Origin of the sequence: Streptococcus sanguinis (genome assembly GCF_008329445.1) — a bacterium.
Classification (GTDB): Bacteria; Bacillota; Bacilli; order Lactobacillales; family Streptococcaceae; genus Streptococcus; species Streptococcus sanguinis_O.
In genome coordinates this window covers 1-57,671 of the sequence record NZ_VIBR01000007.1, presented here as the reverse complement: position 1 = coordinate 57,671, position 57,671 = coordinate 1, and the positions used below count along the sequence as shown (strand labels likewise).

At 44.3% G+C, this 57,671-nt stretch carries 56 protein-coding genes, 1 tRNA gene, 1 other RNA gene, 2 pseudogenes and 1 riboswitch (1 of these 61 running past the window's edge); of the genes and pseudogenes, 52 read left to right on the top strand and 8 right to left on the bottom strand.

Annotated elements, in window-relative coordinates:
* From glgB to FKX92_RS11750, 28 genes and pseudogenes are all read left to right on the top strand, one after another.
* Positions 1–318, top strand: partial view of a 1,4-alpha-glucan branching protein GlgB gene (gene glgB / locus FKX92_RS11890; RefSeq protein WP_002902694.1) — the final stretch only. Its footprint begins 1,593 nt before the window's first position; 318 of the gene's 1,911 nt are visible here — the last part of the coding sequence; its start codon lies beyond the left edge, outside the window; its stop codon occupies positions 316–318.
* Positions 319–324: 6 nt separating this feature from the next.
* Positions 325–1,467 carry a glucose-1-phosphate adenylyltransferase gene (locus FKX92_RS11885; protein WP_149566403.1) on the top strand — a complete coding sequence of 381 codons (1,143 nt, stop codon included), beginning with the start codon at positions 325–327 and terminating at the stop codon, positions 1,465–1,467.
* Positions 1,457–2,596 (top strand): glucose-1-phosphate adenylyltransferase subunit GlgD, encoded by a 1,140-nt coding sequence (gene glgD / locus FKX92_RS11880; protein WP_125401433.1) that lies wholly within the window; start codon positions 1,457–1,459, stop codon positions 2,594–2,596. Before FKX92_RS11885 ends, glgD begins: the two co-directional genes overlap by 11 nt.
* On the top strand, positions 2,593–4,023 hold the full coding sequence (gene glgA / locus FKX92_RS11875; RefSeq protein ID WP_125338212.1) for a glycogen synthase GlgA: 1,431 nt from the start codon (positions 2,593–2,595) through the stop codon (positions 4,021–4,023). Before glgD ends, glgA begins: the two co-directional genes overlap by 4 nt.
* 214 nt (positions 4,024–4,237) lie before the next feature.
* Positions 4,238–6,634: a glycogen/starch/alpha-glucan phosphorylase gene (locus tag FKX92_RS11870; RefSeq protein ID WP_149566402.1), complete on the top strand. Its 2,397-nt coding sequence runs from the start codon at positions 4,238–4,240 to the stop codon at positions 6,632–6,634.
* A 142-nt stretch (positions 6,635–6,776) separates the two neighbouring features.
* Positions 6,777–7,277, top strand: coding sequence for a phosphatase PAP2 family protein (locus tag FKX92_RS11865; protein WP_125340793.1), 501 nt, complete (start codon positions 6,777–6,779; stop codon positions 7,275–7,277).
* A 124-nt stretch (positions 7,278–7,401) separates the two neighbouring features.
* Entirely contained in the window at positions 7,402–8,343 is a 942-nt protein-coding gene (manA, locus tag FKX92_RS11860) for a mannose-6-phosphate isomerase, class I (RefSeq protein WP_149566401.1), read from the top strand.
* A 264-nt stretch (positions 8,344–8,607) separates the two neighbouring features.
* Positions 8,608–8,808 (top strand): F0F1 ATP synthase subunit C, encoded by a 201-nt coding sequence (locus FKX92_RS11855; RefSeq protein ID WP_002896005.1) that lies wholly within the window; start codon positions 8,608–8,610, stop codon positions 8,806–8,808.
* Positions 8,809–8,843: 35 nt separating this feature from the next.
* Positions 8,844–9,560 (top strand): F0F1 ATP synthase subunit A, encoded by a 717-nt coding sequence (gene atpB, locus FKX92_RS11850; protein ID WP_149566400.1) that lies wholly within the window; start codon positions 8,844–8,846, stop codon positions 9,558–9,560.
* 18 nt (positions 9,561–9,578) lie between these two features.
* Positions 9,579–10,073, top strand: coding sequence for a F0F1 ATP synthase subunit B (gene atpF / locus FKX92_RS11845; RefSeq protein ID WP_149566399.1), 495 nt, complete (start codon positions 9,579–9,581; stop codon positions 10,071–10,073).
* The gene (locus FKX92_RS11840; RefSeq protein WP_149566398.1) at positions 10,073–10,609 is read left to right on the top strand and encodes a F0F1 ATP synthase subunit delta; all 537 of its coding nucleotides are present in this window, start codon (positions 10,073–10,075) and stop codon (positions 10,607–10,609) included. The genes atpF and FKX92_RS11840 overlap by 1 nt, the downstream gene beginning before the upstream one ends.
* A 15-nt stretch (positions 10,610–10,624) precedes the next feature.
* Entirely contained in the window at positions 10,625–12,130 is a 1,506-nt protein-coding gene (gene atpA / locus FKX92_RS11835) for a F0F1 ATP synthase subunit alpha (RefSeq protein WP_125348472.1), read from the top strand.
* 15 nt (positions 12,131–12,145) lie between these two features.
* The gene (locus tag FKX92_RS11830; RefSeq protein ID WP_149566397.1) at positions 12,146–13,027 is read left to right on the top strand and encodes a F0F1 ATP synthase subunit gamma; all 882 of its coding nucleotides are present in this window, start codon (positions 12,146–12,148) and stop codon (positions 13,025–13,027) included.
* A 38-nt stretch (positions 13,028–13,065) separates the two neighbouring features.
* Complete coding sequence (atpD, locus tag FKX92_RS11825; RefSeq protein ID WP_002902710.1) at positions 13,066–14,472, top strand: F0F1 ATP synthase subunit beta; 1,407 nt, start codon at positions 13,066–13,068, stop codon at positions 14,470–14,472.
* A gap of 7 nt (positions 14,473–14,479) precedes the next feature.
* A complete protein-coding gene (locus tag FKX92_RS11820) occupies positions 14,480–14,902 on the top strand; it encodes a F0F1 ATP synthase subunit epsilon (RefSeq protein ID WP_002904155.1) in 423 nt (140 codons plus the stop codon).
* Positions 14,903–15,077: 175 nt separating this feature from the next.
* Complete coding sequence (locus FKX92_RS11815) at positions 15,078–15,308, top strand: DUF1146 family protein (protein WP_002895990.1); 231 nt, start codon at positions 15,078–15,080, stop codon at positions 15,306–15,308.
* Positions 15,309–15,375: 67 nt separating this feature from the next.
* Positions 15,376–16,656, top strand: a complete 1,281-nt coding sequence (gene murA / locus FKX92_RS11810; RefSeq protein WP_002897900.1) for a UDP-N-acetylglucosamine 1-carboxyvinyltransferase — start codon at positions 15,376–15,378, stop codon at positions 16,654–16,656.
* Positions 16,649–16,831, top strand: coding sequence for a DNA-directed RNA polymerase subunit beta (locus FKX92_RS11805; protein WP_002910183.1), 183 nt, complete (start codon positions 16,649–16,651; stop codon positions 16,829–16,831). Before murA ends, FKX92_RS11805 begins: the two co-directional genes overlap by 8 nt.
* A 58-nt stretch (positions 16,832–16,889) precedes the next feature.
* Positions 16,890–17,750, top strand: a complete 861-nt coding sequence (locus tag FKX92_RS11800; protein ID WP_149566396.1) for a DNA/RNA non-specific endonuclease — start codon at positions 16,890–16,892, stop codon at positions 17,748–17,750.
* Between the two features lie 176 nt (positions 17,751–17,926).
* The gene (locus tag FKX92_RS11795; RefSeq protein WP_048774432.1) at positions 17,927–18,646 is read left to right on the top strand and encodes a matrixin family metalloprotease; all 720 of its coding nucleotides are present in this window, start codon (positions 17,927–17,929) and stop codon (positions 18,644–18,646) included.
* Positions 18,647–18,650: 4 nt separating this feature from the next.
* A complete protein-coding gene (locus tag FKX92_RS11790) occupies positions 18,651–19,016 on the top strand; it encodes a hypothetical protein (protein WP_002910181.1) in 366 nt (121 codons plus the stop codon).
* Positions 19,017–19,268: 252 nt separating this feature from the next.
* Positions 19,269–21,164, top strand: coding sequence for an ABC-F family ATP-binding cassette domain-containing protein (locus FKX92_RS11780; RefSeq protein WP_125346912.1), 1,896 nt, complete (start codon positions 19,269–19,271; stop codon positions 21,162–21,164).
* Positions 21,165–21,337: 173 nt separating this feature from the next.
* Entirely contained in the window at positions 21,338–21,895 is a 558-nt protein-coding gene (locus FKX92_RS11775) for a hypothetical protein (protein WP_002919352.1), read from the top strand.
* An 88-nt stretch (positions 21,896–21,983) separates the two neighbouring features.
* Entirely contained in the window at positions 21,984–22,925 is a 942-nt protein-coding gene (locus FKX92_RS11770; protein WP_262405522.1) for a hypothetical protein, read from the top strand.
* Positions 22,918–23,817: a hypothetical protein gene (locus tag FKX92_RS11765; RefSeq protein WP_149566395.1), complete on the top strand. Its 900-nt coding sequence runs from the start codon at positions 22,918–22,920 to the stop codon at positions 23,815–23,817. Before FKX92_RS11770 ends, FKX92_RS11765 begins: the two co-directional genes overlap by 8 nt.
* On the top strand, positions 23,810–24,697 hold the full coding sequence (locus tag FKX92_RS11760) for a hypothetical protein (RefSeq protein WP_149566394.1): 888 nt from the start codon (positions 23,810–23,812) through the stop codon (positions 24,695–24,697). Before FKX92_RS11765 ends, FKX92_RS11760 begins: the two co-directional genes overlap by 8 nt.
* A 200-nt stretch (positions 24,698–24,897) precedes the next feature.
* Positions 24,898–25,763, top strand: a pseudogene (locus FKX92_RS11755) (Rgg family transcriptional regulator).
* Between the two features lie 78 nt (positions 25,764–25,841).
* A complete protein-coding gene (locus FKX92_RS11750; protein ID WP_149566393.1) occupies positions 25,842–27,023 on the top strand; it encodes an MFS transporter in 1,182 nt (393 codons plus the stop codon).
* Positions 27,024–27,041: 18 nt separating this feature from the next.
* Here FKX92_RS11750 and FKX92_RS11745 read toward each other — a convergent pair whose 3' ends face one another.
* The 3 genes from FKX92_RS11745 to murT are packed head-to-tail and all read right to left on the bottom strand — an operon-like array spanning position 27,042 to position 29,446.
* On the bottom strand, positions 27,042–27,299 hold the full coding sequence (locus tag FKX92_RS11745) for a LapA family protein (RefSeq protein ID WP_002895980.1): 258 nt from the start codon (positions 27,297–27,299) through the stop codon (positions 27,042–27,044).
* Between the two features lie 18 nt (positions 27,300–27,317).
* Positions 27,318–28,103: a lipid II isoglutaminyl synthase subunit GatD gene (gatD, locus tag FKX92_RS11740; RefSeq protein ID WP_125350881.1), complete on the bottom strand. Its 786-nt coding sequence runs from the start codon at positions 28,101–28,103 to the stop codon at positions 27,318–27,320.
* On the bottom strand, positions 28,103–29,446 hold the full coding sequence (gene murT, locus FKX92_RS11735) for a lipid II isoglutaminyl synthase subunit MurT (RefSeq protein WP_125350880.1): 1,344 nt from the start codon (positions 29,444–29,446) through the stop codon (positions 28,103–28,105). The genes gatD and murT overlap by 1 nt, the downstream gene beginning before the upstream one ends.
* 232 nt (positions 29,447–29,678) lie before the next feature.
* Between murT and cdaA the strand changes: the two genes are divergently transcribed.
* The 7 genes from cdaA to FKX92_RS11700 all read left to right on the top strand — a co-directional run bounded on the left by cdaA (position 29,679) and on the right by FKX92_RS11700 (position 36,324).
* Positions 29,679–30,527 (top strand): diadenylate cyclase CdaA, encoded by an 849-nt coding sequence (cdaA, locus tag FKX92_RS11730; protein WP_149566392.1) that lies wholly within the window; start codon positions 29,679–29,681, stop codon positions 30,525–30,527.
* Positions 30,515–31,279: a CdaR family protein gene (locus FKX92_RS11725; protein WP_187759444.1), complete on the top strand. Its 765-nt coding sequence runs from the start codon at positions 30,515–30,517 to the stop codon at positions 31,277–31,279. Before cdaA ends, FKX92_RS11725 begins: the two co-directional genes overlap by 13 nt.
* Positions 31,280–31,373: 94 nt before the next feature.
* A complete protein-coding gene (gene glmM / locus FKX92_RS11720; protein WP_002902729.1) occupies positions 31,374–32,726 on the top strand; it encodes a phosphoglucosamine mutase in 1,353 nt (450 codons plus the stop codon).
* Between the two features lie 128 nt (positions 32,727–32,854).
* Entirely contained in the window at positions 32,855–34,540 is a 1,686-nt protein-coding gene (locus FKX92_RS11715; protein ID WP_149566390.1) for an Ig-like domain-containing protein, read from the top strand.
* A gap of 121 nt (positions 34,541–34,661) precedes the next feature.
* Positions 34,662–34,790, top strand: a complete 129-nt coding sequence (locus tag FKX92_RS11710) for a DUF4044 domain-containing protein (RefSeq protein WP_002895969.1) — start codon at positions 34,662–34,664, stop codon at positions 34,788–34,790.
* Between the two features lie 50 nt (positions 34,791–34,840).
* Complete coding sequence (gene obgE, locus FKX92_RS11705) at positions 34,841–36,151, top strand: GTPase ObgE (RefSeq protein WP_002895968.1); 1,311 nt, start codon at positions 34,841–34,843, stop codon at positions 36,149–36,151.
* 11 nt (positions 36,152–36,162) lie between these two features.
* Positions 36,163–36,324: a hypothetical protein gene (locus FKX92_RS11700; RefSeq protein WP_002895966.1), complete on the top strand. Its 162-nt coding sequence runs from the start codon at positions 36,163–36,165 to the stop codon at positions 36,322–36,324.
* Between the two features lie 86 nt (positions 36,325–36,410).
* Here the strand turns inward: FKX92_RS11700 and FKX92_RS11695 are convergent, their stop codons facing one another.
* Both FKX92_RS11695 and FKX92_RS11690 read right to left on the bottom strand, forming a co-directional pair.
* Positions 36,411–36,962 (bottom strand): ECF transporter S component, encoded by a 552-nt coding sequence (locus FKX92_RS11695; protein WP_223105455.1) that lies wholly within the window; start codon positions 36,960–36,962, stop codon positions 36,411–36,413.
* A gap of 13 nt (positions 36,963–36,975) precedes the next feature.
* Positions 36,976–37,947 carry a nucleoside hydrolase gene (locus FKX92_RS11690; protein WP_149566388.1) on the bottom strand — a complete coding sequence of 324 codons (972 nt, stop codon included), beginning with the start codon at positions 37,945–37,947 and terminating at the stop codon, positions 36,976–36,978.
* Between the two features lie 120 nt (positions 37,948–38,067).
* Positions 38,068–38,112: riboswitch (PreQ1 riboswitch) on the bottom strand.
* A gap of 132 nt (positions 38,113–38,244) precedes the next feature.
* Between FKX92_RS11690 and FKX92_RS11685 the strand changes: the two genes are divergently transcribed.
* From FKX92_RS11685 to whiA, 4 genes are read left to right on the top strand one after another with little or no spacing between them, the layout of a single operon-like run.
* Positions 38,245–38,625, top strand: coding sequence for a RidA family protein (locus FKX92_RS11685; RefSeq protein ID WP_002895964.1), 381 nt, complete (start codon positions 38,245–38,247; stop codon positions 38,623–38,625).
* A gap of 55 nt (positions 38,626–38,680) precedes the next feature.
* Positions 38,681–39,571 (top strand): RNase adapter RapZ, encoded by an 891-nt coding sequence (gene rapZ, locus FKX92_RS11680; RefSeq protein WP_149566387.1) that lies wholly within the window; start codon positions 38,681–38,683, stop codon positions 39,569–39,571.
* Positions 39,568–40,545, top strand: a complete 978-nt coding sequence (locus FKX92_RS11675) for a YvcK family protein (RefSeq protein ID WP_060976260.1) — start codon at positions 39,568–39,570, stop codon at positions 40,543–40,545. The genes rapZ and FKX92_RS11675 overlap by 4 nt, the downstream gene beginning before the upstream one ends.
* Entirely contained in the window at positions 40,542–41,453 is a 912-nt protein-coding gene (gene whiA / locus FKX92_RS11670; RefSeq protein WP_002925343.1) for a DNA-binding protein WhiA, read from the top strand. Before FKX92_RS11675 ends, whiA begins: the two co-directional genes overlap by 4 nt.
* Before the next feature lie 33 nt (positions 41,454–41,486).
* On the opposite strand, the gene FKX92_RS11665 is transcribed toward whiA, so the two are convergent.
* Positions 41,487–42,455, bottom strand: a complete 969-nt coding sequence (locus tag FKX92_RS11665; RefSeq protein ID WP_149566386.1) for an NAD(P)/FAD-dependent oxidoreductase — start codon at positions 42,453–42,455, stop codon at positions 41,487–41,489.
* A 111-nt stretch (positions 42,456–42,566) separates the two neighbouring features.
* On the bottom strand, positions 42,567–43,883 hold the full coding sequence (locus FKX92_RS11660) for an FAD-containing oxidoreductase (RefSeq protein ID WP_149566385.1): 1,317 nt from the start codon (positions 43,881–43,883) through the stop codon (positions 42,567–42,569).
* 189 nt (positions 43,884–44,072) lie between these two features.
* Between FKX92_RS11660 and FKX92_RS11655 the strand changes: the two are divergent.
* The 6 genes and pseudogenes from FKX92_RS11655 (at position 44,073) to rpsU (ending at position 48,522) form a co-directional block, all read left to right on the top strand.
* Positions 44,073–44,429, top strand: a pseudogene (locus tag FKX92_RS11655) (DUF1304 domain-containing protein).
* Between the two features lie 114 nt (positions 44,430–44,543).
* On the top strand, positions 44,544–44,921 hold the full coding sequence (locus FKX92_RS11650) for a BlaI/MecI/CopY family transcriptional regulator (protein WP_002895954.1): 378 nt from the start codon (positions 44,544–44,546) through the stop codon (positions 44,919–44,921).
* Positions 44,922–44,936: 15 nt separating this feature from the next.
* Positions 44,937–46,394: a M56 family metallopeptidase gene (locus FKX92_RS11645; RefSeq protein WP_149566384.1), complete on the top strand. Its 1,458-nt coding sequence runs from the start codon at positions 44,937–44,939 to the stop codon at positions 46,392–46,394.
* A gap of 377 nt (positions 46,395–46,771) precedes the next feature.
* Positions 46,772–47,503 carry a polyphosphate polymerase domain-containing protein gene (locus FKX92_RS11640; RefSeq protein ID WP_149566383.1) on the top strand — a complete coding sequence of 244 codons (732 nt, stop codon included), beginning with the start codon at positions 46,772–46,774 and terminating at the stop codon, positions 47,501–47,503.
* Between the two features lie 11 nt (positions 47,504–47,514).
* Positions 47,515–48,198, top strand: a complete 684-nt coding sequence (locus FKX92_RS11635; RefSeq protein WP_002895949.1) for a DUF4956 domain-containing protein — start codon at positions 47,515–47,517, stop codon at positions 48,196–48,198.
* A gap of 147 nt (positions 48,199–48,345) precedes the next feature.
* The gene (gene rpsU, locus FKX92_RS11630) at positions 48,346–48,522 is read left to right on the top strand and encodes a 30S ribosomal protein S21 (RefSeq protein WP_000048054.1); all 177 of its coding nucleotides are present in this window, start codon (positions 48,346–48,348) and stop codon (positions 48,520–48,522) included.
* 113 nt (positions 48,523–48,635) lie between these two features.
* On the opposite strand, the gene mscL is transcribed toward rpsU, so the two are convergent.
* The gene (gene mscL / locus FKX92_RS11625; RefSeq protein WP_060976252.1) at positions 48,636–49,019 is read right to left on the bottom strand and encodes a large conductance mechanosensitive channel protein MscL; all 384 of its coding nucleotides are present in this window, start codon (positions 49,017–49,019) and stop codon (positions 48,636–48,638) included.
* Positions 49,020–49,173: 154 nt separating this feature from the next.
* On the opposite strand from mscL, the gene dnaG reads away from it, so the two are divergent.
* The 7 genes from dnaG to FKX92_RS11585 all read left to right on the top strand — a co-directional run.
* Positions 49,174–50,958 carry a DNA primase gene (dnaG, locus tag FKX92_RS11620; RefSeq protein ID WP_316250861.1) on the top strand — a complete coding sequence of 595 codons (1,785 nt, stop codon included), beginning with the start codon at positions 49,174–49,176 and terminating at the stop codon, positions 50,956–50,958.
* Positions 50,959–50,960: 2 nt separating this feature from the next.
* A complete protein-coding gene (rpoD, locus tag FKX92_RS11615) occupies positions 50,961–52,073 on the top strand; it encodes an RNA polymerase sigma factor RpoD (protein ID WP_149566381.1) in 1,113 nt (370 codons plus the stop codon).
* A gap of 119 nt (positions 52,074–52,192) precedes the next feature.
* The gene (locus FKX92_RS11610) at positions 52,193–52,531 is read left to right on the top strand and encodes a metal-sulfur cluster assembly factor (RefSeq protein ID WP_002904178.1); all 339 of its coding nucleotides are present in this window, start codon (positions 52,193–52,195) and stop codon (positions 52,529–52,531) included.
* 81 nt (positions 52,532–52,612) lie between these two features.
* Positions 52,613–52,961: a transfer-messenger RNA gene (gene ssrA / locus FKX92_RS11600) on the top strand.
* A gap of 166 nt (positions 52,962–53,127) precedes the next feature.
* Entirely contained in the window at positions 53,128–53,967 is an 840-nt protein-coding gene (locus tag FKX92_RS11595) for a DUF695 domain-containing protein (protein ID WP_149566380.1), read from the top strand.
* Between the two features lie 38 nt (positions 53,968–54,005).
* Positions 54,006–54,093: transfer RNA gene (locus FKX92_RS11590), tRNA-Ser, on the top strand.
* A gap of 209 nt (positions 54,094–54,302) precedes the next feature.
* The coding region (locus FKX92_RS11585) for an accessory Sec-dependent serine-rich glycoprotein adhesin (RefSeq protein ID WP_149566407.1) at positions 54,303–57,671 on the top strand (3,369 nt) is incomplete at its 3' end.

Below are 57,671 nucleotides of genomic sequence, written 5' to 3'. Positions count from 1 at the left end.
AGTGTCCTCTCCTTTATCCGTAAGACAGAAAAAGGAGACATGTTAGTTTGTGTATTCAATATGGCGCCGGTAGAGCGGAAGAACTTTACCATTGGTGTTCCAGTGGAAGCCATTTATGAAGAAGTATGGAACACTGAATTAGAAGAATGGGGAGGTGTTTGGAAGGAACATAACGAAACAGTTCAGTCTCAAGAAGGACTTTGGAAAGATTATCCACAGACCTTGACCTTTACGCTGCCAGCTCTTGGAGCCAGCATCTGGAAGATCAAGCGTCGGATTGCTCGAAAAAATGTTAAAAAAGATTCCACAAAGGAGTAATAGTCTATGAAGAATGAAATGCTAGCTTTGATTCTTGCCGGCGGGCAAGGAACTCGTCTTGGAAAGCTCACACAGAGTATCGCAAAACCTGCGGTACAGTTTGGCGGCCGCTATCGTATTATTGACTTCGCCTTGTCTAACTGTGCCAACTCCGGTATTCATAATGTCGGTGTCATTACTCAATACCAACCACTAGCTCTGAACAGTCATATCGGAAATGGTTCTAGCTGGGGGCTCGATGGTATTAACTCGGGCGTGTCCATTCTTCAGCCTTATTCTGCGAGCGAAGGAAATCGTTGGTTTGAAGGTACCAGCCATGCGATTTATCAAAATATCGACTATATTGACAGCATCAATCCTGAGTATGTCCTGATTTTGTCTGGGGACCATATCTACAAGATGGACTATGATGACATGCTTCAATCTCACAAGGACAACAATGCCAGCTTGACAGTTGCCGTTCTGGATGTGCCTCTCAAAGAAGCCAGCCGTTTCGGTATCATGAATACAGATGCTAATAATCGAATTGTTGAATTTGAAGAAAAACCAGAAAATCCTAAGTCAACCAAGGCTTCTATGGGGATTTACATCTTTGACTGGCAGCGTCTGCGCAATATGCTGGTAGCTGCTGAAAAGAGCAATGTGGATATGTCTGACTTTGGTAAGAATGTTATCCCTAACTACCTTGAATCTGGCGAAAGCGTTTATGCTTATGACTTTGCAGGCTATTGGAAAGACGTTGGTACAGTAGAGTCTCTCTGGGAAGCCAACATGGAATACATCAGCCCAGAAAATGCTCTGGATAGCCGCAATCGTCGCTGGAAAATTTATTCTCGCAACTTGATTTCTCCGCCAAACTTCATCAGTGAAAATTCCCATGTAGAAGATTCGCTGGTCGTTGATGGCTGTTTCGTTGACGGTACAGTAAAACACTCTATCCTTTCTACTGGTGCTCGGGTCAAGAAGGGCGCAGTCATTGAAGACTCTGTCATCATGAGTGGAGCTGTTATTGGCAAAGACGCTAAGATTAAGCGGGCCATTATCGGCGAAGGTGCGATCATCTCTGATGGTGTAGAGATTGATGGTACAGAGGAAGTATATGTTGTCGGATACAACGAGAAAGTGGGGGTACCAAAAGATGAAGATTGATAAATACTCAGCAATTTTAGGAAACACAGTCGGCTTCCATGATATGTCAACTCTGACAAATCATCGTCCAGTAGCCAGCTTGCCATTCGGTGGGAAATACCGCTTGATTGACTTCCCGCTTTCAAGTCTTGCCAATGCTGGTATCCGCAGTGTCTTTGGTATCTTCCAGCAGGACAATATCAGCTCTGTTTTTGACCATATTCGTTCTGGTCGTGAGTGGGGTCTGTCTACCTTGCTCAGCCACTATTACTTGGGAATCTACAATACCCGTGTTGAAAGCTCTACAGTCGGTGAGGAATACTATGATCAGCTTTTGACCTACCTCAAACGCTCTGGTTCCAACCAAACGGTCGCTCTTAACTGCGATATCCTGGTTAATATTGACCTCAATCAAGTTTTCCATTTGCACAATACAACAGAGCAGCCGATTACAGTTGTCTACAAGAAATTGCACAAGGAAAATATCTCAGATGTAAATGCTGTCCTAGATATTGATGAGACAGACCATGTCAGAGGGCATAAACTCTTTGATGGCCGAGAAGATGCTGAGCTCTTCAATATGTCTACAGACATCTTTGTAGTGGATACTCCATGGCTGATTGAAAAGCTGGAAGAAGAAGCTAAGAAAGAGCATCCCCAAAAACTGCGCTATGTCCTGCGTGATTTAGCAACTCAGGAAGGGGCATTTGCCTACGAATATACAGGCTATCTGGCGAATATCTATTCTGTAGAGACCTACTACAGATCTAATATCGATATGCTTGAAAGTAAGAAATTCTACTCTCTCTTCAGTCCGAACCAAAAGATTTACACCAAGGTTAAGAATGAAGAGCCAACTTACTATGCTGAGTCTTCAAAAGTATCTCGCTCTCAGTTTGCGTCAGGAAGCATTGTGGAAGGTGAGGTCATCAATTCTGTGATTTCACGGAATACCAAGATTAAGACTGGAAGCAGTGTTAAATCCAGTGTTCTCTTCCCTCGAGTGAAAGTTGGAGAAAATGCAACTGTCGAGTACGCGATTGTGGACAAGGGTGTTGAAATTGGCGAAGGAGTGGTGATTCGCGGAACTGCAGAAGACCCAATCGTAGTCAAGAAGAGCCAAAAAGTTACAGAGGACATAATTCGATGAAGATTTTATTTGCAGCAGCAGAAGGAGCCCCATTTTCTAAGACAGGTGGTTTGGGAGACGTTATCGGCGCTCTCCCCAAATCACTGGTCAAGGCTGGCCATGAAGTTGGTGTCATTCTGCCTTACTATGACATGACCCATGCCAAATTTGGCGACCAGGTGGAAGACCTTTTCTACTTTGAAGTCAGTGTTGGCTGGCGCCGCCAGTATGTTGGGGTCAAGCGACTGGTCTTGAACGGTGTGTCCTTCTATTTTATTGACAATCAGCATTATTTCTTCCGCGGTCATGTTTATGGAGACTTTGATGATGGTGAGCGCTTTGCTTACTTCCAGTTAGCAGCCGTAGAGTTGATGGAGCGGATTGATTTTATTCCGGATGTTCTGCATGTTCACGATTATCATACAGCTATGATTCCTTTCTTGGTTAAGGAAAAATACCATTGGATTCAAGCATATCAGAATATCAAAACTGTCTTGACCATCCATAATCTGGAGTTCCAAGGTCAATTTCCTGACAGTATGCTTTGGGAACTATTTGGAGTGGGCTATGAGCGCTATGCAGACGGTACCCTGCGTTGGAATGACTGTCTCAACTGGATGAAAGCTGGCATTCTCTATGCGGACCGAGTGACAACTGTATCACCAAGCTATGCAGGTGAAATCCGTACACCAGAATTTGGCTGTAATTTGGATCAAATCCTGCGGATGGAGTCTGGTAAGCTGGTCGGAATTGTCAACGGTATAGATACAGATATCTATAATCCAGAAACGGATCCGCTCTTAGCCCACCACTTTGACAAATCTGACTTATCTGGTAAATTAGAAAACAAGCGAGCTTTGCAAGAGCGAGTTGGTCTGCCTGTGCGTGATGATGTGCCGGTTGTTGGGATTGTTTCCCGCCTGACGCGTCAGAAAGGCTTTGACTTGGTAGTGGAAGAGCTGCACAATCTTCTGCAGGAAGATGTGCAGATTATCCTCTTGGGAACAGGCGATCCAGCTTTTGAGCAAGCTTTCGCTTGGTTTGGTCATGCCTATCCTGATAAGCTTTCAGCTAATATTCTCTTTGATGTAACCTTGGCTCAGGAAATCTACGCTGCCAGCGATATTTTCCTCATGCCAAGCCGTTTCGAGCCTTGTGGACTGTCACAAATGATGGCTATGCGCTACGGAACCTTGCCTTTGGTGCACGAAGTGGGCGGTCTGCGTGATACCGTGGAGCCTTACAATGTCTATACAGGACAGGGAACTGGCTTTAGCTTCAATAACTTTTCTGGCTACTGGCTGACTTGGACTTTCAAGGAAGCGCTCAAGCTCTATGCCGATGACAAGGAAGCTTGGAAATCTCTGCAAGAGCAGGCGATGGAGAGAGACTTCTCTTGGGATACAGCCAGCAAGGCATACAGTGATTTGTATCAATCACTCCTATAACATTTATTTTGGAATCAGTATAAGAAAATCCTCTCTTGCCCATGGGACAAGGGAGGATTTCCGTGAGAATTACATTTTTATATATTATCATACTGTATTGGAGCGCTGTTTTTAGCTTGTAGCTGAAGCGAATGCTTCCCATCTTGATTGAAAAAAGTATTCCTGCGTTTAAAAACTGTTTCCCACTATTAAGAAAGGGAGATAACCATCCACTATGGAACTAACAAAAGAACGTTTTATTCGAGATTTTAAGGATATTCTACATGAAAGACAGCTGATTAAGGTTGCTGATGCGACTTCAGTGGAGCTTTTTCAGGCTTTAGCCAGCACTGTCCGCAAGTATATAACGCCCCTGTGGCTAGAGCGCCGCAATCAGTTGATTGAGCAGCAGCAAAAGACAGCTTACTATTTTTCTATCGAGTTTCTTCCAGGGCGCATGCTGGAAACCAATCTGCTCAACTTAGGTATCCTTGATACGGTCAAGGAGGGCTTTGCCGAGTTGGGCGTTGACTTTGAAGATGTCAAGAATGCGGAGTATGACATGGCCTTGGGCAATGGCGGTCTGGGCCGCTTGGCGGCAGCCTTCATGGACTCGCTAGCAACCACTGGCTATCCAGGATTTGGAAATGGGATTCGCTATCGCTATGGACTCTTTAAGCAACGCATTGTAGATGGCTATCAGGTAGAAATTCCTGATGCTTGGTTTGGCAGTCTAGGCAATGTCTGGGAGACCCGTAAGGACCATGATATTGTTGATGTCAAAATCTTCGGAAATGTTTCCCTCCATGCCAATGAAAAGGGCCGGATTGTGCCACTTTATGAGAATTCCAAAACCTTGCGGGCCGTTCCTTACGACGTGCCGCAGATTGGCTTTGGCAATGACAATGTCAACAATCTCCGTCTTTGGGATGTTGAAATTCCAGAAGAGTATGAACTGGACTATCCGACTATTGAAGCTCGTCGCCGTGTGCAAGACATCACTGCCATTCTCTATCCAGACGATTCTAGCTACGAAGGAAAAGAGCTGCGCTTGATTCAGGAATACTTTATGACCAGTGCAGGTCTGCAGACCATTATCAAATCCTACCTCAAGCAAGGTCGCCCGCTCAAGGATATTCATGAGAAGGTCTCTGTCCATATCAACGATACCCACCCAGCTGTCGCACCGGCTGAGTTTATGCGTCTCTTGGTGGATGAGTACGACCTGGAATGGGCAGACGCTTGGAATGCCACGGTTAAAACCATGAGCTACACCAACCATACCATTTTGTCTGAAGCTTTGGAAAAATGGGATGCAGAGCTCTTTAAGAATGTCCTGCCGCGGGTTTATCAGATTATCCTAGAAATCGACAACCGCTATGTGGCTGAAATGGCTGGACGCAGCCTTGATCCGCAAGTCATCGAAAACACTCGGATCGTCAAGGACAATCAAATCCACATGGCCCACTTGGCTATCATTGGCGGTAATTCAATCAATGGTGTTGCTAAACTCCATACAGAACTGCTCAAAGAAGACACCTTGCGTGATTTCTACAGCATTTACCCAGAGAAGTTTAATAACAAAACCAACGGGATTATCCAGCGCCGCTGGCTGCAAATTGCGGACCAGCCTCTGTCAGCTGAGATTGATAAGCTGATTGGTAAGGGCTGGAGAAGTGATATCCATGAGCTGCGTAAGCTTTTGGAATTCAAGGATGATCCGCAAGTGCTGGGCGATTTTTATCGAGTGAAGCAAGAAGCCAAGGCTCGCCTGGCTAACTTCATCAAGGAATCAACGGGAGTAGAAGTCTCTACAGAAGCTATCTTTGATGTGCAGGTGAAACGCCTCCACGCCTACAAGCGTCAGCTGCTTAACCTGCTTCATATCATCAAGCTTTACTGGGAACTCAAGGACAATCCTGATAAGGATATGGTGCCACGCGTCTTTATCTTCGGTGCCAAGGCTGCTCCAGGCTACCACTTTGCCAAGTCTGTTATCAAGCTGATTAATGAAGTGGCCAATCTGGTCAACAAGGATGAAAGCCTGCAAGGCAAACTCAAGGTTGTCTTCCTAGAAAACTACCGGGTCAGCCTGGCTGAGCTCATCATTCCGGCGGCAGATGTATCTGAGCAGATTTCTCTGGCTTCCAAGGAGGCTTCTGGCACTTCCAACATGAAGTTCATGATGACAGGTGCCATTACCTTGGCTACTCTGGACGGAGCCAATATCGAAATCAAGGACGAGGTCGGTGACGACAATATTGTCATCTTTGGGATGGACAAGGACCAAGTTTATGAGCACTATGCCCGCCACGATTACTACTCACGCGGTGTCTATGAAAGCAATCCAGACATTCGCCGAGTGGTCGATACCTTTGTCAACGGAACCATTCCAAACGTTCGTGAAGAAGGCTCTGAAATCTACGAAGCCCTTATCACCCACAATGATGAATACTTCCTCTTGGAAGACTTCCATGCCTATGTAGAAGCTCAAGAGAAGATTGATGCTCTCTATCGTGACAAAGAAAAATGGGCCCGCATGAGCTTGATTAATATCGCTACATCTGACAAGTTTACCTCAGATGATACCATTGAGCACTATGCCAAGGAAATCTGGAATTTGGAGAAATAATACTCCTGAGAAAACATTAACAATAAGAGATTGGGGCTGGGGTCTCAGTCTCTTTTGCTATTCATCTACCATCTTGTCTAGAAATATGCTATAGTAGAGAAAGTATGATAGTCCAACTTTTAGAAAAGCAGGGTAAGCAAGTATGAAAGACTACACGATTTTTTATCAACAATTAACGACTCCTTTTCGCAGTCGCCCTCAGTGGCTGAAAGGGTTGGTTTACTTCAATCGGGGAATGACCTTGTTCATACCTATCGTTTATGGTCTCGTTCTAATCAGTGCCTTTCTGACGGAAGGCTGGAAAGGGTTGCTTACTTTTTTCTTCTTACCAGCCATTGGATTTGGCCTGTTGTCAGCTATTCGTAAACGACTGAATCAGCCACGCCCTTACGAAAAATGGGCTATTCAGCCCTTGCTGACCAAGGATACATCAGGCAAGTCCATGCCCAGCCGCCATGTTTTTTCGGCGACAGTGATTTCCATGTGTCTACTCTACTTTTTCTGGCTGCCGGGACTTATCTGCCTCTTGCTTTCAGCAGGGCTGGCCGTAGTGCGCGTGATTGGCGGCGTACACTATCCAAAGGATGTGCTGGTCGGTTATCTTTGCGGCATTTGCTGGGGAGCTTTACTCTTTTTATTATAAAGGAATTGCTTTCAGCAGATAGTAGACAAAGTGCCTATGCTATATTATAATGAAAGCAGTAACAACCGTTTCGATACCAAGGGTTATTCCTTGCTGGATGTAAAAAATATTTAAGGAGTCTACTATGTCAGAACCATTATTTCTACAGTCTGTGATGCAGGAGAAGATTTGGGGTGGGACCAAACTGCGCGATGTCTTTGGCTATGAGATTCCCAGCGACCATGTAGGGGAGTACTGGGCTATCTCGGCTCATCCTAATGGTGTGTCAACCGTCAAGAACGGACGATTTGCCGGCCAGAAGTTAGATGTTCTCTATGCCGAGCACCGTGAGCTTTTTGGCAATCGTCCGGAACCTGTCTTTCCACTTTTGACCAAGATTTTAGATGCCAATGACTGGCTTAGTGTTCAGGTCCATCCTGATGATGCTTATGGACTAGAGCACGAAGGGGAGCTTGGTAAGACTGAATGCTGGTATGTCATTGCTGCAGACGAAGGAGCAGAAATTATCTATGGTCACAATGCCAAGAGCAAGGAAGAGTTGCGCCAGCAGATTGAGAGCAAGGACTGGGACCGTCTCCTGACCAAAATCCCAGTCAAGGCTGGCGATTTCTTCTATGTACCAAGCGGTACCATGCATGCCATTGGCTCAGGTATTCTGATTTTGGAAACTCAGCAGTCCAGTGACACAACCTACCGTGTCTATGACTTTGATCGTAAGGATGATGCTGGCAATCTTCGTGAACTGCATTTGGAGCAGTCGATTGACGTTCTGACTATCGGTGAGCCTGCCAATAGCCGTCCTGTTACCATTCAGGCAGATAGTTTGACTTCTACTCTTTTGGTGGCCAATGACTTCTTTGCTGTTTACAAGTGGGATATCGCTGGTTCAGTCAATTTTAAAAAGACAGCAGACTACAGCTTGGTCAGTGTCTTGGAAGGTGTCGGTGAGCTAGAAGTTGGTGGGGCAGTTTATCCTCTTGAAAAAGGGGAGCATTTCATCCTGCCTAACGATGTCACAGAATGGACCTTGTCTGGAGATATGCAGTTGATTGTTAGCCATCCATAATCATAGAAAAATCAAGAGCAAATAATCACTTTGCTCTTTTTTCTTTAAAAAACATATGAAATAAGTGAAATTTTAATCACTTTCTTCTTATTTATATAGCAGAATAGTTTGTATATCAATAATAATTCAATTGTTTTGACAGGAAAATTTATAAATCAAAAGAATGAAACAAAAAACGCTTACAATGGTGGCAAAAGATTGACTATTTGATATTTTAGGAGTAAACTAAGGAAGTAAATTTTAAAATATAAAGGAGAAGTCATCATGAATTTAACATATTTAGGACTTTGTTTGGCCTGCTTGGGCGTATCAATTGCTGAAGGTATGATTATGAGTAATCTATTTAAGGCAGCAGCTCGTCAACCAGAAATTATCGGTCAATTGCGAAGCCTCCTAATCTTGGGAGTAGCCTTTGTTGAAGGTACTTTCTTTGTAACGCTGGCTATGTCCTTTGTTATCAAATAAGAAAGGATTCTCTTTAGAAAAGGGGGTGTCATCTGTTGGAAGAAAGTATCAATCCAACTATCAATATAGGTCCTGTGACCTTTGATTTGACCCTGCTGGCCATGACTCTGCTGACGGTGCTTGTAACTTTTGGACTTGTTTATTGGGCAAGTCGAAAGATGACGATTAAGCCGTCACGAAAGCAGAATGCTTTGGAATATATCTATGACTTTGTCATTGATTTTACCAAGGGAAACGTTGGCGAGCATTATATGAAGAATTACTCGCTTTTTCTATTCTCCCTCTTTCTTTTCGTAGCTGTGGCGAATAACTTGGGATTGATGGCTAAGGTTCAGACAACCAATGGTTTCAATCTCTGGACATCACCGACAGCAAATCTCGCTTTTGACCTAGGCTTCTCTCTTTTAGTGACGGTATTCTGTCATGTAGAAGGAATCCGTCGTCAAGGTATAAAAGGATATCTAAAAGGTTTTGTGACTCCAGGTATCATGACACCCATGAATATCTTGGAAGAATTTACCAATTTTGCTTCGCTAGCCTTGCGGATTTATGGGAATATTTTTGCAGGTGAAGTATTGGCTGGTTTGCTCTTGACTTGGGCACATCAAGCAGCGTATTGGTATCCGATTGCCTTTATTATGAACATGGTTTGGACTGGTTTTTCCATCTTTATTTCCTGTATCCAAGCCTATGTTTTTACCATGCTAACATCTATGTATCTTGGTAAAAAGATTAATGGTGAGGTAGAATAAAAAGAAAGGATAGATAAAATGAATATAACCGTAGGTGAAATTATTGGCAACTTTATCTTGATTGCCGGCTCCTTTCTTCTTTTAGTATTTCTCATTAAGAAGTTTGCTTGGGGCAATATTATCGGGATTTTAGATCAGCGTGCTCAAAAGATTTCAGACGATATTGATGGTGCAGAAGCTGCCCGTAAGAAAGCTGAAGACTTGGAGCAAAAGCGTGAGGAAGCTCTGGCAGGCAGTCGGGTCGAAGCAGTTTCTATCGTTGAGACAGCTAAGGAGACAGCTGAGAAGAATAAGGCTGGAATCCTAGCTAATGCAGCAGAGGAAGCAGGGCGCTTGAAGGCTAAAGCCAATCAGGAAATTGCCCAAAACAAGGCAGAGGCTATGAGCAGCATCAAAGGAGAAGTGGCCGACTTGACAGTGGCTCTGGCTAGTAAGATTTTGAGTCAGGAGCTGGATAAGGAAGCTCAGAGCGAGCTCATTGACCGCTATATCAAACAGTTAGGAGATGCCTGATGGATAAGAAGCAATATGCAATCATTGAGAAATATGCTTTGCCTTTTGTTCAGACGGTCTTTGAAAAAGGTCAGCAAGAAGATGTTTTTGAAAAACTGAGTCAGATTAAGGCTGTTTTCGCGGAGACCGGCCTTGCTGACTTTTTGTCACATATCGGCATCAGTGACCACGAGAAAGAAAAGAGTCTGCAGCTCTTTCAAAACTCAGGCTCCCAGCTGCTTGATAATCTGATTGAAATTGTCATTCTCAATCATCGTGAAGACCTCTTTTATGAGATTGTGCTGGAGAGTCAGCATCAGCTTGAAAAGATCAGCAATGAGTTTGAGGTGACGCTGCGCTCTGTTCAGCCTTTGACAGCCAGTCAGAAGGAGAAGATTCGGCCGATTATTGAGCAGAAGATGGGTCTAAAAGTCCGTTCGCTCAAGGAAGAATTGGACAGCAGCTTGATTGGCGGCTTTGTCATCTCTGCCAATAACAAAACAATTGATGCAAGCATCAAACGTCAATTGCAAGTCGTAAAAGAAAAATTGAAATAGAAAGTGGTGTGAATTTTGGCGATTAACGCACAAGAAATCAGCGCTTTAATTAAGCAACAAATTGAAAATTTCCAGCCAAATTTTGACGTCACAGAAACAGGGGTCGTCACTTATATTGGTGATGGAATCGCGCGCGCTCATGGACTGGATAAGGCTATGAGCGGAGAGCTCTTAATCTTTGAAAATGGCTCTTATGGTATGGCGCAAAATTTAGAGTCAACCGATGTTGGGATTATCATCTTGGGAGACTTTACAGACATTCGTGAGGGAGATACCATTCGCCGGACTGGTAAAATCATGGAAGTTCCTGTGGGAGATGCCTTGATTGGGCGGGTTGTTGATCCGCTGGGTCGTCCTGTTGATGGACTTGGTGACATTGTCACGGATAAGACACGCCCGGTTGAAACACCAGCTCCGGGTGTCATGCAGCGTAAGTCAGTATCTGAGCCTTTGCAGACAGGTCTCAAGGCTATTGATGCCTTGGTTCCGATTGGCCGTGGCCAGCGGGAGCTGATTATCGGGGACCGTCAGACTGGGAAGACGACTATTGCCATTGATGCCATCCTGAACCAGAAAGGCCAGGATATGATTTGTATCTATGTGGCGATTGGTCAGAAAGAATCTACAGTCCGTACACAGGTAGAAACGCTCCGTCAGTATGGTGCTTTGGACTATACGATTGTCGTGACAGCCTCTGCTTCACAGCCGTCGCCTTTGCTTTTCTTGGCGCCTTATGCTGGTGTAGCGATGGCAGAAGAGTTCATGTACAATGGCAAGCATGTTTTGATTGTCTATGATGACTTGTCCAAGCAGGCTGTGGCCTACCGTGAACTGTCCCTCCTGCTCCGTCGTCCGCCAGGCCGTGAGGCCTTTCCTGGAGATGTTTTCTATCTGCATAGTCGTCTCTTGGAGCGTTCAGCCAAGGTTTCTGATGAGTTGGGCGGTGGTTCAATTACAGCTCTGCCATTTATTGAAACGCAGGCAGGAGACATTTCGGCCTATATCGCGACCAACGTGATTTCAATCACTGACGGACAAATTTTCCTCAGCGACAGCTTGTTCAATGCTGGGGTACGTCCGGCTATCGATGCAGGTTCTTCTGTATCACGGGTTGGGGGCTCTGCCCAAATCAAGGCTATGAAGAAAGTAGCTGGAACCTTGCGTATCGACCTGGCTTCTTATCGGGAGCTGGAGGCCTTTACTAAGTTTGGTAGTGATTTGGATGCGGCAACGCAGGCCAAGCTCAATCGTGGCCGCAGGACTGTAGAAGTCTTGAAGCAGCCGATTCATGAGCCGCTGCCGGTTGAAAAGCAGGTGGTGATTCTCTATGCTTTGACCCATGGTTTCCTAGACAGTGTGCCAGTAGATGATATTCTGCGCTTTGAGTCAGAATTATTTGCCTACTTTGATGCACATCAAGAAAGCATTTATGAAACCATTCGGACAACGAAAGACCTTCCAAGTGAGGAAGTCTTGGATGCTGCCATTACTGAGTTTATAGACCAGTCTAGCTTCAAATAAGAATCGAGGTGTCAGATGGCAGTTTCATTAAATGATATTAAAAATAAAATTGCATCCACGAAAAACACCAGTCAAATCACCAATGCCATGCAGATGGTTTCTGCTGCTAAGCTGGGAAAATCTGAGGAAGCAGCTAAGAACTTTCAGGTCTATGCCCAGAAAGTGCGTAAGTTAGTTACGGATATGCTGCATGGCCACGAGACAGAAAATGCCCGTCATCACTCAATGTTAATCAGTCGGCCAGTCAAGAAATCAGCCTATATCGTCATCACTTCTGACCGCGGTCTGGTAGGTGGCTACAATGCGACCATTCTCAAGGCATTGATGGAGCTGAAAGCTGAGTACCATCCGACTGGAGAGGACTTTGAAGTCATCTGTATCGGAAGTGTCGGTGCTGATTTCTTCCGAGCTCGGGGGATTCAGCCAGTTTATGAGTTGCGTGGTCTAGCCGATCAACCTAGCTTTGATGAAGTCCGTAAAATCATTAGCAAGACCATTGAGATGTATCAGAATGAGCTCTTTGATGAGCTCTATGTCTGCTATAACCACCATGTCAACAGTCTGACCAGTCAGATGCGGGTGGAGCAGATGCTGCCAATCATTGACTTGGATCCTAATGAAGCTGATGAAGATTATACGCTGAATCTGGAACTGGAGTCCAGTCGGGATTCTATCTTGGATCAACTGCTGCCTCAGTTTGCAGAGAGCATGATTTACGGTGCCATTATTGATGCCAAGACGGCTGAAAATGCTGCCGGTATGACTGCTATGCAGACAGCGACAGACAATGCTAAAAAGGTCATCAGTGATTTGACTATTCAGTACAACCGCGCTCGGCAGGCTGCCATTACGCAGGAAATTACTGAAATCGTGGCGGGTGCAAGTGCCCTAGAATAAGGCCACAAATGAATTAGAAATTAAACGAGGGAAAAAACATGAGCTCAGGCAAAATTGCTCAGGTTATCGGGCCGGTCGTAGACGTTGCGTTTGCTGCCGGAGACAAACTACCTGAGATAAATAATGCACTTGTAGTCTATAAAAATGATGAGAAAAAATCAAAAATCGTCCTTGAAGTAGCTCTTGAGCTTGGTGACGGTGTGGTGCGGACCATTGCCATGGAGTCGACCGATGGTTTGACACGTGGTTTGGAGGTCTTGGATACTGGTCGTCCGATTTCTGTGCCGGTCGGCAAGGAAACTCTGGGCCGGGTCTTCAATGTCCTAGGAGACACTATCGACTTGGATACGCCATTTCCTGCTGATGCAGAGCGCCAGCCGATTCATAAGAAGGCACCAACCTTTGATGAACTATCAACTTCATCAGAAATCCTGGAAACAGGGATCAAGGTTATCGACCTCCTAGCTCCTTATCTGAAAGGTGGGAAAGTTGGTCTCTTTGGTGGTGCCGGAGTTGGGAAGACTGTCCTGATTCAGGAATTGATCCACAACATTGCCCAAGAGCACGGTGGGATTTCTGTCTTTACAGGTGTTGGTGAACGGACGCGTGAAGGGAATGACCTCTACTGGGAAATGAAAGAGTCTGGCGTTATCGAAAAGACGGCTATGGTCTTTGGTCAGATGAATGAACCGCCAGGAGCTCGGATGCGGGTTGCTCTTACCGGACTGACCATCGCGGAATATTTCCGTGATGTGGAGGGTCAGGACGTGTTGCTCTTTATTGATAACATCTTCCGCTTTACGCAGGCTGGTTCGGAAGTGTCTGCCCTTTTGGGACGCATGCCATCAGCCGTTGGTTACCAACCAACACTTGCTACAGAAATGGGACAGTTACAAGAACGTATTACCTCAACCAAGAAAGGTTCCGTTACTTCCATCCAGGCTATCTATGTGCCAGCGGATGACTATACTGACCCTGCACCAGCGACAGCTTTTGCTCACTTGGACTCTACGACTAACCTGGAACGGAAATTGGTTCAGCTAGGGATTTATCCAGCCGTGGATCCACTCGCTTCCAGCTCTCGTGCCCTTTCACCAGAGATTGTGGGAGAAGAGCACTATGCAGTAGCTGCAGAGGTTAAGCGGGTCTTGCAACGTTATCATGAATTGCAGGATATCATTGCTATCCTTGGTATGGACGAGTTGTCTGACGATGAGAAGACGCTGGTTGCACGTGCGCGTCGGATTCAGTTCTTCCTGTCACAGAACTTCAATGTGGCGGAGCAATTTACCGGCCAGCCAGGCTCTTATGTACCAGTAGCTGAAACGGTTCGTGGTTTCAAAGAAATCCTTGAAGGTAAGCACGATAAGCTGCCAGAAGACGCCTTCCGTGGTGTGGGCTCCATCGAGGATGTATTGGCCAAGGCTGAGAAAATGGGATTCTAAGAGGTGAATGATGGCTCAAATGACAGTACAAATCGTGACACCGGATGGTCTTATTTATGATCACCATGCTGCATTTGTTTCCGTAAAGACCATTGATGGTGAGCTGGGGATTTTGCCTCGCCACATCAATACCATCGCTGTTTTAGAAGTAGATCAGGTCAAAGTACGCCGGGTTGACGATGACAAGCATATCGACTGGATTGCGGTTAATGGCGGAATCATTGAAATTGCAGATAATGTCATTACCATTGTGGCAGACTCAGCTGAGCGTGAGCGAGATATCGACATTAGTCGGGCTGAGCGAGCTAAGCTCCGAGCTGAGCAAGAAATCGAAGAAGCACATGATAAGCATTTGATTGATCAAGAACGCCGGGCTAAGATCGCCCTGCAGCGGGCAATCAACCGGATCAATGTCGGAACAAGATTATAAGAAACTATTTTGCCTAGATTGATGGAAGTCATCTTTCATCTGACGAGATTTGGTTTCTTGAATACAAACTGAATACGAAAAACTGAGGCAGATCTGTCTCAGTTTTCTTTTCCAAAGAAAAAGGGGGGACTATTTAGTTCGTCCCTGACTGGAGTCTTGTGGTATAATAAAAGTTATGGTAGAAGTTGTTTTTAAATTATGCAGTCATTTGCTCTTTATTTTCTTTGCCTTTCATCTGCTGTCAACGGTTGTTGAGTGGGAGAGATTTTTCAAGGTTAATGCCGATAATGCGATGAAAATTCGCTTTTTGATTCTCTTGTTTAGCATTGCCTTGGGCTATTTAGTCAGCCTTTTCTTCATTGGTATTTACGATATGAGCCGGGCGATTTTTAATGGTACTTTATAAGGTCATATTTTTGATTTTATGGTATGATAGTATGGATGATTTTAAAAATTTAGAGTAAGGAATCGGTATGGAAAAAATTATTATTCAAGGTGGAGATAATCGCTTGGTCGGAAAGGTCAAGATTGAAGGAGCAAAAAATGCGGTCCTGCCTCTCTTAGCAGCGACAGTCTTGGCTAGCGAGGGTCAGTCTGTTTTGAAAAATGTTCCGGTCTTGTCTGATGTCTTTACCATGAACAATGTGGTCCGCGGTTTAAACACTCAGGTGGATTTTAATCAGGAAGAAAATACAGTTGTTGTGGATGCCACTCAGCCTTTGTCTGAGGAAGCGCCTTACAAATACGTCAGCAAAATGCGAGCGTCTATCGTTGTTTTGGGGCCAGTTCTAGCTCGTAATGGTCATGCTAAGGTTTCCATGCCAGGCGGCTGTACGATTGGCAGTCGGCCCATTGACTTGCACCTGAAGGGCTTAGAAGCCATGGGCGCTCAGATTACCCAAACAGCGGGTTATATCGAAGCGAAGGCAGAGCGACTCAAGGGTGCCCACATTTACATGGACTTTCCTAGTGTGGGAGCAACGCAAAACATCATGATGGCTGCTACGCTGGCTCAAGGCACCACAGTGATTGAAAATGCTGCTCGGGAGCCTGAAATCGTTGATCTAGCCCTATTTTTGAATGAAATGGGAGCCAAAGTCAGAGGAGCGGGTACAGAGACTCTGACGATTGTCGGAGTGGACCAGCTGCGAGGGGCCAAGCATAATGTGGTTCAAGACCGTATCGAAGCAGGAACTTTTATGGTTGCTGCAGCTATGACCAGCGGTGACTTGCTGATTGAGGATGCCATTTGGGAGCACAATCGTCCCCTGCTTTCCAAAATGCAGGAAATGGGAGTGGAAGTGACAGAGGAAGATGAAGGGATTCGGATTCGTTCCGATGTTTCGAAACTTAGACCGGTTGCGGTCAAGACCCTTCCTTATCCAGGCTTCCCAACGGACATGCAGGCTCAGTTTACGGCGCTGATGGCTATGGCCAAGGGCGAGTCTACGATGATTGAGACCGTCTTTGAGAACCGCTTCCAGCATCTGGAGGAAATGCGTCGGATGGGGCTGCACTCTGATATCATGCGTGACACAGCTCGTATCTGGGGCGGAGGCAGCTTGCAGGGTGCTGAAGTCATGTCAACAGACCTTCGGGCCAGTGCGACTTTGATTCTGATGGGCTTGATTGCTGAAGGCGAGACTAAGGTCAGCAAGCTGGTACACTTAGACCGAGGCTACTATAAATTCCATGAGAAATTGGCAGCCTTGGGAGCCAAAGTGAAGCGTGTAAAGGAAGAAGACGATGAGTGAAAATCTTAAATATTTAGGCCGGCAGATTGGCCTTGTTCTACTGGTTCTCCTGGTAGCCGTGATTCTCTTTCTCGTGTCTCTGATGATTGGCTATAACATTATCGGAAACGGTAAGGGCTCAGTTTTTTCACCAGAAACCTGGCAAGAATTAATCGGGAAGTTTACTGGAAACTAGCTCCTAGTCGAAAAGACTGGCTGAAATGAATCCAGTTTGCTAAGTTGAAAGAAAGAAGATGAAAAGAAAGACTAGTCAGAAAAGGAATTCTAAGAGCCTGCAAGGCTGGGCTGGGCTGACTCTGGCCTTTATTTTGGCTCTGGCTGGCTATTTCTGGGGACAGGATGGTCAGCAGCCACTTCAGAGTCCAAATTCAGAAATCAGAGTTGGGCAAGTTCAAGATCAGGGCACCCCTAGTCGGAAACTGGCTGAGAGCGTTCTGACGGATGCTGTCCGAGCTCAACTCAAAGGCAGCATTGAATGGAATGGAGCTGGTGCCTTTATCGTGAATGGGAATAAGACAGACTTGGATGCGGGGATTTCTAGCAAACCCTACGCTGACAATAAGACCAAGCTTGTACAAGGGCAAACCCTTCCGACAGTGGCGAATGCCTTTTTATCCAAGTCTACCCGTCAGTACAAAAAACGGGAAGAAACTGGAAATGCCAACACTTCATGGGTACCGGTAGGCTGGCATCAACTCAAGAACCTCCCTGGTGAGTACAACCACGCTGTGGACCGAGGACATCTCTTGGCCTATTCGCTGATAGGTGGTTTGAAGGGCTTTGATGCCTCCACCAGCAATCCTGCTAATATCGCTGTGCAGACGGCCTGGTCCAACCAAGCCAATGAAGCAGACTCGACAGGGCAGAATTACTACGAGACAAAGATCCGTAAGGCCCTTGATAAGAACAAGCGGGTGCGCTACCGGGTAACCTTGATTTATGCCACGGAGACTGATTTAGTGCCAGTTGGTTCTCATCTAGAGGCCAAGTCCAGCGATGGCAGTCTGGAATTCAATGTCTTTATCCCGAATGTGCAAAAAGGGATTCGTTTGGACTATAATAGTGGCAAGGTCAGTCAGGAGACGGGTTCTTAATTTTATACTCAAAAATGGATTTGCAAAGAGTATTCAATAGTATGAAAAGAAATGGTTGCAGATTTGTAGTCATTTTCTTTTATACTAATAGATGAAAGAAGGCGAATTTTTCAGTCTTCTTTAAGAAAGCGGTGGTAAAATCAACGTTCTCTTACAATCTAGTAAAGGAGGTTGCGATGAGACTTATTTTTAAAAGCATCCGGTTCCTCATGCGTCTGATTGGGCGCGTGGTTTGGGGACTTGCCTGGTCCTTTGTCCTGAGCTTTATGGTTATTGTCGGAATTTTCTATTTTACCACTTCGACAAAACCGGGTACAGAGGGACTGACGCAGGCTGTTCAGACAGCTGTTGGCAGAGTGGATCAATTTTTAAATCACCAAGGCATTTCCACGGGACTTCACAGCAGTGAGGAGACGCAGACGGATCAGCTGACAGATGAGCATGCAACAACAGGGGCTCGTTGGGATCAGCCAAGCGCCACGATTTATATCGATACAAATAATGATACCTTCCGTTCAGCCTATAAGGAGGCCATTGATTCTTGGAATCAAACAGGTGCCTTCACCTTTCAAATCATCAATGACAAAGACAAGGCGGACATTGTTGCGACGGAGATGAACGATGGTAACGTCAGTGCAGCTGGTGAAGCTGAGTCGCAGACCAATCTCCTAACCAAGCGGTTTACCCATGTCACGGTTCGCCTTAATAGTTACTACCTGCTGGACAGTCGCTATGCTTATTCTCATGAGCGGATTGTCAATACAGCAGCGCACGAATTGGGCCATGCTATCGGATTAGACCATAATGAGGAGGAATCAGTGATGCAGTCAGCGGGCTCATTTTACAGTATCCAGCCGACAGATATCCAGGCTGTAAAAGACTTGTATCAATCGTAAGCCTATGTTAAAATCTATTTTTTACTTGATTCGACACTTTCCAGAGCAAGTTTTTCTCTTTGTTTTTAACTCAGGAATCTTTGTCTGGCTATGGAAAAGCGGCAATGAGATTGCCAACCAGCTAGGAGTGACAGCGGCTTGGGAAAATCATGTTCCGGCGCCCATTCAGGTCTTCTTCGGCCAGAATATTGAGGCAGTTCAGGGATTTTTTCACAATTCCGCCTTTATGTGGCTAGTCGGGTCCATGATTATCCTTCTGGTTATTCGTCTAATCAAGGGAATGATTAAATTTGTTGTCTTTGCGCTTCTGATTTTGCTGGGAATTTATCTGATTTTGCAGAATCAATCTATTCTCAATAGTTTTATGTAGAGGCTGGGACATAAGTCCTAGCCTCTCAATTGTCTTTGGATTGTCGAGCAAGACGCAGTGGTTGAGTGGGCTCTACTACGCTGATTTCATCAGCTTTTACAGCCCTACTCAACTGTGCGGAGGTGGGACGACGAAATCGAATTCTAACGAATTACCGATTTCTGTCCCACTCTCTTTTTCTTTTGGGGAGCTGAGTTCGCTTTCTCTTGAATTCTGATAGCTGTGCTTCTGGAAATCTGCTATAATGGTCTTATGATTATTTTACAAGCAAGCAAGATTGAGCGCTCTTTTGCAGGGGAGCTTCTTTTTGACAATATTAACCTGCAGGTGGATGAGGGAGACCGAATTGCCCTCGTCGGTAAAAATGGAGCTGGGAAGTCAACCCTGCTCAAGATTTTGGTGGGTGAGGAAGAGCCTACTTCTGGTCAGATCAATAAAAAACGAGACCTGTCCCTGTCCTATCTGGCTCAGGACAGCCGCTTTGAGTCGGAGAATACTATCTACGACGAGATGCTGCTGGTCTTTGATAGTCTGCGTCAGCAAGAGAAGCGCTTGCGGCAGATGGAGCTGCAAATGGGAGAATTGTCAGGGGAAGAGCTGACTGCTCTCATGACCCAGTACGACCAGCTGTCAGAGGACTTTCGCCAGAAAGGTGGTTTTACCTACGAGGCCGATATTCGAGCGATTTTGAATGGCTTCAAGTTTGACCAGTCCATGTGGCAGATGAAGATTTCTGAGCTTTCAGGCGGGCAGAATACCCGTCTGGCTCTGGCTAAGATGCTTTTGGAAAAGCCAGAACTGCTGGTACTGGACGAGCCGACCAACCACTTGGATATCGAGACCATTGCCTGGCTAGAGACTTACTTAGTTAACTACAGCGGTGCCCTGATTATCGTCAGCCATGACCGCTATTTCTTAGATAAGGTTGCGACTATCACGCTGGACTTGACCAAGCATTCCTTGGATTGCTATGTGGGCAATTACTCTAGCTTCGTGGTCCAAAAGGAGCAGAAGCTGGCCACTGAAGCCAAGAACTATGAAAAGCAACAGAAAGAAATCGCTGCGCTGGAGGACTTTGTCAATCGCAATCTAGTTCGAGCCTCCACTACCAAGCGGGCTCAGTCCCGTCGCAAGCAGCTGGAAAAGATGGAGCGTTTGGACAGGCCGGAGACCGGCAATCGCTCGGCTAATATGACCTTCAGATCCGATAAGGTTTCTGGAAATGTTGTTCTGACCTTGGAAGATGCAGCTATTGGCTATGGCGAGGAAGTCCTGTCGGAGCCGATTAACCTGGATATTCGCAAGTTTAATGCGGTAGCTATCGTCGGACCAAATGGGATTGGAAAGACGACCTTGATTAAATCACTAATCGGGCAAGTGCCCTTCATCAGAGGCAAGGAGCAGCTGGGAGCTAATGTGGAAGTGGGCTACTATGACCAGACCCAGAGCAAACTGACTGCTAGCAATACGGTTCTCGATGAGCTATGGAATGACTTCAAGCTGACACCAGAGGTCGAGATTCGCAATCGCTTAGGCGCTTTCCTCTTCTCGGGAGACGATGTCAAGAAGTCTGTCGGCATGCTATCGGGTGGAGAGCGGGCGCGGCTGCTTCTAGCCAAGCTGTCTATGGAAAACAACAACTTCCTTATCCTAGACGAGCCGACTAACCACCTGGATATTGACAGCAAGGAAGTGCTGGAAAATGCCCTGATTGACTTTGACGGCACCCTGCTCTTTGTCAGCCATGACCGTTACTTTATCAATCGCGTGGCCACTCAGATCATCGAGCTTTCTGAAACAGGTTCCACTCTTTATCTGGGTGATTATGACTACTATCTGGAGAAAAAGGCAGAACAGGAAGCCTTGCGTGAGGAGACGGAGCAGGTCGATTCTGATAAGCCAGCACCTGCCAATGACTATCAAATCCAAAAGGAAAACCAGAAAGAACAGCGCCGTCTGGCCCGTCGCCTAGAACAACTGGAAGCGCAAATCGAGGACTTGGACAGCCAGATCAGTCAGCTTCAGGAAGCCATGCAGGCCACTAATGATGCCGCCGAACTCATGGAGAGTCAGCAGCAAATCGACCAGCTGACCGCCGCCCAAGAAGAAGCCATGCTAGAGTGGGAAGAGCTGGCGGAGAAGGTGTAGGAAAAGAATAGAATCAGACGAGCAACCTGCAGGAGTGAGCAGTTTCCATGAGGAATGAGCTTTATAGAGTCTGTAGTAAACATCAGGAAAAGATCGTACTCAGTGTGCTTCAGTTATTATGCTCGTTAGGATTTTGATAACTGAAGCACTTTATTAAGGAAAAAAAGGAGATAATGATGGATTTTCTAGTAATATTTATGATTGCAATGCTAGCAATTTTTGCTTTTGTCGGTTGGATAGTTTATTGGGCGATTAGTCGTTCTGCTAAAAAGAACAAAGAATATCAAGCCTTTGCTTCCGAGCACGGCTATCAATTTGACAAAGCACAAGGTAATGACTATTACAGAGATTATTCCAAGCAAAAAACAAGTAATGATCTCACACTAAAACTTTCCCAGAATCCGTATGTAGAAAAATATGCTCATTTTAGTCATTATCCATTTGGTCGTGGAAATATGGTAAAAGTTGCCTATGTAATTTCAGGTAGCTACAATGGTTCTCAATTTCGGGCTTTCACCTATCATTTTGAGGGGAATTCAATTGAGAATTCTGGTCCCGGTGGTGTATTCAGTATTGTTATGATTCAGTGCCCCGATGCACCAAAAGGTCAGCTTTTAGAGCAAATGTTTTATGAAAATGGAGTGCTCTGTGAATACCTTCGAGAAAACTTGAATGTAGAAACGATTCATGAGAGAATTGAGAAATTGGCTTATATTGCAAACGCAAAATGAGTCTTCCCGGTTTTCAATTCAGAGATTTGGTAATAGGAAGTATATAGTTAATTAGAAAGAGCTTAGAATGTTTTTTAGAAGACGGCGTATGTATTTAAATCAATTTAATGATAAATCTATGACAAAACAATCATTATTTAAAGCCAGTTTTGAAGAGAGTTTAAATTTACAGGACGATCCCATTTCCGGAGAATTTTCCAATAAAAATTTAGCATCTGCTCAAGAAAAAGAGAAATACAGAGGTACAACAAAATCGTATGTATGGTTGACTGTTTTAACAGTTGTCTTCATTATCGGTCCCAATTGGCTTATAACAGCCTTAACCAATTACCTTTATCATCATTCTGAGGATTCTCCTCTATTGCCATCGGTTCATAATTTCTTGCCCAACTGGCTATTTATTATTTTCTTACTCTTGTGGCTTTTACTGATTCTTTTTGGGAAACACTTTTCTCAGCAGTTTATCCTTATATATAGGGGACAATTTCATATGTTTGTCACATTCCTAATTTGGTTGATTGTCGAAATGAATCTATTTTTACTGACATTTTTGTATAGTACGATAAAAGCGACAGGGGCAATCCTTTTCTTTGTTTTGTTTGGGCTTATGTGCTGCATTATCGTCCGAAGCAGGCGAACTTCGTTACTGTCATTGTTATATGGTAAACAAGAAGACGAACAAGACTGGCTGGGGAGACTGTTTCATAAAGTGGCTGCATATATCTTCAAATATGGTTTCGGAATTATTGTAGTTTTACTCATTTTTAGGTTGATTTTTCCCCATGTGGTAGGCCTTATGTTGGATACCCTAGGTGTTTTGCTTATTTGGTTTGTAGGTGACTTGTTATTTGTCCTGCTAGAAAGTTTTCTGATATTTCCATTTATGCTTCAAGGATATTACAAATGGAAATATCCCGAAGAATACCGAGAATGGGAAGGTAAGTCTGTAGAGGAATGGTATGGAAAGAGGTACTTGAAAAAGCACCCTGAACTATTACAAAAGAAGATTGGAAATCAAAGTTATGACTAAAAAATCTATTTTTAATGCTAGTTTTGAAGAGAGTTTAAATCTGGAAGATGATGGGTTTCGAAAGTTGCAGCAAGAGCAGCATGATAAAACGTCTAACTATTTTAAAAAAGGGAGAGCATCTCTTTGGTTTCGAATTAGAAGTTTTATTTTAGGTTTAATTTTTCCTGTTGGATTTAACTTTATGTTGCTTGTTGTATCTATGGAATTTCATGAGAGTAAGACCCTGACTCTTCCGATATCTAAGCACGAGTCATTAACTGTAAATGTTTTTTTGATTTTACTTCTTATTTGGCTGTTCTTAGTCATTCTTGGAAAATTTACTAAACGAACTTATCTTTTACCATATCGCTATCAGCTTCATGTTTTTACATTTATGCTTTGGTTTTTATTGGAAATTGATTTAATCGTTTTTGACATTCTATTAGCAAATTTAGCATTTTGGGAAATTATTGCTATATATGGAGTAATAATGATCTTCACTTACATGATGTTTAGTATGGAGTTAACAGGATTAAGAAAGCTTATGTATGATGAGGATAGACAAGTGACTTTTCGTAATAAGATTGCTAAAATGATTTCTATTTACGGCATGGGGATTTTAGGGATTGGTATTATTATAAAATATATTTTCGGAAGCTTTACTGTAGATATTTCAAATTCCATGAAAGCATTTGGTTTTTTACTTCTATGGGTCTTTGCTAATATTGTGGTGATTGCAATAATTGTTTTTATAGGTTTACCATATTTTCTCCAAGCCTATTACAAATGGAAATATCCCGAAGAATATCGAGAATGGGAAGGTAAGTCAGTAGAGGAATGGTATGGGAAGAGGTACTTGAAAAAACACCCTGAACTAATACAAAAGAAGATTGGTAATCCAAGTTATGACTAAAAAATCTATTTTTAGCGCAAGTTTTGAAGAGAGTTTAAATCTAGAAGATGATGGGTTTGTACAGTACCAGAAAGGAAATGTTTTCTCTAAGTTAGAAACATATTATAGGAAAGGAAAGTCTAAACTAGTTCTTCATATTCAGAATATTGTTTTAACTCTTATCGGTCCTGTCATTATAAACTTTATGATTCTTGTTTTCTCGCTATCCTTGCACGACTCTGATCCTAAAGACTTAAGATTGCCTATCTATCAACATCCATTACTAACAGCTGAGGTATATCTAGTCTGTTTCTTAATTTGGGTATTTATCATATTGATTGGTAAAGTTTTTAGAAAAGCTTTTATACTGCCCTATCGTTATCATTTTCATGTCATCACATTTCTAATTTGGCTTAGTTTTGAATTTAACCTGCTAGCTATTGATATGTCATTACCAACTTTATCTGTTTGGATGATTGCTGCAATTTTTGTTTTTATTTCTATATTAGCCTATTTTATGTTTAGACTTGAAATTGAAAGTCTCAAAAAACTGATGTATGGTAATGGAAGTAGTTCTTCTCCTCGCAATAAAACTGTCAATAAGATAGCGATTTATGGAATGAGCTTTTTGGGAATTGGAGTAATTATAAACTTTATAATAAAGGGTTTTTCCATGAAATTTTCAACTTCGTTGGAAGGCTTAGATCTTTTGATAACATGGATTATCCTAAATATTGCTGTGATTGCTATGCTAATCTATATCGAATTTCCTAGTTATTTACAAGCTTTCTACAAATGGAAATATCCCGAAGAATACCGTGAGTGGGAAGGCAAGTCTGTAGAGGAATGGTATGGGAAAAAATATTTAAAAAAACACAAGGATCTATTAAAAAACAGATGAAAAGAACGATTGGTATGGGTGATAGGGATAATTAGACAGGATTCTTAGCAGAATTTGTCTTTTCCGATTTTCAGCCGATAAGATTTTGACGAAAGAAGCTTCGTCTGAAAATAAAATCCGAACAAGGGGCGGTGAAGGTAGTTTTGAAAGAGCGACTAGGGAAGCGAAACAGCAATTAAAGGAATTTAAGTGGTAAACAAATGGAAGATTTAGGCAAAGTTTTTCGTGATTTTCGTTTAAATGGGCATTATTCTTTGAAGGAAGCGGCTGGTCAGATTTGCTCGACTTCTCAGCTGTCTCGTTTTGAGCTGGGTGAGTCGGACATGACCCTCTCGAAATTTTTAAATCTCTTGGATAATATTCATGTGACTCTTGAAAATTTTATGGACAAGGCACGGAATTTCCAGCAGCACGAGCACGTGGCCATGATGGGTAAAATTATCCCTCTTTACTACTCAAATGACATCAAGGGATTTCAAGACTTGCAAGCGGAGCAGTTGGAAAAGGCCCAAGCTAGTAGCACGCCTCTTTACTATGAGCTGAATTGGATTTTGCTGCAGGGCTTGATTTGTCAGCGAGACAGTCAGTTTCACATGAGACAAGAAGATTTAGATAAGGTGGCCGATTATCTCTTTCAAGTGGAAGACTGGACTATGTATGAGCTGATTCTCTTTGGCAATCTCTATAGTTTTTATGATGTGGACTATGTCTACCGTCTGGGCAAGGAAGTCATGGAGCGAGAAGACTACTATATAAAGAAATCGGTCGCCATAAGAAATTGGTCTTGATTTTAGCCCTCAATTGTTACCAGCATTGTTTGGAGAGTCGTTATTTTGATAAGGCTAGTTATTTTGAGGCTTACGTAGAGAAAATCATTGGCAAGGGCATCAAACTCTATGAACGCAATGTATTCCTCTATCTCAAGGGTTTTGCAGCTTATCAGAAGGGACAGAAGAAGCAGGGAATTAAGCAAATGCAGGAAGCCATGCATATCTTTGAAGTGCTGGAACTACCTGAGCAAGTCGCCTATTATCAAGAGCACTTCGATAAGTTTGTAAAAGTATAATTTCCCAAATATGGGAAAAATAAAGAACCTCCCTCCATTCCTGATACAATAGTTTCAGAAATGGAAGGAGGTATTTTTATGAATCGACAGGCAGCACAGCTGATTACACGGGCTGCTATTAATAAAATTGGGAATATGCTTTATGACTATGGAAATAGCATCTGGCTTGCTTCTTTGGGAGCTCTGGGACAGACGGTCTTGGGCATTTATCAGATATCAGAGCTAGTCACTTCCATCTTATTCAATCCTTTGGGGGGAGCTATTACGGACCGCTTTTCCAGACGTAAAGTACTGATGGTAGCGGACTTGATTTGTGCTGGTCTTTGTCTGCTGATTTCTTTTATTTCAAATGACCAGCTCATGATTGGAGCGCTGATTTTTGCTAATGTGGTTCAGGCTATAGCCTTTGCCTTTTCTCGGCCAGCTAATAAATCCTACATTACAGAGATTGTAGACAAGGAAGACATCGTGGCCTACAATTCTCATCTGGAATTGGCCTTGCAGGTTATCAGTGTCTCAGCTCCAGTCTTGTCTTTTATCGTAATGCAGTATGCAAATCTGCGCATCACTCTTCAGCTGGATGCCCTTAGTTTCTTTCTAGCTTTTGCCTTGGTTTACTTTCTGCCTAATCATGAGCCAAGCAAGCAGAAGTCTCCTATCCATTTTGGAAATATCCTGAGAGATATCAAGGAAGGTTTAGTTTATATCCGTCAGCAAAAAGAAATCTTCTTTCTGCTTTTAGTAGCTTCCGCAGTCAACTTTTTCTTTGCGGCCTTTAATTATCTATTGCCTTTCACCAATCAGCTCTACGATAAGACCGGCTCTTATGCGACTATTTTGAATTTGGGAGCTGTAGGCTCAATCGTTGGAGCCATTCTAGCCAGCAAGGTTAAGGCCAGTATGGGAAATCTGCTCCTAGCTCTGCTATTGACTGGTGTTGGAGTCGCAGTCATGGGCATCTCTGACTTACTACCGGTTCATCCATATTTCTCCTATTCTGGTAATCTTATCTGCGAGCTTTTTATGACTGTGTTCAACATTCATTTCTTCAGCCAAGTTCAGACCAAGGTGGACAAGCAGTATCTAGGCCGCGTTTTCTCAACGATCTACACGCTAGCAATTCTTTTCATGCCTCCTGCGACTTTTCTGATGACGCTTCTGCCGAGTGTCCACCCCCTTTCCTTTCTTCTGATTGGTTTCGGAGTGATGGGATTGGCTTTGATTTCCTACCTTTATCAAAAGAAAATACAAAAAGACTAGGCTGGAGTGATTTCCAACCTAGTTTTCTGTATGGGAATTTTTAAGTGCTTCTTTGGTTTTCTTAAGCTCTTTTTTCAGCGAGAAGTTTTTTAACATGCTGATGAGAAAAGTCGTGACGGATCCTAGGAGCACTGAGACCAAAATCAATATGATTAAGGGAAGTTTGAAGCTGAACAAGATAAAGCTAACATTGACGCTCTGCATATTGGCCAAGGAAATACCGGCAACCAATAAAACGGTAATTAAAAGCAGAATATAATGCAATTTTTCTTTCATAGTGATTCTCCTGTTTGTCTATTCAAACTCAGCCTTGCTTTTGATATCTCCGTATTCTTCTGGGATTTCTTGGGCAAGGATATCTTCATAAGCAGCCAGTTTAATATCTGAGCCATACTTGTTTTTCAGAGCAGTGGTCACCAGACGGTAGGCCAAGTTCGCATTGCGGGACAAGATGGGGCCATGGAAGTAGGAGCCAAAGACATTTTTATAATGAACACCTTCGCAACCATCCTCTTGGTTGTTGCCATTTCCATAGACGACTTTGCCCAGAGGTTTTTCATTGTCAGCGAGGAAAGTCCGTCCTTGGTGATTTTCAAAGCCGTAGTAGGTTTCATCGAATTCTTCGTTATGAATCTTGATGTCACCGATATAGCGGTTTTTGGTCTGGTTGAGGGTATAGTGACCCATGATGCCCAGACCTTCAATTCGACGGCCAGAAGCCTCGATATAGTATTGGCCTAAAAGTTGGAAGCCACCGCAGATGGCTAGCACTACACCGTTTTCATTAATAAAGCTTTCCAAAGCTTCCTTTTTAGCTGGCAAGTCACGAGCCACGATCGTTTGCTCATAGTCTTGACCTCCGCCAAAGAAGACGATGTCGTAGCTGTCCTTGTCAAAGTCATCTTCTAGAGAGACGATATCGACTTCAACCCTAGCGCCTAGCTTTTCAGCCACATACTTGAGCATGAGGACATTGCCGTTGTCGCCGTAGGTATTCATGAGATTGCCATAGAGATGAGCAACCTTTATATCATAGCAATAGTCCTGGTTTTCAGGAGAAGTGAGGGATCTGTATATCATTATTTCATCTCCTTTCTGACCACTTGTCGTTCTGCCAGTAGCTCGCGGAATTCCAGCATAGCAGTATAAGTTGCTAAGATATAGGCATGCTTGGTTTCTTGCTGTTCAATGGCCTTAAAGACTGCTTCCAAATCTTTGACTTCGGTAATCTGATCTGCTGGATAGCCCGTTACCCGCAGTCGACGAGCAATTTCTGAGTGGCGGACACCGCCTGCAATGACATGAGGAATCTCCATCTCTAGAATCTTCTCAAAATCAGCATCCCAGATCCAGCTGGTATCAATGCCGTCTGCATAGTTGGCATTGAGTAGGACAGACAAGCTAAAGTCAAATGGTGCAAGTCCAATCATATCCAAAGCTTGGGTGGCTCCGACCGGATTTTTAATCAAGACTAAGGTACATTCCTTATCGCCAATTTTGAAGGTTTCCTGACGGCCAAAGACAGCCCGGCTCTTGTCAAAGCCAGCCTTGATAGTAGCTGGCTCGACACCAAAGAACTGAGCTACTGATACAGCGGCCAAGGCATTGTAGATATTATAAAGTCCTCCGATATTGATTTGATAGTCTTGACCATCAATGGTAAAGGCCGAGCGGTTATGCTCAAGTGTTTTGAGAGCGGTCAGGCTGTAGTCAAGCTTAGGACGCTTGAAGCCGCAGTCCTCACAGATATAAGCCCCCAGATTAGCATAGGTGTTGAGCTCGTACTTGAGGATATGCTCGCACTTGGGACAGAGGATGCCCTCTGTATTGTAGTGAGCTAGCTGAGCCTGATCTTTCTCGGTATCAAATCCATAGTAGCGGACAGGATTCTTTAGGCTGACTGAGTTAAAGAGGGGGCTGTCACCATTCATCAGTACAGTCGCTTGAGGCACTTTAGCTGCAGCATCCAGAATCATTTGGTAGGTCGTATAGATCTCGCCATAGCGGTCCATCTGGTCTCGGAAAATATTGGTAAAGACGAAGAGGCTAGGCTTGATATAATCACAAATCCGAGATAGGCTGGCTTCGTCTATCTCCAGCACAGCGATATTCTTGCCAGATTTGCCTTTCTTAGCTGTCAGGAATGTTGTCGTAATCCCAGTAATCATATTGGCACCGCTGGGATTGGTCACCACTTCTCCGAAGGCTTCCTTGAGAATACCCACTGTCAGAGCTGTAGTTAAAGTTTTACCATTGGTTCCGGTAATAACCACGACCTCATAGTTCTTTGCTAGGTTTTGCAAAATATTTTTATCAAATGTCAGGGCAACTTTCCCCGGCAGAGTCGATCCACGCCCCATTTTGTTGAGAACAAAGTGGGAGGACTTGCCCGCCAAGAGGCCCAAGGCTGTATTTATCTTCATAAGAAATATTTTATCATAAAAAAGTAAAGAAGGTTACAGAAAAATATTGACAAACATGATATAATGGGTTGGTAAGTCTTTAAGCATTAAGACCCACTGTAAAATAAAAAGAGAGAAGTTAATTGAGTGAACTCTAATTACAAGATAAAATCAGGCTGTTACTAGATTTAATAAGTTCGATTTGTTGCTACAGCTGTTTGATTTTGCTTGTAGAGGAGTAGGAAGTCTAAGTATGAATTTTCAACAACTAACCAATCTCCAATATTGGGCCAGTTTGTTTTCTGACCCTTGGAGGATTGTAATTAATATTATTGACGTCACTATCGTCGCATGGATTTTATATTATCTAATCAAGGCCATTGCTGGTACCAAGATTATGATTTTGGTCCGAGGTGTGCTCTTCTTTATCTTGGCACAGTTTTTTGCCAATATCATCGGCTTGACTACCATTTCTTGGTTGATCAATCAGGTCATCACTTACGGGGTCATTGCGGCCGTGGTGATTTTCTCGCCTGAGATTCGGGCAGGATTAGAAAAGCTTGGCCGAGCAACGGATATTTTTTCTGCGACGCCCATCAGTAACGAAGAAAAAATGATTCAGGCCTTTGTCAAGTCTGTTGCCTATATGAGTCCGCGGAAAATCGGGGCTTTAGTGGCTATTCAAGGGACCCGCACCTTGCAGGAGTATATTGCAACAGGGATTCCCTTGGATGCAGATGTATCGGGAGAGCTACTAATCAACATTTTTATCCCAAATACGCCATTGCACGATGGAGCTGTCATTATAAAAAACAATAAAATTGCGGCTTCCTGTGCCTACCTGCCTCTGACAGAAAGCAGCGGTATCTCTAAGGAGTTTGGAACCCGGCACCGCGCAGCTATTGGCCTGTCTGAAGTATCCGATGCGTTTACTTTTGTTGTTTCAGAAGAAACAGGTGGTATTTCTACCACGCACAATGGAATTTTCAAGCATGATTTGACTTTGGATGAGTTTGAGACAGAGCTGAGAAAGGTCTTCTTATCAGAGCAGGACAAGCCAGCAGGTTTGAAAAAACGCTTCATGGGAGGATGGAAGAAATGAAAAAACGTAAAAAAATTCTTTATATCATCTCTTCGTTTTTCTTTGCCCTAGTGCTTTTTGTCTATGCAACCTCTAGCAGTTATCAAAACAATACTGGAGTTCGACAGGTCACATCTGAAACTTATACCAATACGGTTTCCAATGTGCCGATTGACATCAAATATGACAGCGAGAATTACTTTATCAGCGGCTTTACTTCTGAAGTTTCCGTTGCCTTGACAGGCTCCAACCGTGTCAATCTAGCCAGTGAAATGCAGGAAAGTACTCGGAAGTTTCGAGTCGTAGCTGATCTTTCCAAGGCTACAGAAGGCACAGTAGAGATTCCGCTAAAAGTGGAAAACCTGCCGAGCGGTCTGACTGCTACAGTCACCCCGCAGAAGATTTCGGTTAAGATTGGTAAAAAATCCAGCAAGAAGGTTGAGGTCCGCTACCTCATCACAGACAGCCAGGTGGCTGAAAATGTGACTATCAGTGGTGTGACCTTGGAAAATAAGGAAGCTACTGTAACCAGTGACGAGGAGACCCTGTCTAAGATTGAGTCTGTCGTAGCTATTCTCCCGACTAATGTCATTATCACTGGTAACTATAGCGGGACAGTACCGCTGCAGGCTGTGGATGGTCAGGGAAATGTCATGCCAAGCGTGGTGACACCATTTGAAACGACTATGCGTGTCAACACTAAAACAGCAGACAGCTCAGGCTCGTCCTCCTCTAACAGCAGCTCAAATACGAGCTCATCAAATAAAAACTAAATAAAATTTTGAAAATAAACTTGGATGAAGTCAGTCTGTCTTGCTTGCAGCCTAAATCTTTACATCCAGGTCTTATGAAAGGAAACTATTTATAATGGGTAAATACTTTGGAACCGATGGTGTTCGCGGAGAAGCAAATGTGGAATTAACGCCGGAATTGGCCTTTAAACTCGGTCGCTTTGGTGGTTATGTTCTGAGTCAGCACGAAAGTGAAGTTCCTCGGGTCTTTGTTGGCCGTGATACTCGAATTTCAGGAGAAATGCTGGAAAGCGCCTTGGTTGCAGGACTTTTGTCCGTTGGGATTCATGTCTATAAATTGGGTGTCATTGCAACGCCTGGTGTGGCTTATCTGGTCAAGTCAGAGAAAGCCAGCGCCGGAGTTATGATTTCTGCTAGCCACAATCCAGCTTTGGATAATGGTATCAAATTCTTTGGTGGTGACGGCTATAAACTGGATGATGAGCGTGAGTTGGAAATCGAAGCTTTGCTGGACGCAGCAGAAGATACCTTGCCACGTCCGAGCGCCGAAGGTTTGGGTGACTTGGTTGATTATCCAGAAGGACTGCGTAAGTACCAACAATACTTGGTTTCAACTGGCTTAGAACTAGAAGGAATGCATGTGGCCTTAGATACGGCCAACGGTGCGGCTTCTACCAGCGCTCGTCAGATTTTTGCGGATCTCGGCGCACAGCTGACCATTATCGGAGAAAATCCAGACGGCCTTAATATCAATCTGAATGTTGGCTCTACGCATCCAGAAGCTCTGCAAGAAGTTGTCCGTGAGTCTGGTGCAGCGATTGGTCTGGCCTTTGATGGAGATAGCGACCGCCTCATTGCCGTGGATGAAAATGGTGAGCTGGTAGATGGTGACAAGATTATGTACATCATCGGTAAGTACCTGTCTGAAAAAGGTGAGCTGGCGCAGAATACGATTGTTACGACTGTCATGTCCAACCTAGGCTTTCATAAGGCTTTGGATCGTGAAGGTATCCAAAAGGCTGTGACAGCAGTTGGTGACCGCTATGTAGTAGAGGAAATGCGCAAGAATGGCTATAATCTAGGTGGCGAGCAGTCTGGACATGTGATCATTATGGACTACAATACGACAGGTGACGGTCAGCTTTCAGCTGTGCAATTGACCAAGGTCATGCAGGAAACAGGTAAGAAACTTTCTGAATTAGCTGCTGAAGTAACCATATATCCGCAGAAACTGGTCAATATCCGTGTGGAAAACAGCATGAAGGATAAGGCGATGGAAGTTCCAGCTATTAAGACGGTGATTGAGAGAATGGAAGCCGAAATGGCTGGCAATGGCCGGATTTTAGTTCGTCCAAGCGGAACAGAGCCTCTGCTGAGGGTCATGGCTGAAGCACCAACAGACGAAGAAGTAAATTATTATGTAGATACCATTGCTAATGTTGTTCGAGATGAAATTGGGATAGACTAATAAATGTAAAGAAACTGAGACATAATGTCTTGGTTTTTTTATATTCGTATGAATTTTTAAACACTTTAAATAAAAATGTTGATAAATTGCAATACTCTTGGTATAATAAGCTACGAAAGGAGTATAAGATGAAAAATAAGAAAACACTTATTCTTAAAATTTTAATCTTGTTAACGGCTATTGTTACAGGTCTTGGTTTGGCTGCTAGGACACAGGCTGCTGAGGTAACAGATTATACCCAGCAAACAAGCATTACCAAAGATGGTGTGCCATTAACAAGTGACTCAACAGTTATGACCAATGAAACTCTGTCTGTAACAACTAGTTTCACATTCCCGTCATCTCAAACTATCGCTGAAGGCGACACCCTGACTTTCTCACTGCCGCAGGAATTAACCCTGATTACTCCCTTAAACTTCCAAGTATCTGATGTTGTCAATCACAAGGGAGAAGTAGTCGGAAAAGCTCAAGCGAATCCAGCAAGTCAGACTGTTACGGTAACCTTTAGTAATTACTTTACTAATTACACCGAACAAAAAGAAATGTCCCTGACTTTTAATGTACGAGTTAATAACGACAAGGTGCAAAATTCAGGACCGGTTTCCTTCAAATTTGGCCAGACAGATTTTTCTTTCCAATACGAAAAGGTAGAAGGAACTGCTGGTGAGTATGAAATGAAATATGGTTACCAAGACAGTAGCGATCCAAAAATTGTCAAGTGGCGCATTATCCTGAATGCAAGACAGGACATGCTTCGTAACATGGTGATTTCAGACAACTTTGGCGATGGTCTGACACTGGTACCAGGTACACTGCGAGCAGTTCGTTATGCTCCTGTAGAAGGTGGTATCCGCAATGAGGCGCACTTGCTGACTCTGCCTGTTTTGGATAACTTCACTAACAAGGCGGTTCTTACGCAAAATGCTAATGGTGATGCTAATGGCTTTACCATCAACTTTGGTGATAACTACAACTGGCCAATGTACATCGAGTACTCTACTCGCGTACCAGATGGTGTTCAAGTAGGTGATGTGGTTAACAACACCTTGTCTTGGACAGCTAAAGGCTTCCCAGAGCGTACTATTACTAAGTCAGTCCGCTTAGAAGATGGTTCTGGTAAAGGAAGCGCTCTGCTAGCAAAAGACGTAATGATTAAGGCTCAGAAGAAGCTTGTTAATAAAGAGTTAGAAAAAGGTCAATTTACCTTTGGTCTCTTTGACGAAAGTGGTAACTTGCTTCAAACAGTTACCAATGAAGCAGATGGCTCTATCAACTTTAAGGCTTTAAACTACAGTGCTGCTGGTACTTACCGCTACAGCATTAAGGAAATCCCAGGAAACGATCCTAACTACGTCTATGATGACAAGGAAGCACAGCTGACAGTTACTGTAACAGATGTTAATGGTGAGCTTTTGGGCTCTGTCAAGTATGACTTGGATCCAGTCTTTACAAATACTTATAGAGGTAATGATCCAGGCAAGTCAGTTCAGCCGCCAACTCCTGGCAATAACAACAATCCAAACAACAACCCAAATAATAATCCAAACAATAATCCAAACAATAATCCAAATAACACTCCAGGCAATGGTAACAATACCCCTGGTAACAGTTCCGACAATCCAAAGGGTGGAACAGACAATCCAGGGAATGGAAATAACAATTCAAACAATGGTACCAATGATCCGGGTGCTGCAGGAGGCAACAAAAAAGTTCTGCCTAAGACTGGTCAAGAAACGACACTTTGGCTGACAGTTGCTGGTTTGGCAATCTTAATTGCTTTTGGAGGCTATGTCTTTATTCAAAAGAAAGATTAAGTAAGATTTAAAGGTTTTAGGAGTTTTCTCTTAAAGCCTTTTTACATGCTTTTCCATTTGAAAAAACGGAGTAATCATGTTAGAATAGACCTAGTAATTTTTAAAGGATAGAGGTGTTATCGTGGCTTTTGGAGATAACGGACAACGTAAAAAAACAGGATTTGAAAAATTGACGATGCTGGTCGTGATTATCATGCTCATCGTGACAGTTGGAGCTATCTTTGCTTCCGCTCTCAGCGCAATCTTTTAATCCAAACGCTTCAGGGCGTTTTTTTAGACTAGAAAAAGAGAATAGAAAAAATGAGTATGTTTTTAGACACAGCTAAGATTCAAGTTAAGGCTGGCAATGGTGGCGATGGCATGGTGGCCTTTCGCCGTGAAAAATATGTTCCTAATGGCGGTCCTTGGGGCGGTGATGGCGGTCGTGGCGGCAATGTTGTTTTTGTTGTAGACGAGGGCCTGCGCACCCTGATGGATTTTCGCTATAATCGCCACTTCAAGGCTCAGTCTGGTGAAAAGGGCATGACTAAGGGCATGCATGGCCGAGGGGCTGAGGACTTGATTGTTCGAGTGCCGCAGGGGACGACGGTTCGTGATGCGGAGACGGGTAAGGTGCTGACGGACTTGGTAGAAAATGGCCAAGAATTTATCGTAGCGCGTGGTGGCCGAGGCGGTCGTGGAAATATTCGCTTTGCAACGCCTAAAAATCCTGCTCCAGAGATTTCTGAGAATGGAGAACCAGGTCAAGAACGGGAGCTTTTGTTGGAGCTCAAGGTCCTAGCAGACGTTGGTCTGGTCGGCTTCCCATCTGTTGGAAAATCCACTTTGCTTAGTGTTATTACAGCAGCCAAGCCTAAGATTGGTGCCTATCATTTCACGACAATCGTGCCCAATCTAGGCATGGTTCGCACTCATTCTGGAGAGTCCTTTGCGGTGGCAGATCTACCAGGTTTGATCGAAGGGGCCAGCCAAGGGGTTGGACTGGGAACCCAGTTTCTCCGTCATATTGAGCGGACACGGGTTATCCTGCATGTCATCGATATGTCAGCAAGTGAGGGGCGTGATCCTTATGAGGACTATCTAGCTATCAATAAAGAGTTGGAATCCTACAATCTTCGTCTCATGGAGCGCCCGCAGATTATTGTTGCAAACAAGATGGATATGCCTGATAGTGCTGAAAATCTTAAGATATTCAAAGAGAAATTATCAGCTAATTATGATGAGTTTGCGGAACTACCGCAAATCTTCCCGATTTCCAGTCTGACCAAGCAAGGACTTGCGACGCTCTTGGATGCGACCGCAGAATTACTGGATAAGACACCAGAGTTCTTGCTTTATGATGAGTCTGAAATGGAAGAAGAAGCTTACTATGGCTTTGACGAGGAAGCACCAGCCTTTGAAATCTCTCGTGATGATGATGCGACTTGGGTGCTGTCGGGTGACAAGCTAGAGAAACTCTTTAATATGACCAACTTTGACCGTGATGAGGCAGTTATGAAATTTGCCCGTCAGCTACGTGGTATGGGCGTTGATGAAGCCCTTCGTGCTCGCGGAGCCAAGGATGGCGATCTGGTTCGCATCGGCAAGTTTGAGTTTGAATTCGTTGACTAAGGAGGCTTGCAGTGGGTGATAAACCAATATCCTTCCGCGATGAAAATGGAAATTTTGTCTCTGCAGCCGATGTCTGGAATGCAGAAAAGCTAGAAGAGCTCTTTAATAAACTCAATCCTAAGCGCAAGCTGCGTCTGGAAAGAGAAGCATTAGCGAAAGCAGAAGAGGAATAAGATAAAAAGCAGCTGAGCAGGAAATAATCCTACTCAGCTGCTTTTTTGCGCCAAAGATGTATTCGTTAAGGTAATTAACCTTTGTTTTAAGCAAAGATTTTAGGGCTGACTGCTTTTATTCGAGGGAGAGCAGCTAGGCAGACACCTAGAACGATAAGCTTGTCTGCATAGTCAGTTAGTATTTGGACGAGGACGATACTAAGGACGGGGTTGACTCCCATTCCCCGCAGGGCTTGGACGATGAGGCTGGATCCGCTGGATGTTATGCCTCCGAAGAGCAGGACAGTGATTGCAGAGGCTACTAGGGTACCCGGAAGGGCTACCAATAGGGTTTTCCAGAGAAGGCTGAGCTTTAAGCTTCCTTTTTCTTTAAAAAACCAAGCTGCTGAAAGAGCAATGATGATAGCGGCAGGCGAGTAGTAGAGAGAAAAGATATCGGTTGTCATCCAGCCAATGAGGGCGCTGAGAAAGGCAACGCTAGCCCCAGCAAGAGGTCCTAAGGTCAAGCTAGCTAGAATCGTTCCAAAGGTATCTAGATAGATAGGTAATTTCAGAAATAGTGCAATATTAGCTCCCACGTAGTTAAGAGCGATACAGATAGACAAGAAGCTTAGGATAAGGGGTGTCGATTTTTTCATGATAAAATTTTCCTCATAAAAGTGATGATAGGTCTCGAGCAATCGTTTCCTTAGGTTGATTCAGGAGGATAGCTAAGAAGTCTTGGAAGAAGAGTGAGGGACTGACTTGAGTTGCAATATAGGCATTGGCTGGTTTATGATAGAAGTTATAAGCATCAACCACGGTCTGTCCAAGAGCAATGCCTTCGGTCACGATTTCAACATAGGAGTCGAAGCCCATACAAAGATCTTCATGCAGAAAATGAGCAATAGCAAGCGGATCGTTGATGACACAGCCGATGATGTGTTCATATTCCCAGTGAAAGTCCCAGTAGAAACGCGTGATACGACCGACAAACTCAGCTACTTCTGGCTGTAGAAAACGCATGTACTCTAATAGATTGGGGGTGAGGACGATGGCGCGTGTGACATCTAGTCCAACCATCTCGATTTTTCGGCCTAACTTTTGATAGACAAATTGAGCGGCGTGTGGGTCACACCAGTAGTTATACTCGGCTACAGGTGAGCAGTTGCCATGAGATTTGTAGCTGCCGCCCATACTGACAAAGCGTTTGATATGTTTTCCAATTTGGGGATTTTGCTTTATTGCCATTGCTAGATTAGTCAATGGTCCCAAGGCGATTAGTGAAGTGTCCTGAGCCTTCTGGAAATAGGTAGCCAGAAATTCAGATGCTTTCTGAGGCTGGGGCTGACAATTGCTTGTTCGATTGATTCTGCTCTCGCCTAAACCATCCATACCGTGGGTATCTTGAGCTGAAACGAAATCGCGGACTAGGGGCTTGTCTGCCCCTGCATAGACTGGGATATCTAACCGATTCAGTCTTTCTAATATTTTAAAGGCATTTTCAACACCAAGGTCTACTGGGACATTTCCAGCGACGATGGTCAGTGCTACTACTTCTAGATTGGGATGTTGAATGGCATAGATTAGGGCTAGACTATCATCTATACCAGGGTCGCAGTCGATAATGACTTTTCTTTTCATGAGTTCTCCTTTGCCTATATAAAAATGAGGTTGAGACAATCGGTCCCAACCTCTTAACTGTCTGACTAATCGAGGAGACAGCAAAAAAACTATGCGCAAGACATTTTATATACAATATAAAGGCACTTAGTTTTTTATTCTGGGAAGTTTTCGAACCAGTCCAAAACCGAGGTTTTGATTTCTCTGTTTTTTTATCATAAATAAAAATAAGGAAAAAGTCAATGGGAGTAAGCCTAACATGGTCACCCCCATCTTTTTATGGTATAATGAAAAAAATAAGTAGGAGAAGTGATAATTATGGCAAAAACGATTCATACAGATAAAGCACCAGCAGCGATTGGACCTTATGTTCAAGGAAAAATTGTCGGCAATCTTTTGTTCGCGAGCGGGCAAATTCCCCTGTCTCCTGAAACTGGAGAAATCATTGGGACGACTATTGAAGAGCAGACCCAGCAGGTGCTGAAAAATGTTTCAGCCATTTTGGAAGCCGCTGGAACAGATTTTGACCATGTAGTCAAGGCTACTTGCTTCTTGAGTGATATCAATGATTTTGTGGCCTTTAATGAAGTTTACAAAACGGCCTTTACAGAAGCATTTCCAGCTCGTTCAGCAGTCGAAGTGGCTCGCCTGCCTAAGGATGTGAAGATTGAGATCGAGGTTATTGCCGAGATTCTCTAAAAAAGAGCGGGGGAAAACCACTCTTTGACAGATTCTATCTGATGAAAGGATTATTATGTCTGAGAAGAAAATTCAGCTTGTCATTGTGACTGGAATGAGCGGGGCGGGGAAAACCGTAGCCATCCAGTCCTTTGAAGACTTAGGTTATTTTACCATCGACAATATGCCGCCAACTCTGGTGCCGAAGTTCTTGCAGCTGGTCGAAGGGACTACTGACAATGATAAATTGGCTCTGGTTGTCGATATGCGCAGCCGTTCCTTCTTTTTGCAAATTCAGAATGTTTTGGATGAATTAGAGCAGAATGAGAACATTGATTTCAAGATTCTTTTCCTAGATGCGGCGGATAAGGAGTTAGTAGCTCGTTACAAGGAAACGCGTCGCAGTCATCCGTTGGCAGCTGATGGTCGGATTTTAGATGGGATTAAGCTGGAGCGCGAACTTTTAGCCCCTCTGAAGAATCTCAGCCAAAATGTCGTGGACACAACTGAACTGACGCCAAGGGAACTCAGAAAGACCATCTCTGAGCAATTTTCAAATCAGGCTGACATGCATAGTTTCCGCATTGAGGTCATGAGTTTTGGTTTCAAATACGGTCTGCCTTTGGATGCTGACTTGGTCTTTGATGTGCGCTTTCTGCCCAATCCCTACTATAAACCTGAGCTACGCAATCAGACAGGCTTGGACAAGGATGTCTTTGACTATGTCATGAACCACGCCGAGTCAGAAGAATTTTACAAGAACCTGCTAGGCTTGATCGAGCCCATTTTGCCGGGCTATCAGAAGGAAGGCAAGTCTATCCTGACTATTGCTGTGGGCTGTACGGGTGGTCAGCACCGCAGTGTAGCCTTTGCTCAGCGCTTAGCAGATGATTTGGCTAAAAATTGGCCGGTCAATGCCAGTCACCGCGACAAAAACCGTCGGAAAGAAACGGTGAACCGCTCATGAGAAAGCCACGAATTACAGTCATTGGCGGTGGAACAGGAATTTCAGTTATTTTAGACAGCCTGCGTAAAAAGGACGTAGAGATTACAGCCATTGTTACAGTAGCAGATGATGGCGGCAGTTCTGGTGAGCTGCGGAAAAACATCCAGCAGTTAACTCCGCCAGGTGACTTGCGAAATGTCCTGGTAGCTATGTCCGACATGCCAAAGTTTTATGAGAAGGTCTTCCAGTATCGCTTTGCGGAAGGAGACGGTGTTCTAGCGGGGCATCCCTTGGGCAATCTGATTATTGCCGGCATTTCCGAAATGCAGGGCTCAACTTATAATGCCATGCAGCTTCTGACCAAATTTTTCCATACGACAGGAAAAATTTACCCTTCTAGCGACAATCCACTAACTCTGCATGCTGTGTTTGCAGATGGGACGGAAGTTGTAGGTGAGAGCAATCTGACCAGCAAGAGCGGGATGATTGAGCGGGTCTATGTGACCAATACCTATGATGACAAGAAGCCTGCTGCCAGTAAAAAGGTGGTCGAGAGCATCTTGGAAAGCGATATGGTGGTTCTGGGACCAGGTTCACTATTTACCTCTATCTTGCCTAATCTCGTTATTGAGGAAATTGGCCAAGCTCTTCTAGACACCAAGGCAGAAGTGGCCTATGTCTGCAATATCATGACCCAACGCGGCGAAACAGAGCATTTTTCAGACAGCGACCACGTCCAAGTTCTGCACCGTCATTTAGGCAGGAAGTTTGTAGATACAGTCTTGGTTAATATCGAACCTGTCCCTCATGAGTACATGGACAGTAATCAGTTTGACGAATATCTGGTACAGGTGGAGCATGATTTTCAAGGATTACAAGAGCAGGTTCCGCGCGTTATTTCTTCGAATTTTCTTCGTTTGGAAAATGGCGGAGCTTTCCATGATGGTGAGTTGGTCGTTGACGAATTGATGCAGATTATACAGGTACGCAAATGAGCTTTACAGTAAAAGTAAAAGAAGAACTGTTGAGTCTGGCAAGCAGAGATAAAAATGAGCTGTCAGCCATGATAAAGATGTCTGGTAGTCTGGGATTGGCCAGCAGTGGTTTGACCCTGTCTGTCACAACAGAAAATGCCAAAATTGCCCGCCATCTCTATGAGTTGCTGTCGGACCTCTATCAGGTCAAGTCAGAAATCCGCCACCATCAGAAGACCAACTTGCGCAAGAACCGTGTTTATACAGTATTTCTAGATCAGAAAGTGGAAGAAATCCTTTCTGACCTGCACTTGGCTGACTCCTTTTTTGGTATCGAGGCAGGGATTGACCAGGCTATTTTGACTGATGACGAAGCCAGTCGAGCCTACCTACGGGGAGCCTTTCTCTCAAATGGCAGCATGCGGGAGCCAGACTCAGGCAAGTACCAGCTGGAAATCCTGTCCGTTTATCTGGATCATGCTGAGGACTTGGCTGCCTTGATGCGTCGTTTTCTGCTTGATGCCAAGACCATCGAGCGCAAGAAGGGGGCTGTCACTTATCTGCAGAGAGCTGAAGACATCATGGATTTTCTCATTGTCATCGGGGCTATGGAAGCCATGGCTGAGTTTGAGTCTCTTAAGCTCATGCGGGAAGCGCGCAATGACCTCAACCGCGCTAATAATGCGGAGACAGCGAACATCGCCCGCACGGTCACAGCCAGTATGAAAACTATCAATAATATTGCCAAAATCAGCGATAATATTGGCATAGAGAGTTTACCTGTAGACCTGCAGGAGGTAGCTCAACTTCGTATTCAGCATCCAGACTACTCCATCCAGCAGTTGGCTGATAGTCTGAGCCGGCCACTGACTAAGAGCGGTGTCAATCATCGCTTGAGAAAAATCAATAAAATCGCAGATGAATTATAAAAGCTGCTGAGCTCGAGCTCGGCAGCTGTTTTTTTATAGGCTTGTAGAATGTTTGGGTTGGACTTTTTGCTCAGGATAGATATGGTTAATGGCATTGTTAACAGCAGTAGGTGCTTCACCCAGCCCAGTCGCAATCAAGTCAATCTTTCCCTCGTAGCTGCAGCAGTCTCCAGCTGCATAGATACCTGGCATGGAAGTTTCTTGCTTGCTATTGACCAAAATCTTGTGACGGTTGAGCTCCAAGCCCCAATCTTTGAGATTGCCGACAGAGGATTTAAAACCGTAGTTGACAAAGAGGTGATCCAGAGGCAGAAGCTGACTTTCCTCTCCTTTAACTTGGCTGATTTCCAAGTGGGTTATCTTGCCATTTTCACCAACCAATCGACTGGGTACAAATGGTGTATTAATCTCAACACTAGAAGCCTTGAGTTCTTCCACACTATGCTCCAAAGCCCGGAAGTTGTCCCGACGATGAACCAGATTGGTTTCTGCAATCTTTTCAAAAGCTAGCGCCCAGTCAACAGCCGAGTCACCGCCGCCCAGAACAACAACCTTTTTGCCAGCGTACTGGCTGATGTTTGACACATGATAGTGGAGGTTACTGTAGGCTTCAGCATCGTCTAACTCCAAAGCTCTCGGTTTGAAGGCGCCGCCTCCCATGGCGATGATAATGGTTTTGGTCTGATGCTGGGCTTTAGAAGTCGTGATGGTGAAGCCATCATCAGATTTGACGATATCCAGCACTGTTTCATTGAGGCAAATCTCAGTCTGGAAAGTTTCCAGCTGCTCAATCAGACGCTGTGTCAACTCTTCGCCACTTAGATTGGTAAAGCCAGGGACATCCAGAATCTTCTTCTCTGGATAAAGAATGGCCGGCTGACCGCCCAGCTGAGGCAGGGAATCAATGATTTTAACCTTGGCTTGGCGCAGATGAGCGTAAAAAGCTGCGAATAGGCCAACCGGACCGCCACCGACTATCGTAATATCATACAGTTCAGACATAATCTTCCTCAATCTTTTTAAAATAAACTAGCATTATTGTACCACAAAAGGGGGTTGAAATGTAAGTAAATGTTTTAAAGGCATCTTAAAAGCCCCTGATGGGGCTTAAAATTAGATAGCAAATAAATCATTGAGGTTTTCAGCCAGAGTTGGATGAGTGAAGATTTGTTTGCTCAAGTAGGTGTAAGGAATCTTATTATCCATGGCTACAGTCAGGATATTGATAATTTCCTGGGCTCCCGCTGAGAAGATAGTTGCTCCGACGATTTCCTTGGTCTCTGTGTTGACAACGGCCTTGAAGGCACCGCGTAAGTCAGCATTGACATGTCCACGAGGCATTGCTGCGACAGGAATCTCCTTAACTGCAATCGGCAATCCTTGCTCTTGGGCTTCCTTTTCAGTCAATCCGATTTGAGCTAAAGGCGGTGTGATGAACATGCTGGTAGGGACGTTTTTACGGTCTTCCAGTGTGTAGCTGCCATCGCCAGCCAGATAGCTATAAAGGATACGGAAGTCATCCAGTGAGATATAAGTAAACTGCAGACCGCCATTGACATCGCCCGCTGCAAATACACCAGGTACAGTTGTTTCCAAGTGTTTATCGACCTTAATCGCTCTGCGCTCTGTCAGCTCGATATCTGTATTTTCCAATCGCAGTGGCTCAACATTGGGCTTACGGCCAGTAGCATAGAGCAGGGCGTCAAAACGAAACTCTCCATCCTCTGTCACAACCACAACTTCAGCACCATCATTTTTAATCTGCTTGGTTTGTACATTTTGCAGGAGCTGGATTCCGTCTTCTTCCATGTATTGCTTAGCTAGAGCAGCGATAGAAGGCTCAACTCGAGGGAGAAAGACAGGAGCAGCATCCAGCACAGTCACCTGACTGCCCAATTTGTTGTAGAGTCCAGCGAATTCTAGGCCGATGTTACCGCCACCCAGAACTCCTAAGCGTTTAGGAAGTTCTTTCAGATTTTGGATGCCAGTTGAGTCATAGACATGCTCGGTTTCAGTCAGTCCAGGAATTGGCAGGACATTGGAAACAGCACCGGTATTGATGACAATAGTCTCAGCCGTCAGTTCCTCTTTTTCATCACCAGCTGTGATTTCGATGACTTTATTTGAAAGGAAATGAGCTTCCGCATCGATGATGTCAACACCAGCACCACTGATTGCTGCGTAGTTCTTCCCGTTGAGACGGCTGGTAACAGCATTCTTTTCAGCCATGACTTGGTCGAAAGCCAGGCCTTTTTCAGCTGCGACAAGCAGGGTCTTGGTTGGGATGCAGGCGATATTGATACAGGTTCCCCCGTACATAGCCTTGCTTCGCTCAATCAAAGCAACTTTTTTTCCTTGGGCCGCCATTTTGGCTGCCAATGTTTTACCGGCTTTCCCAAAGCCGATGACAATTAAATCATAGGTTAACATAATTTACCTCCATTTTTCAAAAAAGATTGTATCATATCTAGTCAGAAATTGCTGATTTCTGCTACGCTTTTTTTCTTCAGTATTTTTAGCCTTACTTTTTATACAGAATGTCCATTTTTGAGCAAGATTTTCGCAGTTCCAGTCAGTCTGTGTTATACTGAGTTTCGTTATATATTTTAGGGGGTTAAAATGTCTATTATTACACTGATTTTGGCAAGCTTGGTTGCCTTAGAATTTTTCTACATCCTCTACCTGGAGACCATTGCGACGACTTCTGCAGCAACAGCTCGGGTTTTCGGTATGTCACAAGAGGAGTTGGAGCAGCAGTCAGTCAATACTCTTTTCAAAAATCAAGGAGTATACAACGGGCTGATAGCTGTTCTGGTCTTGATTGCGGCCTTTGTACATCCTAGTCCGGTTTAGCTGGGAATTTTTATGGTTTATATCATCTTGGTAGCTGCTTACGGTGCAGTGACCAGTGACCCCAAAATCCTGTTCAAGCAGGGAGGGCTGGCGATGCTGACCCTGCTTAGTTTATTTTTCTAAATAGAGTGAGGAAAATTGATTTCTCGCTCTTTTTTATATAATGATTGACTTTTATGTTAGACAAGTGTAGAATAAAAATAGAAATAGCATTAATTTAGAAAGCGCGTGGAAACGATGAAAAGATCTATTAAACGTTTACCGGACGGGGAATTTACTATTTTAAAGGTAATTTGGCAGCTGCCTACCCCGACGACCTCTGCTCGTATCATGGAAAAGCTGGGACCAGACAATCACTGGAAGCCTCAGACTTTGCTGACAGTCTTGGCTCGCTTGACTGAAAAGGGCTTTTTAGAAAGTGTCCGCAAGGGGCGTGAAAGGCAGTATACAGCCTTGATCTCAGAAGATGAGTATCTGGAAGTTGAGGCTTCGGATTTCTTGAAGCGTCACAGCGGCCGTTCAATGGGCGGTTTTGTCAAAACACTCTTTTCTTCTAACTCCTTTTCGGAAAATGAATTGGATGAGCTGCGCAGTCTGCTCAACCAAGGAAAGTAGGATGGAGGGATAAGCATGAAACAATTCCTTCTTTCTTTTCTGCTGACCAGTTTGTCGACATCCATTTTGGTGCTTTTGCTTAGTCTGCTTTTTACGGTCTTTAAGACTAAGATTTCGGTCAGAGTGAGGTATTTTATTTGGTTTCTAATTTTGCTGAGTTTTCTGTTTCCGTTTCGTCCCCAATTTGGCTCAGGCCTGATTCGGCTGAATACAGGATCGGTAGTTCAGACAGCAGTGACCGCCACCCAGACAGGTGGAGCTCAGGGCGCTTCTCCAGCAGTTGAAAAAGCTGCCCAGACAAATCTGTGGGAGGCTTTTCTGGGTCTACCTTGGTTTGAAATTCTCTTTACCATCTGGCTGATTGGCTTTGTCTTTAGCATAGGAAGATACGCTTATTCTTATATTCGCTTCAGAAAGATGCTGAGGCGCTGGGGCACGGAGTTTCAGGACGAAGAAGCGATGGTTCAGCTGCGGGCTGTTCAGCAGGAGATGGGAGTTAAGGGCCGGATTCGTCTGCTCCACTATCCTATGTCCCAAAGTCCTATGCTGCTAGGCTTCAGAGATATTTTAATCGTGCTGCCAGAGTTGGATTACACAGAGGAAGAGCTGCAGCTGATTTTCAAGCATGAGCTGACCCACTACAAACACCGAGATGTTTTAATCAATCTCTTAGGGATTTTTGCCAAGAGTCTGCATTGGTTTAATCCGGTTGTCCGCTTTGCCTGCCGTGAAACCCAGGAAGCAGGAGAAATGTACTGTGACTATGATGTTCTGAGCAGTAGAGATACAGAGTATCGGACTTTCTACGGTGAAACGATTCTGACCATGATAGACCGCAGTAAGAAGACCCCAATTGCTCTGACGACCTGCTTTTACTCTGACAAGTTTAATCTCAAGCGGCGGATTGTCGGTATTATGGATAACCGCCTGCCTAAGAGGTTTCTGTCTGCTGCCTTTGTAGTAGCAGTTCCTCTCCTTTTGCTCCTGACTAGCTCGGTTTTTGCTCTAGAAAGTCCATCTGCTCAACAAAGCAGACCTGTGGCGGGTCAAAAACAGTCTCAAGGGCTCAGTCAGCGTCAGGCACTAGCATCCGTCTTAAAAGAGCTGTCTCTTTCTGAAACAGATATTAAAGATTTACAAATTTCGCGTGAGAAAGACACTTATAAGATTCGCTTCTCACACGGGCAAACGGCCCATGAAACCATTGTCAATGCTAAGGATGGAAAACTAATCCAATCCAAGCAGCATACCATTGTCGAAAAGACGGTAACGGTTGAAAAAGAAGTCAGTCCATCCTCGTCTGCTGCATCAACTCCAGCTGATAACAGCTCTACTGCAGGTACAGGAAATACGGGAGCAGCGGGCTCTACAGGGGCTAGTACAGCGACAGTTCAAACTCCGTCTCAGAACAGTTCCTCTCATACGACAGACACCGATGATCCGGAAGATGATGATGACCATGATGACGATTAAATAAAGGATTCTGCCAGTTTAAGTTTCTTAAAAGCTTAGACTGGTAGAATTTTATTATCTTCTCAAAGGGGGATTTAGAAATCCTCCAAGAGCAGTTAGTCATCAGTTTATCTTTATTTTAGGACGATTTTGCATACAGTTTGCACTTCGTTTCCTAATGCTAAAAAAGCTGAAAGATTATTTATCTTTTTTCTTGACATTCACAAACGACAATTGTAGAATATATTTATAAACTACATTTGTAGAATGTTTTTGAAAAATACTGCTTGGAAGGGAGAAGAAAGTAAAGCTTATCCAGACGCTTGTAGGATGCAGAGCGGAAGCTCTATTTCTTTTAAAAGCATAAACTACATTTGTAGAATCAAAGGAGAATTCAAATGAAACAAAAGCAAATTCAAACAAACTTCCAACGAATCGAAACGAAGTATATTCTTGATCGGCCGATGTTAAATCGTCTTGAAGCTGACATGAGACCGTACCTCACCGCAGATGATTATGCGACATCAACCATTTCCAATGTGTATTTTGATAATGATGAGTTCCAGATGATTCAGGATTCCATTGCCAGAAAAGGCGGTCGTGAAAAGATGCGGATGCGGACTTATGCTGAGCAGCCGAATGATGATAGTCAAGTTTTCTTGGAAATCAAGAAGAAACGCGATGAAGTAGGCTTCAAATATCGTTTGGTTTCGAATCCTCTCTCCGTGACCAACTATATTGTGAATGGTGTGGCAGACCATACTATTTCTGATGACCGGGTCAAGGCAGAAGTGGAGCAGTTACAGGAGCGCTATATAGACTTGAAGCCAAAAATGGTGATTAGCTATGACCGCTACTCTATGAGAGGATTGGAAGATAAAAAGGTACGTGTGACAGTTGATTCCAACATCCGCTACCGAGATTATGATGTAGACTTGGCTTTAGGCCGCTATGGACTGCCCTTGCTGGATGACGACAAGGTGATTATGGAAATCAAGGTTCCTGGTCAATATCCTCAGTGGTTGGCTGATATTCTGAATAAATACGGTCTTGAAGACCAGTCCTTTTCAAAATACGGCAATGCCTACCTGAAAACTAAAGAAAGGCTGACTCAAACAGTCAAGGCCTAAGGAGGTAGTTTATGCTCAATCAGTTATTTAACAGTATCTACTCCTCTACGGAAGTCAAGATAAATCCTTTAGCATTGATTTTTTCACTAGCAACTAGTGTGGTTTTAGGAATTATCTTGGCCAAGGTCTATAAGCGCCAAACCATTTATACCAAGGAATTTGTCGTCACCCTCTCCCTTTTGCCAGCCATTATTTCCATTATCATCTTCTTGGTTAATGGAAATTTGGGTACCAGTGTCGCCGTAGCAGGTACTTTCAGTTTGATTCGCTTCCGGTCGGCCGCAGGTGGCTCCAAGGAGCTTCTAGCCATCTTTATGGCGACAGCTATTGGAATTACAACGGGGATGGGCTTTGTAGCACTCGGAATTGTCTTTACTCTAGCTATTTCAGGCATCTGGATGCTCTTTGAAAAGATGAGCTTTACTTCAGTAAGTCCGACCAGACGTTATGTCCAGGTTCAGGTTCCAGCTGACTTTGACTACGAAGTACTCTTTGATGCTATCTTTGAAACGACTTGTAAATCAGCCGAACTGACATCTCTCAAGTCGGCTGAAAAGAAGTCTATCAAGCTGGACTATGTTGTTGACTTGAATCCTGACATGAGCGACAGAGAGCTCATTCAGCAGTTCCTGTTCTATGATAAGGTGCAGGACATTTCCCTTTCCAAAGCTGCTAAGAAGCGTAAAACCCTCTAAGCAAAAGAAGACCAGCTGCAGCAGAGCAGTTGGTCTTCTTGTTTGTATCATAAAAAGGAGCTACATTATACTTACAGAAAATACTTGACACTCTTTTCTATATGTGGTATGATTATATAGATTTTGGACTTGAAGGGAGTGAAAAAAATGTCAAAAACAGTAGTACGCAAGAATGAATCACTTGATGATGCACTTCGTCGTTTCAAACGTGCGGTTACTAAAGCTGGTACTCTTCAAGAAACACGCAAACGTGAATTCTATGAAAAACCTTCTGTAAAACGCAAACGCAAATCAGAAGCAGCTCGTAAACGTAAAAAATTCTAATTGAACAAAAAAGCAGACTCCGGTCTGTTTTTTGTTTTGGTTATTTGGAGAGAAGAGGATGATTATGAGCAACATGAAAGAAAAAAACACTGATTTTCATCAGTGAATTCTCTTTATTTTTTCTCAGCCAACAAAGCTTTGATTTCTTGCAGGACTTCCAATTCAGTTGGTCCAGCTGGCGCTTCTTCAACTTCTTCCTTCTTCTTAGCAAGGCTTTGTGCTTTTTCAGCAGACTTGACGATGAAGAAGAGAACAGTACCGATTACCAAGAAGTTAATTACAGCGCTCAAGAAGTTACCATAAGCGATCCCGTTCCATTTCAGATCAGCAATTTGCTCCAATTTTGCAGCTTTCAAAATTGGGTTGAGGAAGAGAGGAGTGATTACGTCAGTAATCAATGAAGTAACGATTGCTCCAAAAGCGTTGGCGATGATCACACCGACTGCCAAATCAATCACGTTCCCACGCAGCAAGAATTCTTTAAGATCCTTTAACATTCTTTCTTTCCTTTCAAGAATTTATTAATGAGATTATATTATAGCTTATTTATATGACATCTACAAGATATTTGCTTGTCAAATATTTTACATTTGCTTCATTTTGTTATAAAATATAGAATGATATTCTATGATAAATTGGAGGTATTGTCTCTTGATTGATAAAGAAATCATTTCTGAAATTAAAAACAGCGTCAATATCGTCAATGTCATAGGAGAAACGGTAGCCTTGACCAAGGCTGGGCGGAATTTCCTGGGACTCTGTCCCTTTCATGGCGAAAAGACGCCCTCTTTTAACGTTGTAGAGGACAAGCAGTTTTATCACTGTTTTGGCTGCGGCAAGTCGGGCGATGTCTTCAAATTCATTGAGGATTATCGAGGCGTTTCCTTTATGGATGCTGTGCAGATTGTAGCAGATCGGGCAGGGATTCCCTTGGCTGTAGAGGTGGCGGGAAATGACCGACCGAGACAAAGCCATCCGCATCAGGCTCTCTACGATATCCATACCGAGGCAGCCAAGTTTTATCATGCGGTCCTGATGACGACCAAGATGGGAGAGGAAGCGCGGGCTTATCTCTACCAGCGGGGTCTGACAGATGATGTTCTCAAGCATTTTCAAATCGGGCTGGCTCCTAATGAGGGGAATTATCTTCATAAGAGTATGGCTGGTAAATTTGATGAGAATACCATCATGAACTCAGGCCTCTTCAATCTGGCGGAGAATAATCTGGTCTATGATGCCTTTCAGAACCGAATTATGTTTCCCCTGACCAATGACAGCGGACAGGTTGTGGCCTTTTCCGGTCGGATTTGGCAAGCAGCGGCCTCAGACAGCCATCAGGCCAAGTACAAAAACAGTCGTAGCACCGCTATTTTCAATAAAAGCTACGAGCTTTATCATCTGGATAAGGCCAAGCCGGTTATCAAGAAGAGCCATGAGGTCTATCTGATGGAAGGCTTCATGGATGTGATTGCAGCTTATCGGGCAGGGATTGAAAATGCAGTAGCTTCTATGGGAACTGCTCTGACGCCTGAGCATGTCCAGCACCTGAGTAAGTATTGCAAGAAGATTATCCTGTCTTACGATGGAGATAGGGCAGGGCAAGCAGCGACTGCTAAGGCCTTGGATGAGCTGAGAGATATGACGGTGGAAATTGTTCGGATTCCGGATAATTTGGATCCGGATGAATTTCTCGCTAAAAATTCTGAGGAAGATTTGCAGCATTTGCTGAGCAAAACGCGAATAAGTAATGTGGAGTTTCTGCTGCATCATCTGAAACCAGATAATATTGAAAATCTACAGGCTCAGATTGAGTTTGTAGAGAAGATGGCACCGATTATTGCGAAGACCAAGTCCATCACGGCGCAGAACTCCTATATTTACATGCTGGCTGAGTTGTTGCCTGACTTTGACTATCAGCAGGTGGAGCAAACGGTGAATAACAGTCGGCTGGCTGAGCGCTCTAGTCGCAGTCAGGAGGCGCCGATTCAGCAGTCTCAACCAGTCGTCATGCAGTTTTCGCCTTCGAATCGGCTGAGTCGTCTCATGAGGGCGGAAAATCATATCTTTCACCGCATGATGCATCATCCTTTGATTTTGAACCAATATCGGTTGAGAGAAGACTTTGTCTTTGACTCAGAGGACTTGCAGGTCTTGTATGAGATTTTGCTGGCGAATGGTGAGGTGACACCGCAGGATTTATCCCAACTACCAGATCATGTCCAGCAGGCTTGGTACCGCGTTTTAGAAGAAGACTTGCCTGATGAGGTTTTAGAAGATGAGTTGAAAGAAGTGGAAGAAACCAGAGAGCGGGAGATTTTGCGCAAGCATAATCAGTTTATTAGTAAGAAGATTCGAGAAGCTTCTCACAGTGGAGATACGGATACAGCCCTGTCCGAGCTGGAGCGCTTGATTGAGCAAAAAAGAAGAATGGAGTAGGAATGGCTACAAAACAAAAAGAAGTAACAACATTAGACGTTCAAATTGCAGAATTTATCCGCAACCACAAGCAGACAGGGGTTGCGACAGATGATGAGATTAATGACCAACTGGTCATCCCTTTCACTTTGGACGCTGATGGGATTGAGGATTTGCTGCAGCGTATCCAGGATGCGGGTATCTCAATTACAGATAAGGAAGGAAATCCTAGTGAGCGCGTCTTAAATAACGAAGAGGAAGAAGCGGAGTTGACGGATGAAGAGCTCTTGGGCAGCAATTCAGCTAAGGTTAATGACCCAGTCCGCATGTATCTGAAAGAAATCGGGGTTGTGCCCCTTCTCAGCAATGAAGAAGAGCAGGAGTTGGCTATCTTGGTAGAACAGGGAGACTTGGAAGCTAAGCAGCGTCTGGCTGAGGCCAACCTTCGTCTGGTTGTTTCCATTGCTAAGCGCTATGTCGGCCGTGGTATGCAGTTCCTTGACTTGATTCAAGAAGGAAATATGGGGCTGATGAAGGCCGTTGATAAGTTTGACTACACCAAAGGATTTAAGTTTTCAACTTATGCGACTTGGTGGATTCGTCAGGCCATTACTCGTGCGATTGCTGACCAAGCTCGTACTATTCGGATTCCGGTCCACATGGTGGAGACCATTAACAAACTAGTCCGTGAGCAGCGCAATCTCTTGCAGGAATTAGGTCAAGACCCAACACCAGAGCAAATCGCTGAGCGCATGGATATGACACCGGATAAAGTTCGTGAGATTCTCAAGATTGCTCAAGAGCCAGTTTCTTTGGAAACACCTATCGGTGAGGAAGATGACAGCCATCTGGGTGACTTTATCGAAGACGAAGTGATTGAAAATCCAGTTGACTATACAACTCGTGTCGTTCTTCGTGAGCAGCTGGATGAGGTCTTGGATACGCTGACAGACCGCGAGGAAAACGTCTTGCGTCTGCGCTTTGGTCTAGACGATGGGAAAATGCGGACACTAGAAGATGTCGGCAAGGTCTTCAATGTAACCCGCGAGCGGATCCGCCAGATTGAAGCCAAGGCCCTGCGTAAACTCCGCCATCCAAGCCGCAGCAAACCACTCAGAGATTTTATTGAAGATTAAGAAATGAAGAGCGCAACGAGGGGCAGAGCAGGAAAGCGTCAAGCCAGCAATCCTAGCTGAAAACAAAAGCCCCCTCAAGCTAACTTGAAGTTTTGCCATATCTATAAGGAGGATATTGCATGTCAGAACAAAAATACAGCCCTGAAGAAGTTGAAAAGATTAAAACGCGTATTTTAGAGAGCTTGGAGCAAGTCATCGACCCAGAGTTGGGGATTGATATTGTCAATCTAGGCTTGATCTATGAAATCCGTTTTAACGAGACCAATGGGGAGACGGAAATCGATATGACCCTGACAACCATGGGATGCCCTCTGGCGGATCTTCTGACTGACCAGATCTATGATGCCATGTCAGATGTTCCAGAGGTTACCAAGACGGATGTTAAGTTGGTTTGGTACCCAGCTTGGACGGTGGAAAAGATGAGCCGCTATGCCCGGATTGCTTTGGGAATCCGCTAAGGGCTTGGAGTAAAAGCTAGCCTGCTGTGTGCAGGCTTTTGCTTTTTTTGAGGGATTCTGTTATAATATTCCTATTGTCTCGGGGTCGTTACGGATTCGACAGGCATTATGAGGCACATTTTGCGACTCATCTAGCGGATGTAAAACGCCAGTTAAATATAACTGCAAAAAATAACAATTCTTACGCTTTAGCTGCCTAAAAACCAGCCAGCGTGACCCGATTCGGATTGCTTGTGTCCGATGACAGGTCTTATTATGAGCAAGCTACGGCAAAATCTGGTCTAGGGATTTTGCAAGAGATTGATAGACTCGCTTGACTTGGGCCTGAGCTATGTGTCAAAGTTAAGTTAAACCAATACATAGCCTATAGTTGTAGACAAATGTGTTAGCAGGTGTTTGGACGTGGGTTCGACTCCCACCGGCTCCATTATTTTAAAGCCTTTCTAAAACGTTGAGAAATCAGCGTTTTTTGCTTTTACAATGTCCAGGAAATCTTGATTTCTGTCTGAAAAAGTAATACAATGATGTTAGTGGTAACAAAGGAAATATTTGTATTTCTATTGGGTTGATTTCATAAATATTAAGGGAAGTTTGATATGAGTTTTTTTAAGAATCTGTTTGGTAAGAAGCGAGAGCAAGAGAAAGTGGAAAAGGTAGAAGAAGCAGTGCTTGATGTGCCTGCTGAGGATCCTTTTCCGAGTGAGTGGGGATCTTTCTCAACCTATATTGATGACAAGTTGGCTAGTATCCGTCTGAATCTTGCCTTGGCTGATGAGGCACCCTATCCTCTATACGCCTATGCTATGAGGCTCAAGGTAACGCTCCTCCAGTACGATGGGGAGACAGGTTTTCCATCTAGTGATGAGTTTAAAGAGCTGAATGTGATTGAGGATCGGCTTTCTGAGGCTTTAGGCCAGGTCGGCGGCATTCATGTTGGTGTGATTACGACAGATGGAAATATAGAGTTTTACTACTATCTGCAAGACAAGAAAAGCCATCTGGAGCCAATTGCAAACGTGATGCGCGACTTTCCAGACCGCCGCTATGACTCAGCAACCCTAGAAGATGAAGAGTGGGATCAGTACTTTGACTTTCTCTATCCCAATGAATACGAGTATCAGACCATTCTCAACCAGCGAGTCTGGTATCAGCTGGAGCAGGAAGGCGATGACCATAGTCAGGAGCGCGAGATTGACCATTGGGCCTATTTTGCGTCTGAGGAAGATCGAGATGGCTTCCTAAAGGAAGTCGAAGAGCTGGGCTACAGCCTCATAGCTGCTGAAAAGATAGAAGATGCGGACAAACCATATCAGCTGCATGTGATTCGTATGGATACGACGGAAATCTTTGATTTGAACCAGAATGTTTGGACTTTGGTCGAATTTGTGAAAAAATTTAACGGAAACTATGGCGGTTGGGGCTGTAATGTGGTATAATGGTTAAAGTTTTGAGAAAGCAGGGCTTTCTCTTTTGTGGAAGATTACTCAAGAGGCTTAAGAGGCTGTGTTGGAAACGCAGTAGGCGTGTAAAAGCGTGCGTGGGTTCGAATCCCATGTCTTCCGTCATAAGATGCAAGAAACGCTGTTTGGCGTTTTTTCTATTTGTAAAAGAGGCATGAAAGTAAGGTGATTCTTTTTGAAAATGAGTTTTTTGGAAATGCTTGAAAACAATTTCAGCAAAAAAATAAGTAATTTATTGTTCATTTTATATAATAGTGTGGTAAAATGGGATTAATGGATTTTTAAAAAGGATATAAATTAAAGGGAGAATTATGTTTTTTAAACGTCAAAAAGGTAAGTACCACGAAGTAGAGCGTGTGACTCGTTTTAAGCTGATTAAATCGGGTAAGCATTGGCTGCGTGCTGCGACATCACAGTTCGGCCTTTTTAGATCAATGAAGGGGGGAGGCCTTTCATCGATCGAGCTCAAGGTAACGGAAGAACAAGTTACCGATAAGAAGAGCGGCATAGACTTTTTGAGGGGCATTGTCGCCACGGGAGCCGTGCTGGGCGGAGCTGTTGTGACAAGCACAACTGTCCATGCAGAAGAAGGTCAGGCTCTGGAAAAGGTCATTGATACGACAGACGTTTTAGCGACACGTGGTGAAACAGTTTTAGGAGAAGAAAGCAGTGCTGCTGAAGCAGCAACCGCAACGGCAAGCTCACATACTGAGTCAGAGTCTGTATCAGATACATCTTCAGCCAGTGCCAGTGCTTCTGTCAGTGCATCTATCTCAGCCAGCATCTCAGCTTCAGAGTCAATGTCACAGTCTAGCTCAGCCTCTATCAGTGCCAGCACATCTCAAGCAGTCTCAGATTCCTTAAGTGTATCTGAGTCTCTTTCAGTGTCTTCAAGTACATCTGATTCGGTTAGTGCATCAGAGTCAGTCTCAGCCAGTCAGACCTCTACCACCTCTACATCAGAGAGTGCTAAATCCGAAAGCAGCCAGCAGTCGACAGAAGCTTCTAGCCAAACAGGACGGAGAAGGGGCCGTCGGGCGGTGACACAGCCTAATTTTAATGAGACTAACCGTGATAGAGTCAACGGTGATATGATTGACAATATCACCACAAGCTTTGATGATCAGACTCGTCTGCTGACTTGGACTATCACCCTTTCTCCTAACAAAGCGCAGACCGGCAACATTGGGGCGCTTGTATCTATCGGAGAAGGTCAGGAAACTACAAGCGTTACTTTTAATGGTCGAGAAGCTACTAACGCTGGGACTGTTCAGTCATCTGGAGCTTGGAACCTCTATACTGGTCGTTCAGCAGCGACTACAACACTACGAATTGTCACCAGAGTGGCAGAGACTACAGGTAATCCAGCTATTGCCCTGCGATTGGCAACAAGTACTCAAGCTATTACAAATAATAATTTTCCTGCTGAATACAGCGAAGTCGCTAGTAAGACTAGAGGAAGTTGGGATAAGATAGATCTGGATACCAATGTGCCGTTTAGAGATACGGAAAGACCAACTGTTACTGTTCCTAAGGAGATTGTGGTTTATCGTGGGGAGTCATTTGAATATTATGCTACAGCCGTTGATAATTCCAATGCTTTTGACCTTGGACAAGGAAAAACATCTGTACGTTACCTTTATTCTGCAATACCAGGAAAAGATACTGAATTTTTACAATTTGATGTTACCCAGGAAGGTAACCAACTAAAGGTTAAAATCTATGGGAATGTTCCAGTAGATTCAATAATCGGAGATTTTACCCGTTATGTGACAGTAACTGATTCGTCAGGAAATGTTAATGTAACTCAAAAAGAAATGTTGGATGCTGCTGGGAGAAGAGTAGTTGACGGTCAGTTTAAGTTAATTGTTAGATATAGACCCAATATTCCAGAGAATACGTTAATAGTTAAGAACCCAAATCAATTATCAGAAACTGAAAAAAATCAGGTCAGAGAAGCAATTAAGCAGAGTAATCCAAACTTAAGACCACAAGACGTTGCAGGTAACAATTTAAATACTGCTATTTCCGTTTCTAATAATGGTACGACTACTATAACATTCAGAGATAGGCGGACGGCTACTGTTGAGGGCAGTAAGTTGGTAGATACAAGAGAAGGAAGTACTTCCAAATCTGCAAGCACCTCCGCATCCGTCAGTGCCTCTACCTCAACAATCGAATCTATTGCGGAAAGTAAGTCAGCCTCTGCTAGTGCCTCAACTTCAGCAAGCAGTTCCGCGTCTACAAGTGCTTCTGTGTCAATTAAGACCTCTACGTCAACGAGTGCATCAGTAAGCGCAAGTACGTCCGCGTCCACTAGCGCCTCAGTAAGCGCAAGTACCTCAGCGTCCACGAGTGCGTCAGTGAGTGCAAGTACGTCCGCGTCCACAAGTGCATCTGTATCTGCAAGTACTTCAGCGTCCACAAGTGCGTCAGTTTCTGCAAGTACATCTGCATCGACGAGTGCATCAGTAAGTGCAAGTGAGTCTGCTTCCATGAGCGCATCTGTATCAGCAAGTACGTCTGCCTCCACGAGTGCGTCAGTGAGTGCAAGTACATCTGCATCGACCAGTGCATCAGTGAGTGCAAGTACGTCCGCGTCTACAAGTGCGTCAGTGAGTGCAAGTACATCAGCGTCGACAAGTGCATCCGTATCCGCAAGCACATCTGCGTCGACAAGTGCATCCGTAAGCGCAAGTACGTCAGCATCGACGAGTGCGTCCGTAAGCGCAAGTACGTCCGCTTCAACGAGTGCGTCAGTAAGTGCAAGTACTTCAGCATCGACGAGTGCGTCCGTAAGCGCAAGTACGTCCGCTTCAACGAGTGCGTCTGTATCTGCAAGTACCTCAGCATCGACGAGTGCGTCCGTAAGCGCAAGTACTTCCGCGTCGACCAGCGCATCAGTAAGTGCAAGTACTTCAGCCTCGACTAGCGCATCAGTGTCTGCCAGCACGTCAGCGTCGACCAGCGCATCTGTATCTGCAAGTGAGTCTGCGTCAACGAGTGCGTCAGTATCAGCAAGTACGTCCGCATCGACTAGTGCATCAGTTTCAGCAAGTACTTCGGCTTCAACCAGTGCGTCAGTTTCTGCAAGTACGTCCGCTTCAACGAGTGCTTCAGTGAGTGCAAGTACATCTGCATCGACGAGTGCTTCAGTGAGTGCAAGTACCTCAGCTTCAACCAGCGCGTCAGTTTCTGCAAGTACGTCCGCTTCAACGAGTGCTTCAGTGAGTGCAAGTACCTCAGCTTCAACCAGCGCGTCAGTTTCTGCAAGTACGTCCGCTTCGACGAGTGCGTCCGTAAGTGCAAGTACGTCCGCGTCCACAAGCGCGTCCGTAAGTGCAAGTACATCGGCTTCAACGAGTGCATCAGTAAGCGCCAGCACGTCCGCATCGACAAGCGCATCTGTTTCTGCAAGCACATCCGCTTCAACGAGTGCGTCTGTAAGTGCAAGCACCTCAGCATCCACAAGTGCGTCTACAAGTGCAAGTATGTCTGCCTCCACGAGTGCATCCATAAGTGCCAGCACGTCAGCGTCTACCAGCGCATCAGTATCTGCAAGCACGTCTGCATCAACCAGCGCATCAGTAAGCGCCAGCACGTCCGCATCGACGAGTGCGTCTGTAAGTGCAAGTACTTCGGCTTCAACGAGCGCCTCAGTAAGTGCAAGTGAATCTGCC

Coding starts and splice junctions, on each gene's coding strand:
- FKX92_RS11885 (WP_149566403.1), top strand. CDS start 325: ATGAAGAATGAAATGCTAGCTTTGATTCTTGCCGGCGGGCAAGGAACT.
- glgD (WP_125401433.1), top strand. CDS start 1,457: ATGAAGATTGATAAATACTCAGCAATTTTAGGAAACACAGTCGGCTTC.
- glgA (WP_125338212.1), top strand. CDS start 2,593: ATGAAGATTTTATTTGCAGCAGCAGAAGGAGCCCCATTTTCTAAGACA.
- FKX92_RS11870 (WP_149566402.1), top strand. CDS start 4,238: ATGGAACTAACAAAAGAACGTTTTATTCGAGATTTTAAGGATATTCTA.
- FKX92_RS11865 (WP_125340793.1), top strand. CDS start 6,777: ATGAAAGACTACACGATTTTTTATCAACAATTAACGACTCCTTTTCGC.
- manA (WP_149566401.1), top strand. CDS start 7,402: ATGTCAGAACCATTATTTCTACAGTCTGTGATGCAGGAGAAGATTTGG.
- FKX92_RS11855 (WP_002896005.1), top strand. CDS start 8,608: ATGAATTTAACATATTTAGGACTTTGTTTGGCCTGCTTGGGCGTATCA.
- atpF (WP_149566399.1), top strand. CDS start 9,579: ATGAATATAACCGTAGGTGAAATTATTGGCAACTTTATCTTGATTGCC.
- FKX92_RS11840 (WP_149566398.1), top strand. CDS start 10,073: ATGGATAAGAAGCAATATGCAATCATTGAGAAATATGCTTTGCCTTTT.
- FKX92_RS11830 (WP_149566397.1), top strand. CDS start 12,146: ATGGCAGTTTCATTAAATGATATTAAAAATAAAATTGCATCCACGAAA.
- atpD (WP_002902710.1), top strand. CDS start 13,066: ATGAGCTCAGGCAAAATTGCTCAGGTTATCGGGCCGGTCGTAGACGTT.
- FKX92_RS11820 (WP_002904155.1), top strand. CDS start 14,480: ATGATGGCTCAAATGACAGTACAAATCGTGACACCGGATGGTCTTATT.
- FKX92_RS11815 (WP_002895990.1), top strand. CDS start 15,078: ATGGTAGAAGTTGTTTTTAAATTATGCAGTCATTTGCTCTTTATTTTC.
- murA (WP_002897900.1), top strand. CDS start 15,376: ATGGAAAAAATTATTATTCAAGGTGGAGATAATCGCTTGGTCGGAAAG.
- FKX92_RS11805 (WP_002910183.1), top strand. CDS start 16,649: ATGAGTGAAAATCTTAAATATTTAGGCCGGCAGATTGGCCTTGTTCTA.
- FKX92_RS11800 (WP_149566396.1), top strand. CDS start 16,890: ATGAAAAGAAAGACTAGTCAGAAAAGGAATTCTAAGAGCCTGCAAGGC.
- FKX92_RS11795 (WP_048774432.1), top strand. CDS start 17,927: ATGAGACTTATTTTTAAAAGCATCCGGTTCCTCATGCGTCTGATTGGG.
- FKX92_RS11790 (WP_002910181.1), top strand. CDS start 18,651: ATGTTAAAATCTATTTTTTACTTGATTCGACACTTTCCAGAGCAAGTT.
- FKX92_RS11780 (WP_125346912.1), top strand. CDS start 19,269: ATGATTATTTTACAAGCAAGCAAGATTGAGCGCTCTTTTGCAGGGGAG.
- FKX92_RS11775 (WP_002919352.1), top strand. CDS start 21,338: ATGATGGATTTTCTAGTAATATTTATGATTGCAATGCTAGCAATTTTT.
- FKX92_RS11770 (WP_262405522.1), top strand. CDS start 21,984: ATGTATTTAAATCAATTTAATGATAAATCTATGACAAAACAATCATTA.
- FKX92_RS11765 (WP_149566395.1), top strand. CDS start 22,918: ATGACTAAAAAATCTATTTTTAATGCTAGTTTTGAAGAGAGTTTAAAT.
- FKX92_RS11760 (WP_149566394.1), top strand. CDS start 23,810: ATGACTAAAAAATCTATTTTTAGCGCAAGTTTTGAAGAGAGTTTAAAT.
- FKX92_RS11750 (WP_149566393.1), top strand. CDS start 25,842: ATGAATCGACAGGCAGCACAGCTGATTACACGGGCTGCTATTAATAAA.
- FKX92_RS11745 (WP_002895980.1), bottom strand. CDS start 27,299: ATGAAAGAAAAATTGCATTATATTCTGCTTTTAATTACCGTTTTATTG.
- gatD (WP_125350881.1), bottom strand. CDS start 28,103: ATGATATACAGATCCCTCACTTCTCCTGAAAACCAGGACTATTGCTAT.
- murT (WP_125350880.1), bottom strand. CDS start 29,446: ATGAAGATAAATACAGCCTTGGGCCTCTTGGCGGGCAAGTCCTCCCAC.
- cdaA (WP_149566392.1), top strand. CDS start 29,679: ATGAATTTTCAACAACTAACCAATCTCCAATATTGGGCCAGTTTGTTT.
- FKX92_RS11725 (WP_187759444.1), top strand. CDS start 30,515: ATGGAAGAAATGAAAAAACGTAAAAAAATTCTTTATATCATCTCTTCG.
- glmM (WP_002902729.1), top strand. CDS start 31,374: ATGGGTAAATACTTTGGAACCGATGGTGTTCGCGGAGAAGCAAATGTG.
- FKX92_RS11715 (WP_149566390.1), top strand. CDS start 32,855: ATGAAAAATAAGAAAACACTTATTCTTAAAATTTTAATCTTGTTAACG.
- obgE (WP_002895968.1), top strand. CDS start 34,841: ATGAGTATGTTTTTAGACACAGCTAAGATTCAAGTTAAGGCTGGCAAT.
- FKX92_RS11695 (WP_223105455.1), bottom strand. CDS start 36,962: ATGAAAAAATCGACACCCCTTATCCTAAGCTTCTTGTCTATCTGTATC.
- FKX92_RS11690 (WP_149566388.1), bottom strand. CDS start 37,947: ATGAAAAGAAAAGTCATTATCGACTGCGACCCTGGTATAGATGATAGT.
- FKX92_RS11685 (WP_002895964.1), top strand. CDS start 38,245: ATGGCAAAAACGATTCATACAGATAAAGCACCAGCAGCGATTGGACCT.
- rapZ (WP_149566387.1), top strand. CDS start 38,681: ATGTCTGAGAAGAAAATTCAGCTTGTCATTGTGACTGGAATGAGCGGG.
- FKX92_RS11675 (WP_060976260.1), top strand. CDS start 39,568: ATGAGAAAGCCACGAATTACAGTCATTGGCGGTGGAACAGGAATTTCA.
- whiA (WP_002925343.1), top strand. CDS start 40,542: ATGAGCTTTACAGTAAAAGTAAAAGAAGAACTGTTGAGTCTGGCAAGC.
- FKX92_RS11665 (WP_149566386.1), bottom strand. CDS start 42,455: ATGTCTGAACTGTATGATATTACGATAGTCGGTGGCGGTCCGGTTGGC.
- FKX92_RS11660 (WP_149566385.1), bottom strand. CDS start 43,883: ATGTTAACCTATGATTTAATTGTCATCGGCTTTGGGAAAGCCGGTAAA.
- FKX92_RS11650 (WP_002895954.1), top strand. CDS start 44,544: ATGAAAAGATCTATTAAACGTTTACCGGACGGGGAATTTACTATTTTA.
- FKX92_RS11645 (WP_149566384.1), top strand. CDS start 44,937: ATGAAACAATTCCTTCTTTCTTTTCTGCTGACCAGTTTGTCGACATCC.
- FKX92_RS11640 (WP_149566383.1), top strand. CDS start 46,772: ATGAAACAAAAGCAAATTCAAACAAACTTCCAACGAATCGAAACGAAG.
- FKX92_RS11635 (WP_002895949.1), top strand. CDS start 47,515: ATGCTCAATCAGTTATTTAACAGTATCTACTCCTCTACGGAAGTCAAG.
- rpsU (WP_000048054.1), top strand. CDS start 48,346: ATGTCAAAAACAGTAGTACGCAAGAATGAATCACTTGATGATGCACTT.
- mscL (WP_060976252.1), bottom strand. CDS start 49,019: ATGTTAAAGGATCTTAAAGAATTCTTGCTGCGTGGGAACGTGATTGAT.
- rpoD (WP_149566381.1), top strand. CDS start 50,961: ATGGCTACAAAACAAAAAGAAGTAACAACATTAGACGTTCAAATTGCA.
- FKX92_RS11610 (WP_002904178.1), top strand. CDS start 52,193: ATGTCAGAACAAAAATACAGCCCTGAAGAAGTTGAAAAGATTAAAACG.
- FKX92_RS11595 (WP_149566380.1), top strand. CDS start 53,128: ATGAGTTTTTTTAAGAATCTGTTTGGTAAGAAGCGAGAGCAAGAGAAA.